Below are 44,404 nucleotides of genomic sequence, written 5' to 3' on the forward strand. Positions count from 1 at the left end.
AACGCCACATTCCTGATTCCATTACTACGTTGCGCATCCTGCTTGGACAAACGCTCATGCAACGATGGCACTCTTCCTGTACACCAATAGAGCGCGCAACTGATTTTATGACACAGTAGTACTAGCAGGCTGCTGATGTACCGCTGAAACACGTCATCGCGCAGAGTTCGTGAAGCGTTGATAGAAGGAGCCCAACTGCCCGATGGAGATTATGCGCGGCGCCGACACGTTCACCGAGAGTCTGTTTTCCATGCGCAAGCTGGAAGACTTCATTCCGCCGTCACATCCGCTGCGTGCGATTCGCGTCATGGCGAACGAAGCACTCGCGAAGATGGATCGGCTGTTCACCGACATGTACGAAGCCGACATAAAGGGCGGGCGGCCGAGCATCGCGCCGGAGAAGCTGTTGCGGGCGATGCTGATCCAGGTGCTCTACAGCATCCGCTCGGAGCAGCAATTGATGGAGCAGGTGCAATACAACCTCCTGTTTCGGTGGTTCATCGGCCTGGCAATGGATGACGTGGTGTGGGTGCCCACGGTCTTCACGAAGAACCGCGAGCGGTTGATCAGGCACGATGCCGTGATCGAATTCTTCAACGAAGTGGTGGCCATCGCTGAGAAGAAGGATCTGCTCTCGGACGAGCACTTCAGCGTAGACGGCACGCTGATCCAGGCGTGGGCGGGACACAAGAGCTTCGTGCGCAAGGACGGCGACGATCAGGATGACGAAGGCAGCAGCGCGGACGACTTTAAAGGTAGCAAGCGCAGCAACGAGACGCATCAGTCCAGGACCGATCCTGATGCGCGGCTCTATCGTAAAGGCAAGAGTGCGACACGCACACTCGTGTCCGGGTAACTCCAACGTTAGGAGCATTGAAAGGAGGTGTGGTCCCGGGGCGAAAGCTCCACGCGTTATTGTCCGGTCGATGTGCTCAGTTAGGGTGCGTCGATAGAGAGACCTACCATGCGACTGGTAGTAGCCTGAGGAGACTTGCGTCACTGGCAACGGTGGGGTGGGTAGCTCTCCTTACAAAGTGCCCCCATAAGGGTATCCGACGGCTGTGAAGCTATGGGGTGGAGACTCCCAGCAGCAATGGGGTCAAGGTGCGAGGCTGACCGATATGGGCAACGAAAGTGAACTGTTGATAAACGTCGTAATTGCGGAGGTGCCCAAGCTGCTGAATGGCACTAACCAAAAGGTATGTGGTCGGTTGTCCCGATTCTTGCACGGGACACGTCGCCATCAGACCACCGGCGAAGAGGCAGGCCCTAACTCGGTCGTGTAATGCGTGGGGAACGTGGTAAGCCCGTATGGCTGCCGGGGCGCAGTTCGGCTCAGGCAGGCGAACTGTAAGGAACGCTGTTGGCTGTGCGGGTATGGGAGGTTGGAAAAAGCGAATGCCGGACTGTAATGGTCCGGATAGGGGTTGAAACATCACCCCACGCGAAAGCGGGCAGACTTCCAACTGGTGCGGCAGTCGTTGGCAGGCTGCAGCGGTTCTGGTCATAGACTCTGTGCGTGATCCGGGTTCAGCAAGGAAGAAGCCATCAGTAGTTAGGACGGCTCTGCGTTCCCGCTTCGAGAACTATGCAGTGCAATGGCCGGCGAAGAAGAACGGGGGTGACTGACCCGTGAATCGGCTCTCCGTGAGGGGAGCTTTTGCTGTGCTTGAGTCGTATGCGGGGAAACTCGCACGTACGGTTCTTAGAAGGGGGCGGCCGCGCAGTAATGCGCGGTTGCTACCCGACCGGCCAGCGAATTGCGATACATGGGCCATACGCTGACCGATAACCGGCACGGTCTGGTGGTCAACGCGCGCGTGACTCGCGCTGACGGGCATGCTGAGCGTGAAGCGGCCAAGATCATGATCAACGACGCGCGGCAAGCGGTACAGGATGCCAGCGCAGAGATCACGCTGGGCGCGGACAAGGGTTACGACGCACAGGAATTCATCGAGGCCTGCCACGAGATGAAGGTCACACCGCACGTAGCGCAAAACACTTCGGGGCGGCGTTCGGCGGTGGCCGATACCATTGCCTCGAGCGCGGGCTATGCCATTTCTCAGCAAAAGCGCAAGCTGATCGAACAAGGCTTCGGATGGGTGAAGACCGTGGGGCGTATGCGCCAGGCGATGGTACGCGGGTTGAAGAAGGTGGATCAGATGTTCGTGCTGAACATGGCCGCATACAACCTCGTGCGCCTGCGATCCTTGGCACAGGTCCGTCCATAGTGACGGGAAACGCGGAAATGAGGCCAGGAATTGGCCTCAAAACGCTTAAAGCGACGTTGAATTCGCATTGAACTTGCACAATGCGAAAAAACTTGCGACGAGAGTCGCGTAATCGGAGTGAGGCCGTTTCAACTCGGGTGTACTTCAGCAGCCTGCTAATGCGCTTTGCTATGCCGTCGCCCATCCGCCGGCCTGCAAGACGAATCAAGTTATCGAACACGGACTAACGTCCAAAGACGATCTCAAAGACCTGAGTCTGAGAAAAAGTTACTGCTAAATCCAATAGATCAAAAAAATACTTATAATCAATTCATTTCCAAGGACACTTCTGGTTAATCGGCGCAATGAATAAAAAAATCGTGCCACTATACGAAGCCATTACGTTTGAATGGTTGCCGCACCGGACAGCTCGAAACCCTTATCCGGCCATGCTCGGCCCACCGCAGCGCCGCGCGTCGCCGGACGGGACGGGACGCCGAGCCATTCCCTTCAATATTAGAAAAATAGCATTTTCCGGACAATAGGGGCTTCTGAGCAGCCGATTTCAGCCAATGAATCCGCGTAGCCAATTTATCTGTAGCATAATTCGATCGCCCCTAATCAACAGCGCTTCACTCACCTGAAAATGGGTTGATCCGGTGACCGATAAACTGCTTACCGATTGGAGTACTGCGTCGCTGGGCAAGAGCACGACGGCCGACATGAAGCGGACCGTGTTCTACGTGCAGCCGTTGATCGCCCACTACCGGATGGAGGTCGTCGAGTCGCTGAACCGGCTCTTTTCCGTCAAGCTTTTTGCCAGTTCGGCAGGGATCGAATCGAACGGTTTTTCGCGGGAGAAGCCCGCATGCGAGGAGTTCGTCGAAACGCAGATCAGCCACGTCTTTTCGCCGGGCATCAACATGCAGCGGGAAGTCGTCGGAAGAATCGTGCGCGAGCGCCCCGCTGCCGTGCTGATATTCGCGGACATCCGCTATCTGTCGCTCTGGCTCGCGCTGATAGCTGGCCGCGCGATGCGCATTCCCGTCCTGATCCATGGTCAGGGCCTGTACCGGCACGAAGACGACGTCGGCGTGATCCGCACGCTGTGCTACCGGATCGCCGTCGCGCTATCGACGCAATACATCTGCTACACCGACGCGTCCAAGCGTTCACTGGAAAGCGTCGGTTGTCCTTCCGGGAAACTGATCGTGGCCGATAACTCGCTGACCGTCGAATACACCGTCGATCCCGCCGAAAAGTCGGGCAAGGAAACGGGCATCCTGTTCCTTGGGCGGCTGCGCGACGACTCGAACGTCGGCGCGCTGATCGAAGCCGTCGGCCGTCTGCGCAGCGAGGATCATCAGATCACGCTGCATCTGGTCGGCGGCGGCAAGCACGGCGCGCAACTCAAGCGCGTGTACGGCGACCGCGACTATGTCATCTGGTACGGACCGGTGTTCGACGAAAGCCGCATCGCGGCGATCAGCCGGCTTTGCCGCATCGGCTGCTACCCTGGGGCAGCGGGTCTGAGCGTGGTCCACATGTTCGGGTTGAGCCTGCCGCCGCTCGTTCACGACGAGCTACAGCGGCATATGGGCCCCGAGCCGGGCTATGTCGAAGAAGGCAGCACGGGGTTCTTCTATCCGCGCGAAGGCGGCGTCGATGCGCTCGCGGGTACGCTGCGGCGCGTGTGGACGATGTCGCCCGAAATGATGCGCGCGGCGAGCACCGCAGCCTATTCGAAGTATCAGCAGCTGAATTCGCCGACCCTCGGAAGAAAGCTGGCCGAGATCGTTCGCGCGTCGCTGAAGCCTTGATCGAGGCATTTCGCGAACACAGCCCATCGGCACCCTTTTCATCCCGTCCTGAGCAAGAAACCTAAGCCCGCGCGCCGATCACCTGCTGCGCCACGGCCAGATAGCGCTGCGCCGTATCCTGCAACGTCAAGCCCGCCAGCGACCTCGGCACCTTAGGCTGCGCCAGCGCGCCCAGCAGCGCGGCGGCATAGGCGGCCGTATCGTCGGTATCGACGAGTTGCACGCAGGGCAGCATCTCCGCGAACTGGAACGGCGTGATCGTGCTCGCGACAACCGGAATCCCCGACGCCAGCGCCTCCAGAAACGCAATGCTGTGCCCTTCCGAACGCGACGGCATCGCGAACACGGTCGACGCGCGCAGCACGCCGCTCACGTCCGTATGCGGACCATCCACGCTCACCCGGCTTTCGAGCCCGAGCTTCTTCACCAGACCCTGGATCGCGGCCAGATAGGCCGGGTCCTCGACCACGCCGTACAACTGCAGCCGCACATCCGTCACCTGCGCCGCGACCTCGCGAAACGCATGCACCGTCTGCAGCTGGTTCTTCACCGACGTGTACCGGCCGATCTGCACGATCTGCGGCGGCGTATCGCCCGTGCGCGGCCGGCCGTCGAATGCAAAGCGTGACATGTCGACGCCGTTCGGGATCATCGTCAACAGCGGATGCGAGCCGACGCAGTCCGTATAGTCCCGCACGTTCGCGGGCGACACGCCGATCACCGCCCTCGCCCGCGACGACAGCACGCGCTCGACGTTGCGAAACAGCTTGCGCTCGAAATCGTTGACGGCGGAATGCATCACGTAGATCACGGGCACCTTGCTAGGCAGCGCGCGCGCATAGAACGCGGGGATCGTCGCGTGCGCGAACACGACGTCGGGCCGAAAGCGCCGCAGCACGCCCGCCAGATGCATCAGCTTGCCCGGCAGGCTCGCGCGCTTCGCGGGGAACACGCACGCGACGCCGTGACTCGCCAGCTCGCGCGTGAACGGCGCAAAGTCGGGCCGCTCGGGCATCAGCGCCGTCACGCCGACCACACTGCCGTCGCGCTGCTGATGTATCGCGAGATCCTTCGCCAGCACTTCCGCGCCCGACAGACGCGGCTCCAGCACGAGATGAAGTATCCGCATCACATCACCCTCGCCGTGCGATACGTCATCCACGCAGCCGCCGAACTCAGGCCGACCGTCATCGCCCATGCAATACCCGTGACGCCCCAGTAATGCGTCGCGGGCGGCACGCAGGCGACCAGCACGAACACCTGGATCACCGACGCCTGCGTCGTCGCCTTCGCGTCGCCGACGGCCCGCAGATACGACACCAGCACCGCGATCAGGGCGCCGATCGCCATGTTGATCACAAAGATCTTGAAGAGCGGCACGGCGGGTAGCCAGGCCGGGCCGAGTACCAGCGCGAAGAGCCAGTGCGCCGCGAGCCGCAGCACGAGCACGACCGCCACCAGCCCCAGCGCGATCCCGCCGATATAGCGCCTGAAAAGCCGTGCAGCGGCATGCGGATCGGCGCGATGGCGTGCGGCGAAGGTCGGAAACAGGTACTGCGACATCGCGATCGCGGCATCGGCGAGCAGCATCTGCGCGAGCCGCGACGACATCTGATACGCGCCGAGTTGCGCGGGCCCGAGCAGCTTGCCGACCACCACTTTGTCGAACTGGTTGAGGATCAGATTGACGACGCTGCCCGCCCAGATCCAGCGGCTAAAACCAATGTAGTGGCCGATGCCGGACCAGCGCAGGCGGATAGGCGGACGCGGCGTCATCGTGATCCAGGTGAGCGTCGTCTTCAGCGACTCGCCGACGATCATCCCAAGCAGCACCGAGTACGCACCCGCGCCCGCCAGCGCGAGCGCCAGCCCGCAACAGCAGTCGACGAATGCCGCCGACACCTCGATCACCGCGACGTGCTGGAAGCGCCGCTCGCGTTGCACGACGTAATACGCAGGCGACGCGATGCCGCGCAACAGCGGCAACAGCGCGGCGAGCTGTAACAGCAGCAGCGCGCCGCCGAGATGGAACTGGCTGTTCATCAGCGGCGCGATCGCGACGAGCGCCACGCCGATGATCAGGCCGCGCGTCGCTAGCGTAGTCCAGACGGAGCCAAGTTCATCGCGGGTCGGCGCGGCCTGCCCCTGGATCACCGCCTGCGACAGGCCCGTATCGGACATGGCTTCCGCAATCGCGACGGCGAGCAGCGCGACGCTCACGCTGCCGATCGCCTCCGGCCCGAGGATACGGCCGATCGCGAGAAATTTGACGGCAACGAGCCCACGCATCAACACCTGCTGCAACAGCACCCATGTCGCTGCGCTCGAACCCAGGCCTGCCCTGAACGAAAACGCCGGTAGCCTCATCGTCCGCAATGTTTTTCTCCTGTGTCGATCCGAGTTGGCGCTTTGGCGCTTACTCTGGTCCCATGCAAAGCTGTCGATCAGAGTTACCGCTTTAGCGCTTACTCGGGTCCCATGCAAAGCCGTCGACCAGAGTTAGCGCTTCACCCCGCACCACCTCAACCCGTTGCGCATACCCATGCGCGCCGCAGACACAGCCTGTCCGTCGGTTTACGCACGCCGTCCCTCAAGGTAACCCGCCACACCCGCACACGGACGCCATCTGTCAGTCAGATTCCGCAACCCGCCCCCTCCGGCTGTCCGTTGTCGCCAAACAAATGGCGAAATTGTCGGTTCGCGCCGAAGACGTAATGCTAAGGTGAGCCCAAGGCTGCTCCTTAAGATCGCCATGGAACGCGCAACCCATCTCGTGTCCGTTGAAGCCCCCATCGCCGATGCTGCGAGACTCGGCTATGTCGTCATCATCGAGCCCAATTTCACCGGGCATCGGTGGCGCTATGTCGAGTGGATCGCACAGGCCTGCCTCGAAGCCGGCTATCCTGTTCTCGTCGTGACCGAGAACTCGAACGAAGACCATCGCCTCGCGCGCGAGATCATGTCGGCAAGGCGCGAGGACCTGCAGATCGCGTTCGTCGACAAGGAAAGCCAGCGTCACAGCCGCGGCCTGAAGCGCGTCAGCTACGCGCGGTTTCATGCGTATTTCAAGCTCGCCTACGACTCCGTCAAGCGCGCGGAACGCGTGCGTCTTGTCGTCGTTCCGTATGTCGATTACTTCTTTCACGCGCTGCCGCTGCTCGGCTCGCCGTTCGGCAGGACGCCGTGGATCGCGATCACGATGCGCGCGACGTTCCATCATCGCAAGGTCGGTGTGCGCACACCGGGACGGCCGCTCGTCAATACGCTGAAGTCGCTGCTGTTTCGCCGCGCCGTCCATACGAGAGGGCTGCGCACGCTGCTGTCGATCGATCCGACACTGCCCGAATGGGTCGGCCGCGCGAAGCCGAAACATGGCGCATCCGTCGGATACGTGGCCGATCCGTTCCCCGATCCGAAGGCCGAAGATCCCCTCGTCGCGCGCGAGCGTCTCGGGCTTGATCCCGCTGGCCGCTATCTGCTCGTCTACGGCTCGATCAGCGAACGCAAGGGCATCTGCGAACTCGCCGAGGCGCTCGCGGGCATGAAGGAGGACGCGCCGACGCTCCTGCTCGCCGGCGAACAGGACCAGGAAGTGCGCGGCTTCATGCGCGCGTTCATTCCGATCCTGAAGCCCGCGCCCGTGATACTCGATCAGTTCGTTTCGAACGAGATGGAGCGGGACCTGTTCTCCGCATGCGACGTCGTCTGGCTCGGCTACAAAGGCCACTACGGGATGAGCGGTGTGCTCGTGCAGGCCTATCGCTTCGACAAGCCCGTTGTCGCGACGAGCGACGGGCTGATCGGCTGGTTCTGCCGCGGCGGGCAACTCGGGCCGTGCCTCGACGACCTGTCGGCGGTATCGATCACGCAAGCGCTCGGCGAAGTTGCCGTGCAATGGCAACGCGGCGAAAAGCACCAACGTCCGCTCGATCATCTGCTCGCGTGCAACACGCTCGGTCAATTCAAGGAAACGCTGCGCCAGACGATCACGGCCGCTGTCGAAACGCGCGTCTGATCCGGCACGCGCATGTAAGCGGTGACCCTTTGCCTCAGTATGCTTGCGGGCGCACCGCTCAATCCGACGTTTCGCTACTCACCCGCTCGATCCGTTTCACGCGCGCGACCCGCGCTAGCAGCACCTGGCGCGCCCATTGCGCGCAAGGCCGCTCGATGCGCGTCGCGCTGATCCGCGCGGCCACATAGCTCGCACAACACGCGAACACGGCGGCAATCGCGAAGCCGAGCACGGGCACGCGGTGATCGAGTGCATCGAGCGGCGTCTTCAACGCAACGCGCACGACCAGGATCACGACGAAGCTCCAGATGTACAACCCGTAGCTGTTCTGCCCAAACGCGGCAACGATCCGCGCGCCCGGATAACGGCGCGGCAGTTGCGCGAGCAGCAGCAACAGCGCGGCCGCTGCGCACGCGGCGACCGTCGGCGCGAGCCAGTGCGCGAGGCCAAGCCCCGAACCCGTCGCGTACAGCAATGCGAGCAGGACTGCACAGGCGGCGAGCGTGCACGCGATGCCGAACATCGACAGCTTCATGCCGTCGCGTAACAGAAGCCGCTTGCCATAGCGCGCGAGCACGAAGCCGATGACGAAGCATGGCAGTTGCGTCGGCGGCCAGTAGTAGAGGAACGAATTGTTCTCGACGGTGCAGACGTCATCGGCGCAGGCGCCCGCCGTCAGCGCGACGGCGCTGATCACCAGCAGCGCCAGCGACGTACGCCATAGGCCGCGCCGCGTGCGCGTCGCGATGAAGAGGAGCGGTGCGAACAGATAGAAGCACATCTCCACGCCAATCGACCAGCCGCCCGGCACCACCGTATTGACGGCACTCGGCACCCACGCGTGGATGAAGACGAGATTCGCCACGACGTCGCTAACACCATGCGCCGCCGTCACCCGCGTATCGAAGCGTCCCGCCAGATGATTCCCGAGCGAATACACGGCAATCGCAACGTAATACAGCGGCGCGATGCGAAAGAAGCGCTTGACGTAGAAGCGCCGCGCGATCAGCGAGCGGTCGTCGCCGAAGCGCTTCGTTTCTTCTTCGAGTGTCAGCATGATCGTCACGGCGCTGATGACGAAGAACAGCTGCACGCCGTATTGCCCCATATCCGACACGGCCTGCAGCCACGTAGGCAGCGCGGGCATGAAGAGCGCGAGATGCACGACAATCACGCCGACAATGGCGAGTGCGCGGCCGGCATCGAGCGCGGCGACGCGAGCGTCGTCATGCGTCGCGGCCTTCGTGACGGACGCGCTCGTTGCCGTGGTGACCGACGAGACGTGCGTAGCCGCGTGCGCCGCAGGCGTCCCCGACGCGCTCGCGCGGGTCCGCTCCACGCAGCGGCTACCGATGCGGTCAAGCCATGTCAGCGTTCCTGTGAAGCTCACGCAAATCCTCCCCTTGCGAGCCGGATGCTTCGCCCACCTGCGCGCACGCGACGCGTGCAGCATGCTGCAGCAATGAATGGGCCGGAATCAGGACAGCTGCCCGCCGACGGGCATTTCCTCGCGCACCGATGCGTTGCGTTTAGCCGGGAACAGCGCATTGCGCAGCCGCAGGAACGGATACTCGACGGCGCGCGTCATCACATAGCCCGCGATGATGGCGACAGCAGCCTGCGCGGCCAGCGCGACGAACCAGATCGCGGCGGGCGGCAAGCCAAGGGCCGTCGCCTTGCGGATCACGATGTCGCCGGGCGCGAGCGCGAGCGAATGCCACAGGTAGATGCCGTACGAGTATACGCCGAGCCACGCAACCGCGCGGTACACGCGCAAATCGCGAACCCTGCCCGAGTGCTCAAGCATCAGCACGATGAACGCGCAAAAGCCGAGTGCCTGAATCGTATAGCCGATGCTTTCATCAAGCGGCTCGTGCTTCGTCGCGAGCACGAGCCATGCGACCAGCACGGCCACGACGGCAAGCAGCCAGCCGGTACGCTTCGCGATGCCCTGATAGACATCGGGCTTCATCCAGTAGATCGCGGCCAGAATCACGCCGTACAGCAAACTGTCGATCCGGTACTGCGTATAGAAGAACGCGGCCTGCAAATCGCCGCCCGCGACTTCGAGGCAACGCGCGATCAGCACGATCACGCAGATCCCGCCGAGCACGCTGATGATCGAGCCGGCGCGCATCTTCCAGCGTGCGAACAGCAGCAGCAAGGCGGGCAGAAAGAGATAGAAGTGCTCTTCGACGGCAAGGCTCCACGTCTGCGCGATCGATGTGCCGAAGTAGTTCTGCAAATGCGTCAGGTTCTGCCAGAGGAACGTGTCCAGCGGATGCCGGCCAGCGACCGAATGAAACAGGATCAGCACGTAGTAGGCGGGCCAGATCTTGAACATCCGCCGCACGATAAAGCGGCGCGCGTCGACGTGGCCCTTCTCCGCGTATTGCCGCAGCAGCAGCCCGCCGACGAGAAAGCCGCTCAGCGTGAAGAACAGGTTCACGCCCTCCCGACCGAAGTTCTTCAGCGGATACTCGATGATCGAGATCAGCGCGCTGCCAGTCTGATTCACATGAAAGTGGTAGCCCATCACCGCGATAATCGCGATGCCGCGCACGAAGTCGAGTTCGACCGACCTGCCTCGCATCATCGATTGCGCGCTGCCGAATAGCTTCATGCCTGTTCCCCTTCGACGTCGTTTGCTGGTCTTGATTGTGAGCCGCCACGCGGAGAGCCACTGCCCTTTCGTACCGTTAGTCCCCTGGCGCATTGAATGCATGCAGGCATGCGTCGACGGGCACTTTTCGCACGATATTCCGACCATGTTGCTTGCTCGGCCGCGCACCCGTACGCCAAGTTGCTGCCCTTATCGGACAGCCTGGCCGCGCGTGCCGAACCGTCTGACCAGACGCTTTTGACGCATCGTTTGACCCCGCCAGAACCCAGGCGTATTACGCCTGTGCCGGACTTCACGCCAGGCGCTCCATTTATATTCAGACTGAACAGTGGCGCGCGTCGCCCTGCCACGATGAAGATATCGCACCGCACCGGGAGAGGGAGAATCGATGCGCAACAAGTACGCTACGTTGTGGATCTGGATGTGCTTGTGTCCACTCGCGCTCGACTACAAGGCACCGGATGCGGATTCGGGCCACGCCGCGCAGATCCTGCTCGTCGCGCCGACTTTCGCTGCCGCGCTCGCGCTGATTTTCATCGCGCCGCGTTTTCGCGAAGTGTCTCCGTTGCGCCGGTTCGTCACCCTTTGCCTCGTGCTGAGCGTGCCGGGCAGCCTGATCGCGCAATTCGTGCAAGGCAACGATTTCGGCAACTATCTGCGTGTCGTGTTGCCGTTTCTGCTGTTTCTGCTCGGTTACGCGATGGCGTGCCATCCGTGGCATGAGAACCGCATCGGGCAGATGGAAAAGGCGCTCTTCTGGGCGAACCTCATCTGTCTGGTCTTCACGTTCGTCTTTGGCATTGCGACGGGCGGCGGATTGGGCGGGATCGCCGACGTGCGCTTTCGTATCGTCTCCGTGACGCTGCTCGGCCTGCAAGGCGTGCTGCTGCACGAATTCGTGCTCGCACGACGCTTTTCGCCGTTCATGCTCGCGGTGTTTCTCGGCACGGTGCTCGTCGAGCTGTTAAGCGTGACGCGCAGTCTGCTGGCCGGCACGATGCTGCTGTTCATGATGGCCGCGTGGATGAGCGCGCCGTCGTTGCGTTACCTGCTGCGCTCGGCCATACGTACGTTTATCGTGAGTATCGTGCTTGGCGCGATGGGCGCGCTCGCCATACTGAGCATGCCGTCAGTCAGCGAGCACTGGATGCAGCGCTTCACGGCTGCCTCCAATACGCAGACTGGCAAGGACCCGACGACCATCACGCGTCTTGCCGAAATCAAGGACCAGTTCGATCAGGTGACGTCGTCGACGCAATCGCTGCTACTCGGCGAGGGCTACGGCCATTACTACCGCTATTCGCCGCAATATCTGCCCGATCTCGCGGGACAGATCAGCGAGAAGGATTTCTACGCGATCCGCGAATGGGCGGCGGGTCACAACTTCTGGATCTATCAGCTGTTCGCGGGCGGTCTGCTGTTCGGCCTCGCGCTGCCGCTCGCGGTACTGGTGACGCTGGCGCACTGCACGCTCGCTTACCGACGATGGCGCGCGAAAAGCCCCGGTGCGCCACTTTTGCCCGTGTTCGGCCGCGCGATCCTGCTGCTCGCCGCGCTGCCAGCCCAGTCGATCGGCGGCAATCCACTCGGCCCGCGTTTCTCGGGACTCGTATTCGGCGTCGCGCTCGGTTTGACGGTCGCGACGTATTGCCGTTTGCATCGACAGCTGGACGCAAAGGCGCGCTTGAAAGTCGAGCCTGTGACGCCGCCGCCATCGGCACGCGCGACAGCCGTCGCGCAGAAACCGCCGACGCAGCCGCCCGTCCAGCCGCCCCGCCCCGCGCCGTTCGCGTCGGCTGCCGCGCGATGCGCGCTGAAAGACGCAACAGGGTCAGAACCGTACGACGCAGACCGCACGCGCGATCTGCGTCAGCGAGGCATGCCGGCGTCCGCGTGACGTGCGCTGCAGCGCATGTCACGCATCACGCGGATTGCCTCGTTTCATCGCCCGGCTGCGCCGGTCCTTTTCGCACTGCGCCGTGTTATTCGCCAATGAAAATTCTTCATCTACTTTCGACAGTCGACCCGCGGGCAGGCGGACCGACTGAAGGTGTGCGACAGAGTGGCGTCGCGATGGCGTCGCTGGGTCACGAGGTCGAGGTCGCGTCACTCGACGCCACCGATGCGCCGTATGTACGCGACTTCCCGTTGCCCGTGCATGCGCTCGGTCCGGGCCGCAACTACTACGGCTTCACGCCCGATTTCGTGCCGTGGCTCAGCCGCGAGGCGCAGCGCTTCGATGCCGTGATCGTGCATGGACTGTGGCAATACCATGGCTTCGGCGCATGGCGCGCGCTGCGCGCGTCGAAGGTGTCGTACTACGTGTACACGCACGGCATGCTCGACCCGTATTTCAAGCGCACGTACCCGCTCAAGCATCTGAAGAAGTGGGCGTACTGGCCGTGGGCTGAATATCGCGTGCTGCGCGACGCGGCCGCCGTGATCTTCACGACGGAAGAAGAGCGGCTGCTCGCGCGGCAATCGTTCTGGCTGTATCGCGCGAACGAGCGCGTCGTGCCGTTCGGTACCAACCCACCGCCGCCGCACGCACGGGCGCTGCGCGAAGCGTTCCTGAGCACTTATCCGGCTCTGCGCGGCAAGCGGATCGTGCTGTTTCTCGGGCGCATCCACGAAAAGAAGGGCTGCGATCTGCTGATTCACGCATTCGCCGACCACGCGCAGCGCGACCCGGAGGCGCATCTCGTGATTGCGGGTCCCGATGCAACGGGCTGGCAGCGGCCGCTGCAGGCGCTCGCGCGCTCTTGCGGGATCGAGGAGCGAATCGCGTGGCCGGGCATGCTGCAGGGCGATCTGAAATGGGGCGCCTTCTATGCGAGCGACGTGTTCGCGCTGCCGTCGCATCAGGAGAACTTCGGCGTGGCCGTGGCGGAAGCGTTGGCATGCGGCCTGCCCGTGCTGCTGTCGGACAAGGTCGGCGTGTGGCGCGAAGTGGAAAACGACCACGCGGGCTTCGTGTCGAGCGACACGATCAACGGCACGCAGCGCAATCTGCTGAACTGGCATTCGCTCGATGCCGCTGCGAAGGGAAACATGCGCGAGCAGGCGCGCAGGACGTTCGATGCACGCTTCGGCATCGAGAGCATGATCGATTCGTTGACTGCGCTACTGCAACCGCAGCCTGCCGTTGCGCCTCGCGCAGCCGATCAGCAGTCGCCGCAGAATACGCCTGGTGCGATACCAAGGAAGGTGCCGGCGCAGAGGGAGCCGTCGGTGAATTGAGTCTGCTTTGCGCCTTCGCACACGTTGCTACGCGTTGCGAAGGTGCCAATGAAAAAATCCCGCCATTTGCATCGCGGGATTTTTTATCGTTACGTGTCTGTCTTTGCGAGTATCGCAGCCCTCACATCGCCTCATTCCCCCCCGCCCGCACCAGCGACTGCGCCGCGATCGGCAGCTTGCCGAGTTCGGCATTCTGCACGCCAAACCGCATGCTCCCGGCCGCCTCGCCGATCGGCAGAATCGTCGCCGTATCGGGCTTGCCGAGCCGCTGCGCAAGATGCTCGCCCAGCCGCAACGCAAGCGCCGAAATCGTGATCGTCGGGAAGTTTGCACCGACCGTCGGAAACACCGAGCTTCCTGCGACATACAGATTGCTCACGCCATGCATCTTGCAGTCACGATCGACGACGCCTTCACGCGGCGAATCGTGCATCCGCGTCGTGCCCATGTGATGCCACGTGCCTTCGAGCTTCGCGGGCAACGACGCACGGCCCTCGAGCGGCTCGTCGAGTTCGACTTCGGCGACGCCCATCATCTTCAGTTCGTCGGCGAGCAGCTGGAACGTGCGGTCGAACGTGCGCTGCACCAGTTCCGTGAGCCGCCAGTCGACTTTCACGCGCGGCAGGCCCAGCGCGTCCCTGCGATCGGATAGCGTGACGCGGCTGTCGCGGTTCGGCTCCGCTTCGACGATCGCCTGCAGCTTCACGTCCGAGATCAGCGCGCGCAACTGCAGCAGACGCGTGAGACCAAAGCCGACCGTATCGACGGGATGCGCGGCCATCGTCAGGTAATCGTCGCGCGCGCGGCGGCCCGGCTGTTCCTTGCGATGCAACGCCTCGCGGCAGCGGATCAACGCCTCCGATCCCGCACTGCCTTCGCCGAAGAAACGCGAGAAAAGCCATACGCGCGAATTGAGCAGCTTCTCGCGCTTGATGACGTCGTGCGTCAGCGCGAACTGCGACGAGATATGCGTGCCGTGTGCCGCGACGGCGGCGTTCTGGTAGTGGTACTTGATGTCGTACAGCTTGTTGCGCGACCACTCTTTGGTGAACTTCACCGTGCCCGTCATCAGGCGCGGATGGTCCATGAAGAAGCGGCCCACCAGATCGTGTCCGTTGCCGAGTCCCGCTGCCTGCACCTTGTTCGACGCGAGCAGCAGCCGGGCGTTTTCGATGCCGCCCGTGGCCAGCACGAACACCTTGGCGTTCACGCGAAAGCGCTTGCCCGTGAGCGTCGCGACATCGACGCCCGTGACTTCGGACGCCTGCGCATCCGAATCGATATTCACGACGTTCGCATGCAGGAACACGCGCACACGGTCCGAGCGCCGCAATACCTCGCGATACACCTTGCCGAAGCGCACAGGCGGGCTGAACTGCGAAACGGTGTCACGCACGTTGCCCGACATCATCGGATAGCGGCGCACGTCGTGCCGGTTGATCTGCTGCTCCCACCACGCGGGATCAAAATTGTGCGGGCCGAGCTTGAGCAGCGCATGGGTGCGCAGATAGTACGGCGCGAGCTCTTCGAGACCGAACGGCCAGCCGCTATGCGCGACCCAGTCTTTCTTGTCGAAGTCCCACGGATCGAGCGGACGGCACCAGCCGCCCCAGCAATTGCTGCTGCCGCCCAGGTAGCGGCTGCGGCAACCGTCCGCGAAGGCATACGGAATGCCGACGTTTTCGCCGCGATAGAGATCGCGCGTTTCGTCGTCGGCCTTGTAGCCGCCGCTTTCGAGCACGCAGCAGTCGATGCCCGCGCGTTCCAGTTCCATCGCGAGCGTAATACCCGCGACGCCTGCCCCGATGATGCATACCGTCGTCGACACAGCGACGCCCTGCTCGACACTGCGGGTATCGATAAACATCCCCTGCTCCCAGCTTGTGTTCTGTTCGTACCTTGTACGGCCGCGTCCAGCTTCGTCCGTTCTGGCCCCCCGCTGCGCACGCGAGCCAGGCTCGTCATGCGTCAACGCCCTGTGGGTTTGCACGAGCGGGCCGCCTGCGCACGCATACCGCATTCCCGCGCCAGCCAGTGCTTACGTAGGATGATGGCTCCGCCTAAGGCAGTTCATCCGCCAACTTCGCGCTTCCGGCAGACAGAACCATGCATCCGATGACCGTTATGCGGGCCTCCCCACATCAGTATCGAAGCGCTTGCGAATAAAGCGGCAAGGATTGCCGCCATACACGCCTTCCGCGTCGAGCGAGCGGTGCACAACGGATAGCGGGGTCACGACAGCCGAGCGGCCGATCGTCACGCCCATCTGCACGACGCACTTTGACGATATCCACGCGCCGTCCTCGATGACGATCGGCGCGACGCGCAAATCCATGTTTGTTCGCATCTCATGCGAGCCCGCGCTCAGAAAGCTTCCTTGCGATATGCAGACGTTCGAGCCGATGTGAATCGGCGCCTGGTTGTAGATCCACACGTCGACGCCGAACCAGCAGTTGTCGCCCACGGTGAGATTCCACGGCGCCTTCACCCGCACGGGATGCACGAAGCGGCAGTTCGCGCCGATCTTCGCGCCGAACAGCCGCAGCAGCGCCACGCGCACCGACGACACGGGCAGCAGCTTGTTGTTGATCACACACGCTTCGATGAAGAACCAGATCAGCTCGGTCAGAAAACCGCGCGACGCGACATAGTTGCCCTTGCCCGCCAGGCTCAGGTCGATCACGCGGCCCGGCGCAGAGGGCGGGGTGTGCGGTGCGGCATGCGGGTCGTTCATGCTCGCTGCCCGACTGTCCGCGCCCCGACTGTCCCCGGTCCGACCGTCCGCGGCCCGTTCAATCGTGGAGCTGATCGTGTTATCCATAGTCTTCTCCGTCGATGAACGCGCCTCGCCGTCCGTCCGGTACTTCGGCCTTTGTATCCGCATGGCGCGCCTTGTCCTGATCGATTATCTGGCCCATGCGTGCTGATGGACGGCCGCTGTCCGCGCCGTGCGGAGTTTTGGCGGATCGAAGCAGAGTGTCCGTATCACCATGACAGCATGGCTTCATGACGTTTGCAGGAGGAAGACGACAATGGCTGCTCATCTTCGCTCGCGGCAACGCCCGGCGCGCGTGCATCCGTTGCGCGTCGGACTGCGTTCGCGGGTGCTGTTGCTGGCCGCAGCGCTGGCGTCGGCGCTCGCGATGATGCCGCACGCGCACGCCCAGGACAACCCGGCGCAAGGCAACGGCCAGAATGCCGCCGCGCCCAAGGGCAACGCCAATGCCAATGGCGCGCCGGCCCGCAAAACGGCTTCGCAGCGCTCGCAGGAGGACGCGCAGCGTCTGCTCGGCGGTCCGTCGACGTCGCTCGGCGGCTATGACCCCGGCGGCACGACGCCCGATTCGCAACGTGATGCGCTGCTCAACAGTGAGCGCATGCGCGTCGCCAAGCCCAACACACAGGCGATGGGCGGCCCCACCGCCGCAGGTGGCGGCGCGGCGCCCGCGGCTGGCGGCGCGATCCGGCGTCCCGCGCGGGGCGCGGCGGCGGGCGGCGGCGCAGCCGATAACGGCGGCGTGGCAGGTGTCGCAGCACAACGCGCCGCAGCCGTGAATGCTGCCAACGCAGGCGGCGGCACCACGGTGTACAGCAGCCCGTATAGCGAGCGCTCGGGCCGGGAAGTATTCAAATCGCCCTGGTAAATCGGGCACTGCCCGAACGCATCCGCCAATCAGTCCGACTACGCAATAAACCGAAGGCCGCATGCGAACCGCCGGGCACGGTTCGTATGCGGCCTTTCATACGTGTCCGCGCAGTTGAGGCGCGTCACTCCACTTCCGACTCCTCGACCCGCGCCGGCAAGATGGGCCCGTTCGCCATTGGCGCCGCCACCGGCTTCGCGCCTGGGACGGCGGCGCCCGTCAGGAGAGCGAGGCGCGTATCGAGCGTGAGCAGCGTCGAGAGCGGCGACAGCATCGTCTCCGCGTAACGCCGCCCCGCCGCGCCAATGGCAGCGCGCCGTGCGCCGTCTTCGGCGAGCGTCGCGATGGCGTCGACGAGTTCGCCTGTGTCTTCGGGCGGCACGATCATGCCGTTGTTCGAGACGGCTTCGAAGAGCGCCGTGCCGGGCCGCGCCATGGCGATCACCGCGCCGCCGCTCGCGAGCATGCCCGTCAGCTTTGATGGCATCACGAGATCGGCCGCATCGCCGCGCTGGGGCAGCACGTGGATATCGGCGACATTCAACAACTCGTTCAGCGACGAGGCCGGCTGCAACGTCAGGAACCGGCAGTTGGGCAACCCCTCGCAACGCTTGACCAGATCGTCACGCGCCGCGCCGTTGCCGCAGAACACGAAGGTGATGTCGTCGCACGCAGCAAGCGCGCGGGCTGCGTCCGCCAGCGTCTCAAGACCCTGCTTCGCGCCCATGTTGCCCGAGTACAGCACGACCGTATTGGTGGACGGAATGCCGAGCGTCTCGCGGTATTCGCTCACGCGGCCAAGCGGAAAGATGTCGCGCGTGTCGACCCAGTTCGGCAGAAACTCGGTTTTGGCCGCGTCGACGCCTTTGCCGACCGCGCGCTCGACCATCTGGTTCGTGATCGACGACACGACGTCGAAACGCTTCAGGACGAGCCGCTCGATCCCGTACGCGATGCGCGCGCCGCGTGCGCTTTTTAGCAGGCCGAGATCGAAGGCAGCATCGACTTCGTAGTCCTGGACGTGCAGCCACGCCTTCGCGCCCGTCACGCGCGCGAGCGCCAGCGCGCCCGGCGCGCAGGCCATCGTGGGCGCGATCAGCATCACGGCGCCGGGGCGCCATGTGATTTGCCTCGCGAGCAGCGGCAGCGACGACAGCGCGAACGACGCGAGATGCAGCATCCGCTTCAGGCCGCTTGGCTTTGGCGGCACCCACAACGGCGCGCGCCAGATGTGCACGCCGCGCATGATGTCGCGTCGATAGCGCCACATGGAGTAGCCGCTCGCGACCTTCCAGTCAGGATAGTACGGGGGCGCGCACACGACGCGCACTTCATGGCCGCACTCGGCCAGCATCTGCGCCATTTCGGCCGTGTACTTGCCCGCGCCCGAAAGCTCAGGCGCGTAGTTGAGACCATAGATCAAGATCTTCATGTTTGACTTCCACGACAACTGTCCGTCATGCGGCAGCGCACAGCGCTACGCCCTCCCCCTTCCCCACTCCCGACCCGGCCGGCACGCTCACGCCGAAACCGTCCGTTCCTCCATCTCAAGTCCCCAGCATCAATGCGCAGCCACGCGCGATATTGGCCGCCGCCGATGGCGGATCGAAACGCCGGATCACATCCATGCAGCGTTGCGCCGATGACTGTGCGTCGGCGAATGCTTCCGTTGCCTTCAGCAGCGTGCGCTGCAGCCCCGCGCCGTCGCCTGCCGTGAACGCGTAGCCGCTCACGCCTTCGTGCACGAGCTCGGGTACGCAGCCGCAGCTTTCGCTGACGACCACCGGGCAGCCATGCGCGAGCGCCTCGTTGACGACGAGCCCCCACGGTTCGCTGCGGCTCGGCAGCACGAGGCACGTCGCGCCGTAGTATTCGCGCGATAGCGGTTCGTCCTGCAAGCTGCCGACGAACGTGATCGAGCGGTCCAGGCCCAGCTCCGTGACGCGCTTGCGCAAGTCGCGTTCGAGCGGTCCCGTGCCGACGATACGCAACTGCGGATCGGGCAGGCGCTTCGCGATTCCCGCAAACGCGTCGATCAGCGTCGTGATGCCCTTCTCTTCGGACAGCCGCCCGACGAACAGAAACACGGGCGCATTGCCCGCGCGGTACTGCATGCGCTCGGCGATCGCGCGCTCGGGCGAGAACGTGACAGGCAGCGCGGCCGCCTGACACGGAATGAAAATCTTCTCGCGCTTCGCGCCGAGCGACACCAGATAGTCGCGGCTGCGCTCGCCGAAACCGAAGTAGCCGTCGCACAGCGAGAAGAACACGCGCTTCGGAACCGACGTCAACAGACGCTTCGGGCGATCGCGCGCCGTCGAATCGCAGAACACGGCGCGCCGCTTGCCCGTCACCACGCACGCGGCGAGCATCGCCCAGTACTCGGGGCGGTGATAGCCGGGCAGCACGATCAGGTCCGACTTCGCCTTCAGCACTTCCCAGACAAGACGCTTCGTCAGTTGCCAGCGCGGCACGTCCTCGTAGCAGCCGTCGAAGAGCTTGTGCATCGGATAGCGATGAAACGAATAGTCGACGTCCGAAAAACCGATCCGATCATGTTCCGTGTCCGCGATCTGCACCATCGAGTAGCGGATCGCGCCCGATGCCGAGATGCTGTGCAACGCGGAGAACACGGCGCCCTTGTGCCGTGACCACACAACGTTATGAAAGATCGTGACTGACGCACTCATTTCTTACGGTCCTTATTCGATCGAAACTGTCGTTTCTCCCAGCAAAAAAAGAACGGACGTCGCCCTTATCCCGGTCCCAGGCAACGTCCGTCACCAGGAGCGGCTCATCAGGCACGCGCGGCCATCGCGAACGAAGGCGCAGCGTATTTTTCTCCGTGCTTATCTGCAAACGTGTCTCCGTGCTTGTCTCCGTACTTCTCCTCATACTTCGCGGCGAATTCCCGATACGTATTCGCGATCCCGTCCGCGAGGCCGATACTCGCGCGCCAGCCCATCTGCGCCAGCTGCGACACGTCGAGCAGCTTTCGCGGCGTGCCGTCGGGCTTGCTCGCATCAAACTGCAGCTGGCCTTCGAAACCCACTACATCGCAGATCGTCTGCGCGAGTTCGCGAATGCTGAGGTCCTCACCGACGCCGACGTTGAACACACCCGTGTTCACGTCGTGTTCGAGCACGAACAGCGTCGCGGCGGCCAGATCGTCGACATGCAGGAACTCGCGGCGCGGCGTGCCGCTGCCCCACACGGTCAGCGATTCGTCACCGTGCAGGCGCGCCTCGTGCGCCTTGCGAATCAGCGCAGGCAGCACGTGGCTGTTCTTCAGGTCGTAGTTGTCGTTCGGACCGTAGAGGTTGGTGGGCATCAGCGCGACATAGCGCGTGCCGTACTCGCGGTTGTACGCGTCGCACAGCTTGAGACCGGCGATCTTCGCGATCGCGTACGCGTCGTTGGTCGGCTCCAGTTCCGAGGTCAGCAGATACGATTCGCGGATCGGCTGCGGACACAGCTTCGGATAGATGCACGACGAACCAAAAAACACAAGCCGGTCGACGTTCGCGCGATACGCCGCGTGAATCACGTTGGTTTCGATCACGAGGTTCTCGTAGAGAAACTCGCCCGGCTGCGTCGAGTTCGCCAGAATGCCGCCGACGCGCGCCGCCGCCAGCAGCACGACGTCGATCTGCTCGCTCTCGAAGAAGCGGTTCACAGCCGCCTGGTCGGTCAGGTCGAGTTCGGCATGCGTGCGCGTGACGAGGTTGCGATAGCCGCTCGCCTCGAGCTTGCGCACGAGCGCCGAGCCGACCATCCCGCGATGCCCTGCGACAAAGATGCGTGCGTTCTTGTCCATGGCGTCACTCGTGATGTTCCAGTGCCTTGAAGCCGGCCAGCGTGACGAGCGCATCGCGCCGCGCGATCTGGTAATCCGACACCACCATTTCCTTCACGAGCGTCTCGAACGAGGTGGTCGGCTGCCAGCCCAGCTTCTGATGCGCCTTCGACGGATCGCCGAGCAGCGTCTCCACTTCCGTCGGACGGAAGTAGCGCGGATCGACGCGCACGATCACGTCACCCGGCTGCACGCGCATGTCGCTGCGACTACGGCGCTCGACATGTTCGACGATGCCCACTTCATGTACGCCCTCGCCTTCGAAGCGCACGGTGACGCCGAGCTCCGCCGCCGCGCGCTGCACGAACTCGCGCACGCTGTACTGGACGCCCGTCGCGATCACGAAGTCTTCGGGTGCTTCCTGCTGCAGCATCATCCATTGCATCTCGACGTAGTCGCGCGCATGGCCCCAGTCGCGCAGCGCCGACAGATTGCCGAGATAGAGCTCTTCCTGCAGGCCGACCGCGATGCGCGCGATGGCCCGCGTAATCTTGCGCGTGACAAAGGTTTCGCCGCGCACGGGCGACTCGTGATTGAACAGGATGCCGTTGCACGCGTAGATGCCATACGCTTCGCGGTAATTGACCGTGGTCCAGTACGCAAACAGTTTCGCGACGGCATACGGGCTGCGCGGATAGAACGGCGTGGTCTCGCGCTGCGGCACTTCCTGCACGAGGCCGTAGAGTTCCGACGTCGATGCCTGATAGAAGCGCGTCTTTTTGTCGAAGCCGCAGATGCGGATCGCTTCGAGCAGACGCAGCGTGCCGAGGCCGTCGGCATTGGCCGTGTATTCCGGTTCTTCAAACGACACGGCAACATGGCTCTGCGCCGCGAGGTTATAGACTTCGTCCGGCTTGACGCGCTGGATGACGCGCGTGAGGCTCGTCGAATCCGTCAGGTCGCCGTGATGCAGTTGCAGGCGCTGGTCCGGGTCGTGTACATCGCGGTAAAGGTGGTCGATCCGGTCGGTGTTGAACAACGACGAGCGACGCTTGATGCCATGCACCTCGTAGCCCTTGTCGATCAACAGCTCGGCCAGGTATGAGCCGTCCTGGCCAGTAATGCCGGTAATCAAGGCAACCTTTCGAGTCATCGTATTCTCCTTGGTGGAACTGAGCGGGCGCTTTGGCGCCTCGCTCCGGACCCATGCGTTTAGCCTGCGATACTCTCGTAACCGTAATAGCCGCCGCGATAACCCGAGCCGATGAAAGCGCCCGCCTGCGGCACGTCGGTCAACAACACCCCCTGCAAATCCACGCCGCCATTGCGCAGGCGCTTCGCGGTTTCCGCGAGCTCGCCAACCGGATGGCGACCGTGGCGAATCACGAGCAACGTCGTTCCCACGTGCTTGCCGATCACGGTCGAATCGGTGACGGCGAGCACAGGCGGTGTATCGATGATGATCAGGTCGTACTGGCCCTTCAGCTCCGCGAGCATCGTTTCGAAGCGCTTGCTCATCAGCAGCTCCGAAGGATGCGAGGGCAGCGAGCCCTTGGTGAGCACGTCGAGGCCCGGCAACACGTCGCGCTGGATCGACGATTGCAGGTCGCCACCGCGCAGCACGTCCGAGAGGCCCGGCTGATGCTGCAGACCAAAGTGCGAGTGCACGTCGCCGCGCCGCATGTCGCCGTCGATCACCAGCGTGCGCTTGGCCGTCGAAGCGACGAGCGCCGACAGGTTCACCGACAGGAACGACTTGCCCGCATCCGGGCGCGAGCCCGTCAGCATCACGACGTTGTTCTGCTTGTCGTCGACGGAGAGCTGCAGCGACGTGCGCAGATTGCGCACCCCTTCCACGGCGATATCCTGCGGCGCCTGTTCGGCGAGCACATGCAGGCCGCGCCGGCGCATCATCACGTCCTGCTGCAGGCGCATCTGCTGCTCGCTGCGCGGTACCACCGCGAACACGGGCACGCCCAGCGCGGCTTCGAGCTCGTCCGGACGTTCGACGCCGCCATACAGCGTCTTGCGCACGAATGCGAACACGATGCCGATAAAGAGACCCGCGCCGAAGCTGATCAGGATCACCAGCACGCGCTTCGGACGCACGGGATCGTCGGCTGCCTCGGCAAAGTCGACGATGCGCACGTCGCCCACCTGGCCCGCCTTCGCGATGCGCAGTTGCTGCGCGCTGTTGAGCAGGTTCGTGTACAGCTCGGTATCGACATGCACGTCGCGCAACAGGCGCAGGGCCGTCTGCTCGGTATCGGGCAGCGTTTGCACACTCTTGCCCATCTTCGACAGATTGCCTTGCAGCCCGGCGATCTGTGCGTCGAGTGCGGCGACGGCGGGGTGATTCGCGGTGAAGCGTTGCGACATCTCCGCGCGCTGCGTCTGCAGGTCGACGAGCTTGGTCTTGTTGTCGACGATCTGCTGCAGCAGCAGCCGGCTTTCTTCGCTCAGGTCGACGGTGCCGTGCTGGTTGCGGAACGTGTTGTAGCGCTGCTCGGCGGCATCGAGTTCCTTGCGCAGCTGCGGCAGTTGCTGGTCGAGGAAGGCCAGCATGTGCTCGGCTTCCGACGAACGGCTTTCGACGTCCTGGCGGATGAACTCGCGCGCCATGCTGTTCATGATGTCGGCCGTGAGCCTCGGATCGTGGCCTTCGAGGCTCGCGCGGATCACGCCCGACTGCAGCGTCGATTCGCCGATATCCATCGCCTTCTGCAGCCGCTCGACGGTCGTCAGCGTGGACCCGCGCGTCAGGTCGTAACGCGTGCCCGGCGCACCCGTCATTTCATCGACGCGCAGCGTGATCGGGCCGGCCGGCGTTTCGCGCACGACGTTCTCGCCGACGCGTCCTTCGAGAATCGCGACGCCATCGGGATTGTTCAGCACGAAGTCGCCGTTCTGCCCGGCGATCAACGTGAAGTCCTTGTCGTACATGTCTTTCCCCGTGTCGAAGCGCGACACCTTGATGCTCTCATTGCCCCATGCGTAGCTCGGCAACTGCAGCGAAGGCGGCAGCGTGATGCCCCACTTGCCGTTCATCAGCGGCGCGAGCAGCCCGCCGACGAAAGGCAACGTGTGCGGCCGCGCGGCGATGTCGAGGTGCAGCGACTTGACGGTCTCCTCGGTCACGAGCCGCGACTTCATCAACTCGATCTCGGCCGCCGTCGACGGCTTCGTGTCGAACATGCCTGTTAGCGGTTGCAGGCCGTCCTGCTTGTTATTGTTATCGGCCTTGTCGACCACATGGAACAGCACGTCCGCACGATAGACGGGCGTCGCGACAAATGCATACGCGGTGCCCAGCGCCGTGATGGCCAGCGTGATCATCAGAATGGAGCGCCAGTTCGCGACGATAGCCTGCAAGTAATCCGTCAGATGCATCTCGTCCGAACTGACATCCGTATAACGATTGTCAAAGTTGATAGCCATTTGCTTGATCCATCAAAGACCGACAGTGTCGAAAGCGCTGCGTTGCTTTACCCCGTTAATGCATAACGCATACCTGCCGCTTACTTCGCGAGCAACGCAGCCGTCACACCGGCATTGATTGCCGGCAGCAGCAGCGTCAGCACCCGGTTGAAGCGCACGAGGCTGTTGTTGTCGACATAGACGACATCCTTCGGCTGCAGCTCGAACTGGTTCGCGAGCAGCATCGAAACGGGCGAGGTCGTGTCGAGGTGATAGATCTCCGGCTTGTCGCTCGTCGAATTGCGGATGACGAAAGTCTGCTTCGCGTCGGCCGTGTTCGGGTTGAAGCTGCCCGCCTGCGACAGCGCCTCCGACAGCGACAGCTTGCCGTCGCGCATCGGCAGGATGGTCGCGGGCTTGTTCACTTCGCCCATCAGATAGATGCCGTTCTCTTCGCGTGCCGGCACGCGCAGCATGTCGCCCGGTTGCAGGTAGATCGAGGTCGGCGCACGGCCGCGCTTGATCAGGTCGGGCACGTTCAGGTCGTAGGTCACGCCGTTGCGCACGAGTTCGAGACGACCTTGGTCCGCATTCGGCGTGAAGCCGCCCGTGCGGTTGATCGCTTCTGTCAGCGACATCGGGATGTCGTTGACCTGTGCCGGCCCCGGCGCGTGCACCTCGCCGTCCACATACACTTGCGACGAGCGGAACGACGAGACGCGCACGGTCACTTCAGGCTTCGAATAGACCACGCTCAACTTTTTATACAGCTCTTTCTGCACCGCCGCCGCGTCCTTGCCCGCCACACGCAGCGTGCCCGCATACGGGAACTGGATGTTGCCGTCGGCATCGACGAGAAAGCCGATCCCCGGATCGTTCTTGCTGCTCGATGCCTGCGGCTGTCCGAGCGCGGCGGCCAGCTCGGGGTGATCCCAGACGGTGATCTGCAACACGTCGCCGGGACCGATCTTGTAGACGGGCGGCTTGTTGCTGAAGAGACCGACCGTCTGCTGGCTGAGATTCGTCGTCTGGCCTTTCATCTTCCGCACCAGCGACAGATTGATGTCGGTGATGGGAATCTGGATCTGCTGCTCGGCCTCGGTACTGTACTCACCGCCCGTATCCGGCACCGCGGCAGGCGTGATCATCCGTTGTCCGGGTGCGAGACCGCAGGCGGAAAGCAGTAACGTCATCGATAGCACTAACGGTGCATACACGCCTGTTCGAATGCGGTTCATGGCAGTTCCTCCTAACAGGGGAGCTTGGTCCTTTTTCATTGGCTTGCTCCCCGTCTCAATACGCGTTGGTATGAATGAAGCCTTTGACGATCGTGGCGCCGATAATCCGCATATCGAGCCAGAACGTCCAATGCCCCAGGTAATACAGGTCATGCGCGACCCGCCGCTCCATCTTTTCGATGCGATCGGTTTCGCCGCGAAAGCCGTTGATTTGCGCCCAGCCTGTGATACCCGGCTTGATCCGGTAACGATGGATATAGCCGGCCACGACCTTCTGATACAGATCGTCGTGTTCGAGTGCGTGCGGGCGTGGCCCGACCACGGACATGTCGCCGCGCAGCACGTTGAAGAACTGCGGCAGCTCGTCGAGACTCGTGCGGCGCAGGAACGCGCCGACCCTGGTGATGCGCGGATCGCCCTTGGTCGCCTGACTGACCTTGCCGGCTTCCTCGGTGTGCACGCGCATCGAGCGGAACTTGTAGATCTTGAAGACGCGGCCGTCGGCGCCCTTGCGTTTCTGCCGGAAGAACACGGGGCCCGGCGACGACACCTTCACGGCAATCGCAATCGCGATCAGCAGCGGCGCGAGTCCGATGATAGCGGCCGCGGCGAACACGCGGTCGAACAGGTCCTTCTTGAACAGCGCGCGCGGCGACAGCGGCGACGCGACGAGGTTGATCGCGGGCACGCCGAGCAGTTCGATCACGCTACTGGTGTCGAACAGCGCGAGGCTGCGCACGTCCGGCATGAAGCGGATGTTCACGAGGTCGTTGCGAAACTCGGTGACGAGGCGAAAGATCGTGCGCTCGTCGGTGAGCGACAGCGCGAGCCACAGTTCATGTACGTCGTTGGCGCGTACGTAGTCGGCGAACGCCGCCTGCGAATCGAAGCAGGTTACGCGCGGGTTGGTCAGAGGCGATTCTTCGGGGTGCGTGTTCAGTACGGCCGTTGCGCGGAAGCCCGTGGCCGGCTGCGATTCGACGCGGCGCAGGATCTGGTCGCAATGGCCGCCACTGCCGACGATCGCCACCTGATGCAGATTCCAGCCGAGGCGCCGCGCGCGGGCCAGCACGGCATGCGCGATCAGCCGCCACGCGATCAGCAAACCACCCGCCATCGCCGTCCAGTACGCAAACCACAGGCGCGAGACGATGTCGATCCGATGCAGCGAATACATCAGCGCGAGCGCGCAGCCCTGCACGACGAGCCACGCGAGCGCGACCTGCCCGGCGAGCGCGAGCTTCGAGCGGCCGCGCCACGATACATAGACGCCGAACGCCGGGAAAATCGCCAGCGCAAAGGCCGCGGAAAAGAGAACGAACGCGTCGTAGAAGCCGCGCTGTGAAAATTCGTCGAAGCGGATCTGCGATGCGACGATGGCGCCTAACAGTATCAGCGCCACGTCCGCAACCCGCGCGAAAAAATCCTGTAAGTCCCGCATATCGGTCACCCTGCCATTCGTCGTTCGTTACCTGCTCTCCGGGTGTTGCGTGTTACGCCGCCGCGCGCCTAACTCGCGGCGTGAGTCGGGCCCTGCCCCGTGGCCTGACTCTGGTTTTGGTTCTGGTTCTGGCTCTGGACCTGAAGCGGGCCTGCGCCATGCAACTGCTTCTGATCTTGCGCCTGTTCGCACCGTCCGTACGTGTCGTCGAAGCGCACGATGTCGTCTTCGCCGAGATACGAGCCCGACTGCACCTCGATGATTTCGAGCGGCACCTTGCCCGGGTTCTCGAGCCGGTGGCGCACGCCGAGCGGAATGTAAGTAGATTCGTTTTCGGTCAGCAGAAACTGTTCGTCGCCGCGCGTGACGAGCGCCGTGCCACGCACGACGATCCAGTGTTCGGCGCGATGGTGATGCAGTTGCAGCGACAGCTTCGCGCCCGGCGTCACGACGATGCGCTTCACCTGGAAGCGGTCGCCGTGGTCGATCGAATCGTAGAAGCCCCACGGGCGGCGCACCTTGCGATGCGCATCGGCCTCGGGCGCTTTCTGCGCCTTGATACGCGCGACCAGTCCCTTCACATCCTGCACGCGCGAGCGGTCGGCGACGAGCACGGCGTCGGCCGTTTCGACGACCACGACATTGGTCGTGCCAACGCACGCGACCAGCCGTCCGTCCGAATGCGCATAGCTCGATACGGAACCTTCGAACATCACGCGGCCGCGCCCGACGTTGCCGTTCTCGTCCTTCGGCTGCGCGGCCCACACGGCGTCCCACGAGCCGAGATCGGACCAGCCTGCGTCGAGCGGCACGACGACGCCCGCCGACGTCCAGCCCACCGTTGCATTGAGACGCTCCATCACCGCGTAGTCGATCGAATCGGCAGGCGAGCGCGTGAACGCATCCGCCGCGGGACGGAACGTGGTGCCGTCCGTATGCCCTTGCACGAACGACGCGAGACACGCCGCGTGCATATCGGGCTGCAGCGATTGCAGCGTCGCGAGCCACACGCTTGCGCGCACGATGAAGATGCCGCTGTTCCACCAGTACGTGCCTTGCGCGAGGTATTGCTTCGCGAGTTCGGCGGCGGGCTTTTCAACGAAGCCATCGATTTCGCGCGCATCGTCATCGAGCTTCTTGCCGACGCGGATATAACCAAAGCCCGTTTCCGGCGCGCGCGGTGGCACGCCAAGCGTGGCGATCGAGCCGCGCTGCGCATGGCGCGCGGCAACTTCGAGCGCGCGCTGCAACGCGGGCACGTCGCCGATCGCGTGGTCGGACGGCATCACGACGAGAATCGCGTCTTCGCCGTTCGCGCAGGCGAGGGCTGCTGCCAGCGTGAGCGCGGGCGCCGTGTCACGCCGCGCCGGCTCGACCACGAGACGCGGCGTGCACGAATTGCACATCAACTGCTCGGCAATCACGAAGCGATGCTCTTCGCCGCACACGACGATGGGCGAATTCGACACGCTCCAGCCAGCCGGAAAGCCTTCCATCCGATGCACGGTGTCCTGCAACAGCGACTCCGAACCGACGACGCCAATCAGCTGCTTCGGAAAGTTCTCACGCGACATCGGCCACAGGCGCGTGCCTGACCCGCCCGCCAGGATGACCGGCACGATCTGCGTGCAGGCCGGCAGCGCGCTGCCCGGCGCAGCCGCATTCGTCGGATTATTCTGGTCGATCAACATGTTTGGATTCCTTAATATCCGTCACTTAACCCCCGGTATGAGGACCTGCGACACACTTTGGATCGTGGCCGGTTTCTAGATGCCGGCTTCGCGCCGGGTCTTCATCCGGTATTCCGTCGGCGAGACTTTCATCCGCTTGCGGAAGATCTTGGCAAGACGATCGCCATTGCCCATTCCCGTACGCCGCGCGATCTTGTCGACGGGCAGTTCGGAATCGGTCAACAGGCTGCAAGTGATCGCGAGCCGTGCGTGCAACAGGTAGTCGGACGGAGTGACGCCCACTTCCATCTTGAAGCGACGCAGGAAATTGCGTTCGCTCATCGCGGCCACCTGGGCCGCGTCCGCGATCGAGATCGACCGCTGGCAGTTCTCCTGTAACCAGCGCGCCGCAGCGCGCACCTTATCTGCGGGACTCTTGCCCGTGCTGTCGCCCAACAGCGACATCAGGCTGTCGCCGGCGTCGGGCATCAGGCGTTCGGCGACATTGCGCGCGACATCGATTCCAAGGTCGCGCTTGATCAGCATCAGCGCGCTCTTCATCGACTCGAGGCGATCGTTCGCTTCGCTGCCGTTACGTTCATCACGTTCTTCGCGCACGTTATAGCTGCCGAAGTCGCGTTGCTGAATGCCGTTGATGCAGGCCGCTTCGAGCAGCGAGCGTCCTTCGCCGATCGGACGCACGATGCTGGTGTTCGCATGCACACGCCGCAGCCAGGCAATGAGCCGTTCGTCGCGGGCCGCGGCACGCGCACCTTTGCCGCCCGCGACGAAAAGCGCATCGAAGCCCATGTAATGACGCGCATCGAGCCCATCCGTCCAGACACGAATCGACGACGAGCACGTGATGTTGCCGCCGGCACCCGAGAGGAAACTCACGTCATACGTCCAACTGTGACTGGCGGATGAAGACAGTTCGTTAGCAGCGTGAAAAACTTCAGCGACGATGCCTGCGCCAAGAAGAGAACAGCCGTCGAAAAGCAGAATTGCTATGTGGCGTGTAGCGGCTGCGTAGTGCGCGCTGTGCTCGGGCGCTCGCACCCAGCCAACCATCGGAGATTCAAGACTTGCATACGCCATGACTCTTCCCCCTTGACCATTCCGGCGTGGAAAGAACTAGATAAATGCACGCGATGTGCAGTGCATCATACGCATTAAAAAAACAATCCCGGCAGCTACTGACTGAAAGTGACGATGTATTGGCGTATTCGGTCCGCTGGATGCTAACCGGCTTTCAACCCGCATTTAACAATCCGATAAACCGGTTATTACGGGTCTCTCTATTTCAGTCCTAATTCGCCATTTCATAAGACGAATCGAACCTGCGCCTCAAAAGCCCCGCCAGGCCTGACATAAAGCCTTACAAATTGTTGCAATTACAGTTTCTTCATACCAATAAAACAGCAATTTTTTCGGCTCTACATTTAAGGTCCGCAATACTTACCCGGACGCATACCTGGTTATGCCGATTCCCCATCCAATTGCCAGTTTGCTAATATGCAATGACAGCGTTATTGATATGACGAAATTGCGCGCACAGGTTCACCAATTAGGAATTATAAGAACGAAAATGCCAGGCAAAATAATTTCTTATATTCCTTCTTGAGTGGCGCCATAAATAAATCAATTAATGTTTCAAACACGAAACATTGGGCCCCAGTGAGAGGCGCAATGGCGCTAACCAGGTGCAGTCAAACTGCCGTTTTGGCGAGCCATTCAGGTTCATTCGGGCACACCAAGACCTTCTCGCTACGTTGCAGGCCTCACGCAGCGCCACTTTGCTGCATTAGCCGAATCTCGCCACGACCAAGCGTCGCGACGACGCAACATTCGTATCGATCCGCCACCGAAGTTGCGCCCATGCACTAGGAAACGTCCAATTCCTGCTAACTCATCGGTGTAATCTGGGTCGCGCGATATGCGCGTAACCGGTCATCGATACGGTTTGGGGGAAGAATGACTGATGGCGATAACAGTGTCGGTAAGAGATGCGCGTCAGATTTTCGGCCGCGTCTTTCACGCAATGTATCGTTCAGCTTGCCAGTAGCAATGCTAGTCGTAGTCATTGCGATAGCGAGCGGCTGTGACAATGCATCGGCCGATAACGAACAGGCTGCGAAGAACCCTGGTAACTGGACTCATTGCGCAGACGAGCGCGGCACATGCAGCTTCAGCGGCACGCGCGACGTGCGTTATGGCAGCGAGACGCACAACACGGTCAAGTCGCTGACGAATGGCACGCCTTGCAACAACGCGATATTCGGCGACCCCGCGCCTGGCGAACTCAAGCAATGCTGGATCTCTGGCGCGAACGATGCAGCTAGCCCGTCCGCTTCCGCCAAAGCCACGCCTGCATCCACGGGCGACGCCTCTGACGAGAGCGAATGGCCGATGAAAGCGCCACCTCGTGCGAACGATTCTCAAGGACTCCGTTGCAACAAATCGTCGGACGTGGCGGCTGCGAACGCACAGGGCGATCTCATCGACGCAGACACGCCGGGAAGCGACGGCACGCGTCTCTTTCCGCTCGACCGTTCGTTCCAGATTGTCATCACGACACGCGCGCCGCACGACGACAAACTCGCATGGAAAGTCCGCGATGCGTGGGGCACCGTGCAGGCAAGCGGCACGTATGGCGTTGCGCAAGGTGCACGTCAGGTGACGTTGAATTGCGAGTCTTCGCTGGCGGGATACTTCGCGCTGTCCGCATCATTGGAAAAAGCGCGTGGGCAACTGGCGGCACGCGGCACGCGTCCGCAAGGCATCGCGACCTTCGGCGTGCTGCCCGATGTGTCGGCGAGCGTGCCGCCCGTGCATTACGCGCACGCGGACCTGCATCGCTTCGGCGGCCAGGGCGGCGCGTTCGTCGGACCCGGCCAGCGCTGCTGCGACGGCGACGGCTATCGTCCGCTCTATACGCTGCTCGGCCTCACCTGGGTCAACGACAATCGCAACTGGTACAAGGAAGAACCGGACCGCGCGGACACCTTCCATCCCGCCACGCGACAACTCGCGCCGTGGTTCCGCAAAGGCGACCTGCTGCGCCTGATCCAACTCGACGGCTTTCCTGGTTGGGCGAGTCCGACGGGCAAGCAGACGCATAGCTATCTGCCGAAGTCGACGGAAGCGCTGCGCGAATACATGCAGCGCGTCGGCACTGAATCGAGCCGCGTGCGCAACACAGTCTTTCCAACGCAATCGAGCAACTACTACCAGGTGACATGGGAGCCCGATCTGGCAGGCGGCCTGCCCTGGCGCGACACCGATGCGAATTTCGTCCAGCTATATAAGTCCGTGCATGAGGGCATTCATGCGACCGATCCGGACGCCGTCGTGATGGGCCCGACGTTTGGATCGGTGGTTGGCAATATCGAATGGCTCAAGCGTCTCGCGCCGCTCGGCCTGCCTAAGTATCTCGACGGAATCGCCATTCACGGCTACTACGATCCGGGTGGCAACAGCCCGTCGCATCCGCCCGAACGTCTGATGAACGATAGCAATCCGCAACAGGCGCAATACGCGCTGCCGAAAGCGATGCGCGCCTTGCGACGCGTGATGACGGATCAGTACAGGCCAGGCGCAAAGCTGTTCGCAACGGAGACTGGCATCAGCTACGACGTCGGCGAAGAGTATGGCCCGCGCTATCCGCCCAACGACGTGCTGTACGCGCAAGGCGCCGTCGTCGCGCGTACGCATCTGATCCTGCTCGGCGAAGGCGCCGACATGACCTACATCTTCTATTCGAACGACTCGCCCGCTGCGACGCCTGGCTACGGCGTGTTCTTCGATCTCGAACATCCGAAGGGTGCATTCGGTCCGAGCACGGTCAGCCCGAAACCGGCCGCATCCGCGATTGTCGCGATGACGCGGCTGATCGACGGCACGGCCACGCTCGGGCCCGTCAAGCGCACGCCCGCGGGCGTCTACGCGTACGCGTTTCAGCGCCTGAACAACGGCAAAGTCGTCACGGCCGCCTGGACGCACGACAACGCAAAGTGGAACAAGTCGACTCACTTCGACCCGACGGCGGGCGTTGCATGGCGTCTGCAGGTGGATGCGCCGGGCACCGCGGGCAAGGTCACGGTGTTCGACATGATGGGCAATCCGTCGAGCGTGCCCTACGAAGATGGTTACGTGTCGCTCGCGCTGGCGGAGACGCCCGTGTATGTCGTGTCGTCGAATGTGGCGGTGATGAAGGCCAACGTCACGACGCCGGCGGGCTATGTCGCGCCATAACCGCCGTAGTCACCGTAATCGTCGCGACGAAGCGCGCGCAAAACGCCGCGCAGCATGTGCGCACGCGCCACCTTTCACTTTGGCCATACAAGACGGCATTTAGGCGTCAGACGACAGAACCGCGTTTTATTACTACGTCTAGACTCTGTGCAAATGCTGCAAGCCGCGCGTCATTCGAGCGTCACGTAGCGCAAGCCATCGGGGCCATGACGACGGAGCGGTGGAATGACCGGTTTGGGCTGGATCATGGTGATGTTGGTCGCAATGCTGGCGTCCTGGCTGCTGCTTAGCGTGGGCGTCGCCCTTGCCATCGCCCTTCTGTTCGGCACCGCGTCGCGGCTGTTCGCCAGCGATCACGATCAATAGACAGGCAAGCCGGCCGAGCACGCCGGCCGCCCGTCACACGTGCGACGCGTGTGACGGCCATTGTGCTGCATCCCGTTTCGCTGCATCCATTAAACAAGACTACATGACGAGAGAGACATGGCCGCCACGTGCCCCGATTATCTCGAAGCAGGCGATTTTCTCCAGGTCGTCAAGATGACACCGCTCGTGTCGATCGACCTGATCGTGTCCGACTACGCGGGGCGAGTGCTCGTTGGGTATCGGCGTAATCGCCCGGCGCTCGGCACCTGGTTCGTGCCGGGCGGGCGTATCTGCAAGAACGAGAGGCTCGACGCGGCGTTCACGCGCATCGTCGACTCGGAACTCGGTATCTCGGGGATGGAGCGCGCGGCCGCGCGTTTCGGCGGTCTGTTCGAACACTTTTATAAAGACAACTTCGCCGGCGCGGACAAGATCACGACGCACTATGTCGTGATCGCGTATTTCCTGACGCTCGAGAACACGGCGTCCGTCGGGCGCTTCGACCAGCACAGCCGCTATATCTGGCTCACGCCCGAAGCGCTGCTCGCGCGCGACGACGTGCACGAAAACACGAAGACGTATTTCCGCTGAGCCCGCGGGCGAGGTGCGTCGGCGAGCAATGTCTGTGCACGAAAAAGGCGCGGCGGCTCATGCCGCCGCGCCACGCGTAACCACGCCGGAATCAGACCCGGCTCAACAGTTCCGCCAGCTCTTCCTGTGCACCCTCGCCGTTTGCGCCAGGTTCGCCTTGCATGCGGCCGCGCAAATAGACATCGAACGCATCTTTCACTTCGGGATGGCGCAACGCGAACTCGACCGTCGCCTTCAGGTAGCCGAGCTTGCTGCCGCAGTCGAAGCGCTTGCCGCGGTACTGGTATGCGAGCGCCTGCTCCGAGCCGAGTAGGGACTGGATCGCATCCGTCAGCTGGATCTCGCCACCTGCACCGGCTTGCTGGCGGCGCAGATGATCGAAGATCGCAGGCATCAGTACGTAACGGCCCACGACGCCGAGATTCGACGGCGCATCCTCCGGCGCGGGCTTTTCGACGATGCCCGACATCTTGAAGAGCCGATCGTCCCAGCGCTTGCCGTCGATCACGCCATACGAGCGCGATTCCTGCTTGCCGATCTCCTCGACACCGACAATCGAGCAATGATAGTGATTGAACAGGCTCACCATTTGCGACAGAACGGGCGGCTCGCCGTCGAGCAGGTCGTCGGCGAGGATCACGGCGAACGGCTCGTCGCCGACCAGCTTTTCCGCGCACAGCACCGCGTGGCCGAGCCCAAGCGGCTCCGGCTGGCGCACATAGCAGCATTCGACATGGCTCGGCTTGATGTTCTGCACCAGTTCCAGCAGCGCGAGCTTGCCGCGCGCGAGCAGCTCGCACTCGACCTCGTAGGACTTGTCGAAATGGTCTTCGATCGCGCGCTTGCTGCGCCCCGTGACGAAGATCATCTCGGTGATGCCAGCCGCAATCGCCTCCTCGACCGCGTACTGGATCAGCGGCTTGTCGACGACAGGCAGCATCTCTTTCGGGCTCGCCTTCGTCGCGGGGAGGAATCGGGTGCCGAGACCGGCCACGGGGAACACCGCCTTGCGTATGCTGAGCATATTCGCGCCTCTTTTGAGTGGTTTGATAAGCATCGATACGCCAGCGTATTCCGCGAATATCGAGCCGATCTGCCAACTTCTCGGTATTTTCCGACTCAAACCGCCAAGCCTTAAAAACATGGGCCTATGATAGACCCAAGGCACGCAGACCTTTATTCTTTCGCCGTCCTCGGCACTGGAGACAGACGATGCGATATGAGCACGCGGTGAGTCGATGGATGGATTCAACCTCGTCGAGCGCAGTCGTCAATGTCGGGCACATGGTCAAACGTATCGGCATTCTCGTTTTTGAACGATTTCCGTTGAGCGACGTGTGTCTGCTCGCTGACGCATTTCGACTCGCCAACGAAGCACAGGCCGACCAGTCCGGCCCCGAGGGCGTGGGTATCGAACCCTCCTATTCGATCGTGATGCTGTCCGAAATGGGCGGCAGCGTCGTCAGCAGCTGTTCGCTGCGCATATGGACGGAAAGTCTCAATGGACCGCTGCTGAACGGCTTCGATACGCTGTTCATCGTCGGCGGTCCGGGGGCCTCGCGCGCGAAGGTGAACGAGCGGCTGATCCGGCGGCTGCGCGCGATCGCGCCGAAAATCCGCGTCGTCAAGGCGCTCGACGAGGGCCTCGGCGTGCTCGCGGCAGCCGATCTCGTCTTCGAGCGGCGCGGCTGGCGCAGCATGTCGGGCGCAACCGACGACTCGGGCGCAACCGTCGCCCCCGTCGTGAACGACACGCAATGGCACATGGAGCCTGGCGCCTCGATCGACGTCGACGCACCCGTGCGTTCGATCGCGGCCGCACTCACGGTCATCAAGCGCGATCACGGCACGCCGATCGCTCGGATCGTGTCCGAGCGCGCGCTGTCGGGCACGTCGCGGCGCCTCGATGCGATTCTCGACGACGACGAAAAAAAGGGCATCACCCGCAAGATCACGACGGCCGCGCACTGGATCCGCGAGAACTACACGCGCCACATTTCGGTGGTGGAAGCCGCCGAAGTCGCGAAGATGAGCGAGCGCAATTTCCTGCGGCGCTTCAAGGCGCAAGTGGGGCTCACGCCGTCGGAATATCTGCTGCGCGCGCGGCTCGACGCGAGCTGCCTGCTGCTGACGGAGACCGACATGTCGATCGACGGTATCGCGCGGCGCTGCGGGGTGCGCAGCGGCGACGGGCTCGCGAAGATCTTCCGCAAGCGCCTGTCCATTTCCCCGACCGACTATCGCGCGGCACACCGGCACAACATGTCGAAGAGCTGATCCCGGCGCGCGCCGGTCCGCACTCCCGTATTTGGGACGATTCATTCCGCATCAACACGGGCATGAGCTAATAACAAAAATAACGTTGATGGCGGCGGCCAGGCGCCCGTAGGATTCGCGCTTTTGCGCGCTTTTGCGCGCTTTGCGCGCACCAGCGGCATGTCCACCGTTCTCACGCCCAAAACAGGCGTCGCGCAGGCATCATCCCGCGCGCACAACAAGCCTGTCATCCGTTCCGCCGCCGATGTCTCGGCACTCGTCAATCAGGGCGCCGCCATCGGCAGCGACGCGCGCATCGTCGTCGCGATTGCGCTCGGCGGCGTGTTTCTCGATGCCTACGATCTCGGCGCCCTCGCGTTCGGCCTCAAGGATGTCGCGCGCGAGTTCTCGCTCACGCCCGCTGGCACCGGCTTCGTCGCTTCCGCGATCACGTTCGGCGCGATTGTCGGCGCGTTTCTCGGCGGCTTTCTGACCGACCGCATCGGCCGCTACCGCGTGTTCATGGCCGACATGTTCTTCTTCGTGATTGCCGCGCTCGCCTGTGCGTTCGCGCCTAACGCCTGGGTGCTCGGCGGTGCGCGCTTCGTGATGGGTCTCGGCGTCGGCATCGACCTGCCTGTCGCGATGGCGTTTCTCGCCGAGTTCTCGCGGCTGCAAGGCAAGGGCAACAAGGCCTCGCGCGTCGCGATGTGGTGTCCCGTCTGGTATGCGGCCATCAGCGTGTCGTATCTGCTCGTGCTGGCGTTCTATGCGACCTTGCCGGAGAGCCATCAGCCTCTGCTATGGCGTCTGATTCTCGGCTTTGGCGCCGTGCCCGCCATCGTCATCATCCTGATCCGCAGCCGCTATATCAGCGAGTCGCCCGTATGGGCCGCGAATCAGGGCGATCTGAACGGCGCTGCGCAGATTCTCAAGCGCTCGTACGGCATCGATGCGGACGTCGCGCCGGACGCCGCCGCCACCGCGAAACAGAGCCACGTGCGCACGGCGTCGTGGAAGAACTACGGCACGCTGCTCAAAGGCGTCTATCTGAAGCGCACGGTGCTCGCGACGGTCATCGCGATCGCGTCGTCGTTTGCGTATAACGCGGTCGCGTTCGGCTTGCCTGTGATCATCTCGAGCTTCCTCGCGCAGTCGATGCTCACCACGATCCTCGCGTCGCTCGTGCTCAATCTCGCGTTTGCGTTCGTCGGCGGCGTCATCGCGGTGCGCACGGTGCCGAAGTTCGGCGCATGGAACATGACGGTACTCGGCTACGCGTGCCAGCTCGTCGCGCTGGTCGGTCTTGCCGTCGTCGGCAAGCCGGCGGGTGGCGCGCAGGTCGCCACCGCGATCGCAATGCTTGCGCTGTTCCTGTTCGGCCAGGGCTTCGGGCCAGGCTCGCACAGCATGACGTTCGCTTCGCTGAGCTATCCGACTACGCTGCGCGGCGTCGGCGTCGGCTTCAACCAGACGCTGATGCGCGCGAGCTCGACCGTCTCGCTGTTCCTGTTCCCCGTGCTCGCCGCCGCGCTGCATACGCGCGTGTTCTGGATCATTGCCGTCGCGCCGCTGTGCGGCCTGCTCGCGCTGCTCGTGATCCGCTGGGAGCCGTCGGGCTACGACGTCGACGCGGAAGACTTCGCGCCGGCAGCGTCGCTCAGGCAATAGCGAGCTTCCCACGCCAGGCGGGACAGCGGAACATTCGCTGTCGTCGCCAAACCGACAAGGGTCTCCGGGCAACCGGCGACCCTTTTTTTACATTTGACGGCGCAAGCCGTTGAGAAAAAGCATCGCGTGCCGTGCGTCGCCAACGCCTTGTTCTGGAGTCCAGATATTTGCATTTATCGAGATGGAAAGACGTGCAATGATCGCGCCGCCATGCTCATGTGGTGACTGCACATCGACGTCACCCTGTGAGCAGGCATTCGTAAAAGAACGTTCTCATCTCAACGTCATGATCAATTTCCTGCTCGATCTGATTTCGAGCCTGATCATCCTCGCCCTGCTGCTGACGGCATGTTGCGTGATCAACTGGATGAGGCCCGATGCGAAAGCGGACGGCTATCTGGTGTTCGTGGTATTCGTCGCGATCGCGCTGCTGTTCGATGCGGCGTGACCTTTCTGGTGTTCGTCGATTCGCAGGCGCGCTATGGCAAGTTCAGCACCATCCAGGCATTCATTCCGCGCCTTGCCGCCTATCTGACGGCAAGCGGCATCGCCATCGGGCTGTCGCGCATGCGCAGCCGCAAGGCAGCCGGGCGCGCCGACGCACGCCCCGTCATCCGCACGTCGCCGTCCGCCACTTGACCACGATCGGCGCGGACGTGCTCAGCCGGGAATATCTCTTGCTCACGACCGCGCCATCGCCTATAACAGTCGATGATTGCAAGCGGCGGCGGCAGCGCCGCCGCTTCTCGCATATCGGGCAATCTGCCCGCTCAAGCCGTTCGCCGTACGGATAACAACGTCGTGTAGCACAAGCGATGGACGCGGCGTCCGCTCTGCTGGTCCGCCTCGCGTCCACTACGCCGTCGCATGCCGCAGTCAGTCATACGAACCGACTCAAGCGAGGGAATCGTGGATATCGAAGCCATACGCGTCTTTCTGATGACCCGGGGCATCGACTTCGGGACCAAGGTACTCGGTGCAATCGTTCTGTGGATCATCGGGCGATGGGTGATCGGGCTTGTCATCGGCCTGCTGCGCAAGGTGCTCGCGCGCAGCAGCAAGGTCGATCCGACGCTCGCGCACTACCTTGGCTCGATCCTCGGCGCGCTTCTGAATCTGATCCTGATACTCGCGATTCTGCAGGTGTTCGGCGTGCAAACCACGTCGTTCGCCGCGCTGCTCGCGGGCCTCGGTCTCGCGATCGGCACCGCGTGGGGCGGTCTGCTCGCGCATTTCGCGGCGGGCATCTTCATGCAGGTGCTGCGACCATTCAAGGTCGGCGATTTCGTGACGGCGGGCGGCGTGACGGGCACGGTGCAGGGACTCGGGCTGTTCGGCACGACGATCGTCACGCCCGACAACGTGCTGACCATCGTCGGCAACAACACGATCTTCTCGGGCATCATTTCCAATTTCAGCGCGCAGCCGGTGCGGCGCGTCGAGCTGACTGCGAAGGTCGCGAACGGCGTCGATCCCATCGATGCGGCGAACCGGTTGCGGGCCGCCGTCACGAAGATTCCAAATGTGTCAGAGAGCCCACCGCCCGATATCGAAGTGCTGTCGTTCACGCCGGAAGGTCCGCTGCTGTGCGTGCGGCCTTACACGCACAACGACAACTACTGGCAGGTGTATTTCGACACGAACCGCGCGATCATCGAAACGTTCCGCGAAGCGGGCTATCCGACGCCGGAAACACCTGTCGTGCGGCGTGTGGCGCCGTAGCGTTTCCGCTGCGATTGATCGGGTGGTCCGATTGAATCTTGTGCACAGCAGGCATCGCGTGCGGATGCCTGCTGTTCGCCCTCATCAATGCCCCGTGTTGTTGCCGGCCGAGCGCTCCGGCTGACGCTTGCTGCGCATGATCTTCCACAACGCGCCGAGCGCGACGGGCACCACGGCGGCGCCGATACCGACCAGCACGATCACATTCAGATACTGGCGGATAAACGGAATATTGCCGAAGAAGAAACCGAGCAGCGTCAGAAGCAGCACCCAGAACAGCGCGCCCGTGACGTTGAAGAACTGGAACCGCTTGACGCTCATCTGCGACGCGCCCGCGACGAACGGCGCAAAGGTCCGCACGATGGGAATGAAACGCGCGAGCACGATGGTCTTGCCGCCGTGGCGCTCGTAGAAGTTGTGCGTCTTGCGCAGTGCCTCGCGATCGAGGAACCGTTCGAGCACGGGTATGTGCGAGTCGAACACCTTCGGCCCGATTGCGCGGCCAATCATGTAGTTCACCGTGTTGCCGAGCACGGCCGCCACCAGCAGCAGCACGATCAGCAATTCGATGTTCATTTCGCCTGTCGCGCAAAATGCGCCGCCGATGAACAGCAGCGAGTCGCCCGGCAGGAACGGCAGCACGACGAGGCCCGTCTCGCAGAACACGATGAGGAACAGTACCGCGTAGACCCACGCGCCGTACTGATGGATGAAGACTCCCAGAAACTTGTCGATGTGCAGGACAAGATTGACGAATTGCAGCAGCGTGTCCAAAGGGCGTCCTTTTAAAGGCAGATGGCTGGCATGACGGGGACGGCGACCCGTCTCGTTCGGCGCGCCTCACGCAGGTCACGGCAGTGACGAAGCGTTCCGAGGCAGGAAATTGACCGCGCCATGATACCGAAAGTGCCATGACGACCTTAAAAAATGTCGTCCATTATCTGCACGTTCAGACGATCTGCGACGAATCGCTATAATTTCGCCATGTCCGCGATCCCCGAATCTTCCGAAACGCGTGCCGACGCGCCCGCCGACGCATATGAACCTGCGACCGACCGCAACGCGAGCTCAGTCGAAAGCACCCTCACGCCGCGTCCGCTGCGCGCGATCCAGCCGCTGCCCGACCAGCTGATCAGCCAGATCGCCGCGGGCGAAGTGGTCGAGCGGCCGGCGTCGGTGGTGAAGGAATTGCTCGAAAATGCGCTCGACGCGGGCGCGAGGACGCTGCGCATCCTGCTCGACGAAGGCGGCGTCAAGCGCATCTCGATCACCGACGACGGCTGCGGCATTCCCGAAGGCGAGCTCGCGCTCGCGCTGATGCGTCACGCGACCAGCAAGATCCGCTCGCTCGCCGAACTCGAAGCCGTGGCCACGCTCGGGTTTCGCGGTGAGGCACTGGCGTCGATCGCGTCGGTGTCGGATATGCACATCACGAGCCGCACCGAGAACGATTCACACGCGACGCGCATCGACGCGCAGACGGGCGCGCTGTCGCCCGCGGCAGGCACGCCCGGCACGACGATCGAAGTGCGCGAACTGTACTTCAACACGCCCGCGCGCCGCAAATTCCTCAAGAGCGAACAGACCGAACTCGGCCACTGCCTGGAGATGATCCGGCGCGCGGCGCTCGCGCGGCCCGATGTCGCGATTTCGGTGCTGCATAACGGCCGCGCCATCGAACACTGGAACGCCAGCGATCCCGCCACGCGCGTCGCGAAGATTCTCGGCGAGACGTTCGCGACTGCGCATCTGCCGCTCGATGAATCAGCCGGACCGCTGGCCGTGTACGGCTGCGCCGGTCTGCCGACCGCGAGCCGCGGACGCGCCGATCAGCAGTATTTCTTCGTCAACGGCCGCTTCGTGCGCGACAAGCTGCTCACGCACGCAGTGCGCGCCGCTTACGAAGACGTGCTGCATGGCGACCGTTACCCGTCGTATGTGCTGTTCCTCGATCTGCCGCCCGAGGCCGTCGACGTGAACGTGCATCCGTCGAAGATCGAAGTGCGCTTTCGTGATTCGCGCTCGATTCACCAGTTCGTGTTCCATGCTGTGCAGCGATCGCTCGCGCGGCATGCGGGCGCATCGCCGGAAACGACGTCGGGTGGACATGCTGCGCGCATCGAGCCGATGCCTTTTCCGACGCCGGCAACGCCCGCAACTTCCGCCACGCCCGGTTCGTTCAGCTCGACGCCGCTTGGCGGCGGTTTCCGGGTCAGCGACGGCGGCAGTTCGCAACCGGGCAATACCTGGCTGCGCCAGGCGCGCATGACGCAAGGCACGCTCCCCGTCGCGCAGCCGCTCGCGCTTTACGACGCGTTGTTCGGCCGCAAGGACACGGGCGCCGGCACCCCGCAAGGCACGACTTCTTTCGAACTGCGCGACGCGGCGGATTCCGTCGGGAATGATGGTGCGTCTGCGCCTGCCGCGGGTTTTGCGGGTTTCACGGGTTTGGCGCCTCAGTCGTCCATCGCACCGCAGAGTTTCGACGCGAACGACGAACAGCCGCTTGGCTTCGCGCTCGGCCAGATTCACGGCATCTACGTGCTCGCGCAGAACGCGCGCGGACTGGTGATCGTCGATATGCACGCGGCGCACGAGCGGATTCTGTACGAGCAGTTCAAGAACGCGCTCGTGGACCGCGCGATCGCCGTGCAGCCGCTGTTGATCCCCGTGTCGATGCCGGCTGACGGGGTCGAGATCGGCGTCGTCGAAGAGGAGCGCGAGACGCTCGATGCGCTCGGCTTCGATCTGGCCGTTCTGTCGCCGACGAGCATCGCGATTCGCGCCGTCCCCGCGCTGCTGAAGGATGCCGATTTGCAGGCGCTGGCGCGCGCGGTGCTGTCGGATCTGCATGCGTACGGCGGCTCGCGCGTGCTGACCGAGCGCCAGCACGAGTTGCTCGGCACGCTTGCCTGCCATCACGCGGTGCGCGCGAACCGACGCCTCACGCTCGACGAAATGAATGCGCTGCTGCGCCAGATGGAAGCGACCGAGCGCGCGGACCAGTGCAATCATGGGCGGCCGACGTGGTATCAGTTGACGCTTGCCGATCTCGATCGGCTGTTCATGCGCGGACAGTGAGCGGGTCCGTTTTGCACTTCCGCTTACGCTTGTCACCACGCCTGCCATCACGCCATTCATGACGCAGCACGCACCCCAACCGATCGCCTGCCTGCTCGGCCCGACCGCTTCCGGCAAGACGGCGGCCGCATTGGCGTTCGCTGCGCGCGCGCCTGTCGAGATCATCAGCGTCGATTCGGCGCTGGTGTATCGCGAGATGGATATTGGCACTGCGAAGCCGTCGGCGGAGGAACGCGCGGTCGCGCCTCACCATCTGATTGACATCGTCGATCCCGTCGATGCTTACTCAGCCGCCGATTTCCGAGCCGACGCATTGCGGCTGGTTGGCGAGATCGTTGCGCGCGGCAATGTGCCGTTGCTGGTTGGCGGCACGATGCTGTACTACAAGGCGTTGACGCAGGGTCTGAACGACCTGCCCGCCGCCGATCCCGACGTGCGTGCGACGCTCGATGCCGACGCTGCGCGCGAAGGCTGGCCGGCGCTGCATGCGCGCCTCGCGGCTGTCGATTCCGCCACGGCCGCACGCCTCGCGCCGAACGATTCGCAGCGCATCCAGCGCGCACTTGAAGTGTTCATGCTGACGGGGCAACCGATGTCCGCGTTGCTCGCCGCGCCCGCTCGCGATGATGATGCAGCGCGGCTTTATCGATTCGTTCCGATCGCGCTGGAGCCGTCTGATCGTAGTGTGTTGCATGCGCGCATTGCGCGGCGATTTGATGCGATGCTTGCGGCTGGGTTTGTTGATGAGGTGAAGCGGCTGCGCGCGCGAGGGGATTTGCATCCGGGGTTGCCTTCCATGCGGTGTGTTGGGTATAGGCAGGCCTGGGAGTATCTCGACAGCGAAACCGATTACGACACCATGCGGGATAAAGGCGTCTTTGCGACGCGGCAGCTGTGTAAGAGGCAGCTTACCTGGCTGCGTGCTATGTCGGAGCGGGTTGTGGTTGATTGTTGTGCTGCTGATGCCACTTTGCTTGCCTTGCAGGCTATTGAACGAGTCGTTGGCTGATTTTTTTGTCTGCGACGCGCGGGTGGGCTGTCTTTGCGCTGGCATTAGCGTTGGTGTCTTTGTGGCGCGGCCGGTATGGTTGTTCTAGCCCTTGCGCTGGCATCCGCGCTTTGCCTTCGTGCTTTGCCTTCGTGCTTCAAGCGTCGCCTCTGTGCGGGGCGACGGGGGTGTCTGAATTTTTGTGTGCAAGGCAGATAAAAGCCTGCCATCTGGCAGGTTCATCAATTGCATTCTACAAATGATTCCTGGTGAAGCGATCCTCATAGAGGATCGCGAACTGGTTCATCGCGGCTTTCCAGTCATGCGCGGCACGGCTCCAGTCAGCCGTGATATTGCGCAA

General features: G+C 63.1%; 32 protein-coding genes and 2 pseudogenes. 17 read left to right on the plus strand and 17 right to left on the minus strand.

What is annotated here, in order from left to right; all coding sequences use genetic code 11:
- Window positions 1-211: 211 nt before the first annotated feature.
- From SB822_RS47890 to SB822_RS47900, 3 genes and pseudogenes are all read left to right on the plus strand, one after another.
- Window positions 212-853, plus strand: a pseudogene (locus tag SB822_RS47890) (IS5 family transposase); the annotation flags it as partial.
- Between the two features lie 892 nt (window positions 854-1,745).
- Window positions 1,746-2,231, plus strand: a pseudogene (locus tag SB822_RS47895) (transposase); the annotation flags it as partial.
- Window positions 2,232-2,869: 638 nt separating this feature from the next.
- Complete coding sequence (locus SB822_RS47900; protein ID WP_410858022.1) at window positions 2,870-4,030, plus strand: glycosyltransferase; 1,161 nt, start codon at window positions 2,870-2,872, stop codon at window positions 4,028-4,030.
- Window positions 4,031-4,091: 61 nt separating this feature from the next.
- Here SB822_RS47900 and SB822_RS47905 read toward each other — a convergent pair whose 3' ends face one another.
- Complete coding sequence (locus tag SB822_RS47905) at window positions 4,092-5,159, minus strand: glycosyltransferase (RefSeq protein ID WP_410858054.1); 1,068 nt, start codon at window positions 5,157-5,159, stop codon at window positions 4,092-4,094.
- The gene (locus tag SB822_RS47910) at window positions 5,159-6,406 is read right to left on the minus strand and encodes an oligosaccharide flippase family protein (RefSeq protein ID WP_410858023.1); all 1,248 of its coding nucleotides are present in this window, start codon (window positions 6,404-6,406) and stop codon (window positions 5,159-5,161) included. The genes SB822_RS47905 and SB822_RS47910 overlap by 1 nt, the downstream gene beginning before the upstream one ends.
- Before the next feature lie 376 nt (window positions 6,407-6,782).
- Here SB822_RS47910 and SB822_RS47915 point away from each other — a divergent pair, with 376 nt between their 5' ends.
- Entirely contained in the window at window positions 6,783-8,045 is a 1,263-nt protein-coding gene (locus SB822_RS47915) for a glycosyltransferase (protein ID WP_410858024.1), read from the plus strand.
- Between the two features lie 58 nt (window positions 8,046-8,103).
- Here SB822_RS47915 and SB822_RS47920 read toward each other — a convergent pair whose 3' ends face one another.
- Entirely contained in the window at window positions 8,104-9,435 is a 1,332-nt protein-coding gene (locus tag SB822_RS47920) for an acyltransferase family protein (RefSeq protein ID WP_410858025.1), read from the minus strand.
- Between the two features lie 87 nt (window positions 9,436-9,522).
- Window positions 9,523-10,668, minus strand: a complete 1,146-nt coding sequence (locus tag SB822_RS47925; protein ID WP_410858026.1) for an acyltransferase family protein — start codon at window positions 10,666-10,668, stop codon at window positions 9,523-9,525.
- Between the two features lie 388 nt (window positions 10,669-11,056).
- Here SB822_RS47925 and SB822_RS47930 point away from each other — a divergent pair, with 388 nt between their 5' ends.
- Window positions 11,057-12,565 (plus strand): hypothetical protein, encoded by a 1,509-nt coding sequence (locus SB822_RS47930; protein WP_410858027.1) that lies wholly within the window; start codon window positions 11,057-11,059, stop codon window positions 12,563-12,565.
- Between the two features lie 95 nt (window positions 12,566-12,660).
- Window positions 12,661-13,908, plus strand: a complete 1,248-nt coding sequence (locus SB822_RS47935; protein WP_410858028.1) for a glycosyltransferase — start codon at window positions 12,661-12,663, stop codon at window positions 13,906-13,908.
- 121 nt (window positions 13,909-14,029) lie between these two features.
- Here SB822_RS47935 and SB822_RS47940 read toward each other — a convergent pair whose 3' ends face one another.
- Complete coding sequence (locus SB822_RS47940; RefSeq protein WP_410858029.1) at window positions 14,030-15,775, minus strand: FAD-dependent oxidoreductase; 1,746 nt, start codon at window positions 15,773-15,775, stop codon at window positions 14,030-14,032.
- Between the two features lie 255 nt (window positions 15,776-16,030).
- On the minus strand, window positions 16,031-16,642 hold the full coding sequence (locus SB822_RS47945; RefSeq protein WP_242681761.1) for a DapH/DapD/GlmU-related protein: 612 nt from the start codon (window positions 16,640-16,642) through the stop codon (window positions 16,031-16,033).
- A 298-nt stretch (window positions 16,643-16,940) separates the two neighbouring features.
- Between SB822_RS47945 and SB822_RS47950 the strand changes: the two genes are divergently transcribed.
- The gene (locus SB822_RS47950; protein WP_410858030.1) at window positions 16,941-17,552 is read left to right on the plus strand and encodes a hypothetical protein; all 612 of its coding nucleotides are present in this window, start codon (window positions 16,941-16,943) and stop codon (window positions 17,550-17,552) included.
- A gap of 124 nt (window positions 17,553-17,676) precedes the next feature.
- On the opposite strand, the gene SB822_RS47955 is transcribed toward SB822_RS47950, so the two are convergent.
- The 9 genes from SB822_RS47955 to SB822_RS47995 all read right to left on the minus strand — a co-directional run bounded on the left by SB822_RS47955 (window position 17,677) and on the right by SB822_RS47995 (window position 30,212).
- Complete coding sequence (locus SB822_RS47955) at window positions 17,677-18,984, minus strand: glycosyltransferase WbuB (protein WP_410858031.1); 1,308 nt, start codon at window positions 18,982-18,984, stop codon at window positions 17,677-17,679.
- A 115-nt stretch (window positions 18,985-19,099) separates the two neighbouring features.
- Window positions 19,100-20,242, minus strand: a complete 1,143-nt coding sequence (locus SB822_RS47960) for a glycosyltransferase family 4 protein (RefSeq protein ID WP_410858032.1) — start codon at window positions 20,240-20,242, stop codon at window positions 19,100-19,102.
- Between the two features lie 107 nt (window positions 20,243-20,349).
- A complete protein-coding gene (locus tag SB822_RS47965; RefSeq protein ID WP_410858033.1) occupies window positions 20,350-21,369 on the minus strand; it encodes a GDP-L-fucose synthase family protein in 1,020 nt (339 codons plus the stop codon).
- A gap of 4 nt (window positions 21,370-21,373) precedes the next feature.
- A complete protein-coding gene (gene gmd / locus SB822_RS47970; protein ID WP_410858034.1) occupies window positions 21,374-22,501 on the minus strand; it encodes a GDP-mannose 4,6-dehydratase in 1,128 nt (375 codons plus the stop codon).
- Between the two features lie 59 nt (window positions 22,502-22,560).
- Entirely contained in the window at window positions 22,561-24,786 is a 2,226-nt protein-coding gene (locus SB822_RS47975; protein ID WP_410858035.1) for a polysaccharide biosynthesis tyrosine autokinase, read from the minus strand.
- A gap of 80 nt (window positions 24,787-24,866) precedes the next feature.
- Window positions 24,867-26,003 carry a polysaccharide biosynthesis/export family protein gene (locus tag SB822_RS47980; protein ID WP_410858036.1) on the minus strand — a complete coding sequence of 379 codons (1,137 nt, stop codon included), beginning with the start codon at window positions 26,001-26,003 and terminating at the stop codon, window positions 24,867-24,869.
- 55 nt (window positions 26,004-26,058) lie between these two features.
- A complete protein-coding gene (locus SB822_RS47985) occupies window positions 26,059-27,444 on the minus strand; it encodes an undecaprenyl-phosphate glucose phosphotransferase (RefSeq protein WP_410858037.1) in 1,386 nt (461 codons plus the stop codon).
- A gap of 68 nt (window positions 27,445-27,512) precedes the next feature.
- Window positions 27,513-29,135: a mannose-1-phosphate guanylyltransferase/mannose-6-phosphate isomerase gene (locus tag SB822_RS47990; RefSeq protein WP_410858038.1), complete on the minus strand. Its 1,623-nt coding sequence runs from the start codon at window positions 29,133-29,135 to the stop codon at window positions 27,513-27,515.
- Window positions 29,136-29,210: 75 nt separating this feature from the next.
- A complete protein-coding gene (locus tag SB822_RS47995) occupies window positions 29,211-30,212 on the minus strand; it encodes a GlxA family transcriptional regulator (protein WP_410858039.1) in 1,002 nt (333 codons plus the stop codon).
- A 969-nt stretch (window positions 30,213-31,181) separates the two neighbouring features.
- Here SB822_RS47995 and SB822_RS48000 point away from each other — a divergent pair.
- From SB822_RS48000 to SB822_RS48010, 3 genes are all read left to right on the plus strand, one after another.
- Window positions 31,182-33,368, plus strand: coding sequence for a hypothetical protein (locus tag SB822_RS48000; RefSeq protein ID WP_410858040.1), 2,187 nt, complete (start codon window positions 31,182-31,184; stop codon window positions 33,366-33,368).
- Window positions 33,369-33,593: 225 nt separating this feature from the next.
- Entirely contained in the window at window positions 33,594-33,734 is a 141-nt protein-coding gene (locus SB822_RS48005; RefSeq protein WP_410858042.1) for a hypothetical protein, read from the plus strand.
- 117 nt (window positions 33,735-33,851) lie between these two features.
- Window positions 33,852-34,325, plus strand: a complete 474-nt coding sequence (locus SB822_RS48010) for a GDP-mannose mannosyl hydrolase (protein ID WP_410858043.1) — start codon at window positions 33,852-33,854, stop codon at window positions 34,323-34,325.
- A 91-nt stretch (window positions 34,326-34,416) separates the two neighbouring features.
- Here the strand turns inward: SB822_RS48010 and galU are convergent, their stop codons facing one another.
- Window positions 34,417-35,349: a UTP--glucose-1-phosphate uridylyltransferase GalU gene (gene galU, locus SB822_RS48015; protein ID WP_410858045.1), complete on the minus strand. Its 933-nt coding sequence runs from the start codon at window positions 35,347-35,349 to the stop codon at window positions 34,417-34,419.
- 218 nt (window positions 35,350-35,567) lie between these two features.
- On the opposite strand from galU, the gene SB822_RS48020 reads away from it, so the two are divergent.
- The 5 genes from SB822_RS48020 (at window position 35,568) to SB822_RS48040 (ending at window position 39,974) form a co-directional block, all read left to right on the plus strand.
- Window positions 35,568-36,602 carry a GlxA family transcriptional regulator gene (locus tag SB822_RS48020; RefSeq protein ID WP_410858046.1) on the plus strand — a complete coding sequence of 345 codons (1,035 nt, stop codon included), beginning with the start codon at window positions 35,568-35,570 and terminating at the stop codon, window positions 36,600-36,602.
- Window positions 36,603-36,761: 159 nt separating this feature from the next.
- A complete protein-coding gene (locus SB822_RS48025) occupies window positions 36,762-38,252 on the plus strand; it encodes an MFS transporter (RefSeq protein WP_410858047.1) in 1,491 nt (496 codons plus the stop codon).
- 286 nt (window positions 38,253-38,538) lie between these two features.
- Complete coding sequence (locus SB822_RS48030) at window positions 38,539-38,700, plus strand: hypothetical protein (protein ID WP_410858048.1); 162 nt, start codon at window positions 38,539-38,541, stop codon at window positions 38,698-38,700.
- On the plus strand, window positions 38,697-38,891 hold the full coding sequence (locus SB822_RS48035; protein WP_410858049.1) for a hypothetical protein: 195 nt from the start codon (window positions 38,697-38,699) through the stop codon (window positions 38,889-38,891). The genes SB822_RS48030 and SB822_RS48035 overlap by 4 nt, the downstream gene beginning before the upstream one ends.
- 270 nt (window positions 38,892-39,161) lie before the next feature.
- On the plus strand, window positions 39,162-39,974 hold the full coding sequence (locus SB822_RS48040; RefSeq protein WP_410858050.1) for a mechanosensitive ion channel family protein: 813 nt from the start codon (window positions 39,162-39,164) through the stop codon (window positions 39,972-39,974).
- Between the two features lie 84 nt (window positions 39,975-40,058).
- Here the strand turns inward: SB822_RS48040 and SB822_RS48045 are convergent, their stop codons facing one another.
- Window positions 40,059-40,748 carry a DedA family protein gene (locus SB822_RS48045; RefSeq protein WP_410858051.1) on the minus strand — a complete coding sequence of 230 codons (690 nt, stop codon included), beginning with the start codon at window positions 40,746-40,748 and terminating at the stop codon, window positions 40,059-40,061.
- Between the two features lie 210 nt (window positions 40,749-40,958).
- On the opposite strand from SB822_RS48045, the gene mutL reads away from it, so the two are divergent.
- Entirely contained in the window at window positions 40,959-43,055 is a 2,097-nt protein-coding gene (mutL, locus tag SB822_RS48050; protein ID WP_410858052.1) for a DNA mismatch repair endonuclease MutL, read from the plus strand.
- Between the two features lie 58 nt (window positions 43,056-43,113).
- Window positions 43,114-44,064: a tRNA (adenosine(37)-N6)-dimethylallyltransferase MiaA gene (gene miaA / locus SB822_RS48055; RefSeq protein WP_410858053.1), complete on the plus strand. Its 951-nt coding sequence runs from the start codon at window positions 43,114-43,116 to the stop codon at window positions 44,062-44,064.
- Window positions 44,065-44,404: the final 340 nt, after the last annotated feature.

This window comes from Paraburkholderia sp. SIMBA_054, from assembly GCF_046534875.1.
GTDB lineage: Bacteria > Pseudomonadota > Gammaproteobacteria > Burkholderiales > Burkholderiaceae > Paraburkholderia > Paraburkholderia hospita.

Excerpts from the sequence above, each read along its gene's own strand:
- SB822_RS47905 (WP_410858054.1), bottom strand. The coding sequence starts at position 5,159 with ATGCGGATACTTCATCTCGTGCTGGAGCCGCGTCTGTCGGGCGCGGAA.
- SB822_RS47915 (WP_410858024.1), top strand. The coding sequence starts at position 6,783 with ATGGAACGCGCAACCCATCTCGTGTCCGTTGAAGCCCCCATCGCCGAT.
- SB822_RS47925 (WP_410858026.1), bottom strand. The coding sequence starts at position 10,668 with ATGAAGCTATTCGGCAGCGCGCAATCGATGATGCGAGGCAGGTCGGTC.
- SB822_RS47930 (WP_410858027.1), top strand. The coding sequence starts at position 11,057 with ATGCGCAACAAGTACGCTACGTTGTGGATCTGGATGTGCTTGTGTCCA.
- SB822_RS47935 (WP_410858028.1), top strand. The coding sequence starts at position 12,661 with ATGAAAATTCTTCATCTACTTTCGACAGTCGACCCGCGGGCAGGCGGA.
- SB822_RS47940 (WP_410858029.1), bottom strand. The coding sequence starts at position 15,775 with ATGTTTATCGATACCCGCAGTGTCGAGCAGGGCGTCGCTGTGTCGACG.
- SB822_RS47945 (WP_242681761.1), bottom strand. The coding sequence starts at position 16,642 with ATGAACGACCCGCATGCCGCACCGCACACCCCGCCCTCTGCGCCGGGC.
- SB822_RS47950 (WP_410858030.1), top strand. The coding sequence starts at position 16,941 with ATGGCTGCTCATCTTCGCTCGCGGCAACGCCCGGCGCGCGTGCATCCG.
- SB822_RS47955 (WP_410858031.1), bottom strand. The coding sequence starts at position 18,984 with ATGAAGATCTTGATCTATGGTCTCAACTACGCGCCTGAGCTTTCGGGC.
- SB822_RS47960 (WP_410858032.1), bottom strand. The coding sequence starts at position 20,242 with ATGAGTGCGTCAGTCACGATCTTTCATAACGTTGTGTGGTCACGGCAC.
- SB822_RS47965 (WP_410858033.1), bottom strand. The coding sequence starts at position 21,369 with ATGGACAAGAACGCACGCATCTTTGTCGCAGGGCATCGCGGGATGGTC.
- gmd (WP_410858034.1), bottom strand. The coding sequence starts at position 22,501 with ATGACTCGAAAGGTTGCCTTGATTACCGGCATTACTGGCCAGGACGGC.
- SB822_RS47975 (WP_410858035.1), bottom strand. The coding sequence starts at position 24,786 with ATGGCTATCAACTTTGACAATCGTTATACGGATGTCAGTTCGGACGAG.
- SB822_RS47980 (WP_410858036.1), bottom strand. The coding sequence starts at position 26,003 with ATGAACCGCATTCGAACAGGCGTGTATGCACCGTTAGTGCTATCGATG.
- SB822_RS47985 (WP_410858037.1), bottom strand. The coding sequence starts at position 27,444 with ATGCGGGACTTACAGGATTTTTTCGCGCGGGTTGCGGACGTGGCGCTG.
- SB822_RS47990 (WP_410858038.1), bottom strand. The coding sequence starts at position 29,135 with ATGTTGATCGACCAGAATAATCCGACGAATGCGGCTGCGCCGGGCAGC.
- SB822_RS47995 (WP_410858039.1), bottom strand. The coding sequence starts at position 30,212 with ATGGCGTATGCAAGTCTTGAATCTCCGATGGTTGGCTGGGTGCGAGCG.
- SB822_RS48000 (WP_410858040.1), top strand. The coding sequence starts at position 31,182 with ATGCTAGTCGTAGTCATTGCGATAGCGAGCGGCTGTGACAATGCATCG.
- SB822_RS48005 (WP_410858042.1), top strand. The coding sequence starts at position 33,594 with ATGACCGGTTTGGGCTGGATCATGGTGATGTTGGTCGCAATGCTGGCG.
- SB822_RS48010 (WP_410858043.1), top strand. The coding sequence starts at position 33,852 with ATGGCCGCCACGTGCCCCGATTATCTCGAAGCAGGCGATTTTCTCCAG.
- galU (WP_410858045.1), bottom strand. The coding sequence starts at position 35,349 with ATGCTCAGCATACGCAAGGCGGTGTTCCCCGTGGCCGGTCTCGGCACC.
- SB822_RS48020 (WP_410858046.1), top strand. The coding sequence starts at position 35,568 with ATGGATTCAACCTCGTCGAGCGCAGTCGTCAATGTCGGGCACATGGTC.
- SB822_RS48025 (WP_410858047.1), top strand. The coding sequence starts at position 36,762 with ATGTCCACCGTTCTCACGCCCAAAACAGGCGTCGCGCAGGCATCATCC.
- SB822_RS48030 (WP_410858048.1), top strand. The coding sequence starts at position 38,539 with ATGATCAATTTCCTGCTCGATCTGATTTCGAGCCTGATCATCCTCGCC.
- mutL (WP_410858052.1), top strand. The coding sequence starts at position 40,959 with ATGTCCGCGATCCCCGAATCTTCCGAAACGCGTGCCGACGCGCCCGCC.
- miaA (WP_410858053.1), top strand. The coding sequence starts at position 43,114 with ATGACGCAGCACGCACCCCAACCGATCGCCTGCCTGCTCGGCCCGACC.